This window comes from Xenorhabdus koppenhoeferi, from assembly GCF_900116635.1.
GTDB classification, from domain to species: Bacteria; Pseudomonadota; Gammaproteobacteria; order Enterobacterales; family Enterobacteriaceae; genus Xenorhabdus; species Xenorhabdus koppenhoeferi.
This window is the reverse complement of the sequence record NZ_FPBJ01000008.1, coordinates 57672-101769: the sequence shown is the minus strand read 5'-3', so window position 1 is coordinate 101769 and position 44098 is coordinate 57672. Positions and strand designations below refer to the sequence as shown.

Annotated in this window: 38 protein-coding genes (1 of these 38 running past the window's edge); 30 read left to right on the top strand and 8 right to left on the bottom strand. The window is 41.8% G+C overall.

What is annotated here, in order from left to right; translation table 11 throughout:
- Positions 1 to 100 precede the first annotated feature (100 nt).
- The 5 genes from BM329_RS04480 (at position 101) to dld (ending at position 7043) form a co-directional block, all read left to right on the top strand.
- Positions 101 to 889 carry an ABC transporter ATP-binding protein gene (locus BM329_RS04480; protein ID WP_092549522.1) on the top strand — a complete coding sequence of 263 codons (789 nt, stop codon included), beginning with the start codon at positions 101 to 103 and terminating at the stop codon, positions 887 to 889.
- Positions 890 to 1021: 132 nt separating this feature from the next.
- A complete protein-coding gene (locus BM329_RS04475) occupies positions 1022 to 2998 on the top strand; it encodes a ligand-gated channel protein (RefSeq protein ID WP_092549519.1) in 1977 nt (658 codons plus the stop codon).
- Between the two features lie 466 nt (positions 2999 to 3464).
- Positions 3465 to 3677, top strand: a complete 213-nt coding sequence (locus BM329_RS04470) for a hypothetical protein (RefSeq protein ID WP_092549516.1) — start codon at positions 3465 to 3467, stop codon at positions 3675 to 3677.
- The gene (locus tag BM329_RS04465) at positions 3667 to 5049 is read left to right on the top strand and encodes an APC family permease (protein ID WP_092549513.1); all 1383 of its coding nucleotides are present in this window, start codon (positions 3667 to 3669) and stop codon (positions 5047 to 5049) included. Before BM329_RS04470 ends, BM329_RS04465 begins: the two co-directional genes overlap by 11 nt.
- A gap of 257 nt (positions 5050 to 5306) precedes the next feature.
- Complete coding sequence (gene dld / locus BM329_RS04460; protein ID WP_092549510.1) at positions 5307 to 7043, top strand: D-lactate dehydrogenase; 1737 nt, start codon at positions 5307 to 5309, stop codon at positions 7041 to 7043.
- Between the two features lie 98 nt (positions 7044 to 7141).
- Here dld and sbcB read toward each other — a convergent pair whose 3' ends face one another.
- From sbcB to BM329_RS04445, 3 genes are all read right to left on the bottom strand, one after another.
- On the bottom strand, positions 7142 to 8572 hold the full coding sequence (sbcB, locus tag BM329_RS04455; RefSeq protein ID WP_092549507.1) for an exodeoxyribonuclease I: 1431 nt from the start codon (positions 8570 to 8572) through the stop codon (positions 7142 to 7144).
- Positions 8573 to 8932: 360 nt separating this feature from the next.
- Complete coding sequence (locus BM329_RS04450; protein WP_092549504.1) at positions 8933 to 10081, bottom strand: type I restriction endonuclease; 1149 nt, start codon at positions 10079 to 10081, stop codon at positions 8933 to 8935.
- A 28-nt stretch (positions 10082 to 10109) separates the two neighbouring features.
- Positions 10110 to 10820, bottom strand: coding sequence for an XRE family transcriptional regulator (locus tag BM329_RS04445; RefSeq protein ID WP_092549501.1), 711 nt, complete (start codon positions 10818 to 10820; stop codon positions 10110 to 10112).
- A 208-nt stretch (positions 10821 to 11028) separates the two neighbouring features.
- Between BM329_RS04445 and tmaR the strand changes: the two genes are divergently transcribed.
- On the top strand, positions 11029 to 11349 hold the full coding sequence (gene tmaR, locus BM329_RS04440) for a PTS system regulator TmaR (protein ID WP_010846704.1): 321 nt from the start codon (positions 11029 to 11031) through the stop codon (positions 11347 to 11349).
- A 333-nt stretch (positions 11350 to 11682) separates the two neighbouring features.
- Here the strand turns inward: tmaR and rne are convergent, their stop codons facing one another.
- The gene (rne, locus tag BM329_RS04435; RefSeq protein WP_092549498.1) at positions 11683 to 14868 is read right to left on the bottom strand and encodes a ribonuclease E; all 3186 of its coding nucleotides are present in this window, start codon (positions 14866 to 14868) and stop codon (positions 11683 to 11685) included.
- Between the two features lie 559 nt (positions 14869 to 15427).
- Between rne and rluC the strand changes: the two genes are divergently transcribed.
- Positions 15428 to 16384, top strand: a complete 957-nt coding sequence (rluC, locus tag BM329_RS04425) for a 23S rRNA pseudouridine(955/2504/2580) synthase RluC (protein ID WP_092549492.1) — start codon at positions 15428 to 15430, stop codon at positions 16382 to 16384.
- Here rluC and BM329_RS04420 read toward each other — a convergent pair.
- Positions 16381 to 16971, bottom strand: a complete 591-nt coding sequence (locus BM329_RS04420; protein WP_092549489.1) for a Maf family protein — start codon at positions 16969 to 16971, stop codon at positions 16381 to 16383. The genes rluC and BM329_RS04420 overlap by 4 nt on opposite strands.
- Before the next feature lie 145 nt (positions 16972 to 17116).
- Between BM329_RS04420 and yceD the strand changes: the two genes are divergently transcribed.
- The 19 genes from yceD to umoD all read left to right on the top strand — a co-directional run bounded on the left by yceD (position 17117) and on the right by umoD (position 33512).
- Positions 17117 to 17641, top strand: a complete 525-nt coding sequence (gene yceD / locus BM329_RS04415) for a 23S rRNA accumulation protein YceD (protein ID WP_092549486.1) — start codon at positions 17117 to 17119, stop codon at positions 17639 to 17641.
- Between the two features lie 12 nt (positions 17642 to 17653).
- The gene (rpmF, locus tag BM329_RS04410) at positions 17654 to 17824 is read left to right on the top strand and encodes a 50S ribosomal protein L32 (protein WP_004247080.1); all 171 of its coding nucleotides are present in this window, start codon (positions 17654 to 17656) and stop codon (positions 17822 to 17824) included.
- A 29-nt stretch (positions 17825 to 17853) separates the two neighbouring features.
- Complete coding sequence (plsX, locus tag BM329_RS04405) at positions 17854 to 18912, top strand: phosphate acyltransferase PlsX (protein ID WP_092549483.1); 1059 nt, start codon at positions 17854 to 17856, stop codon at positions 18910 to 18912.
- Positions 18913 to 19866 (top strand): beta-ketoacyl-ACP synthase III, encoded by a 954-nt coding sequence (locus BM329_RS04400; protein ID WP_092549480.1) that lies wholly within the window; start codon positions 18913 to 18915, stop codon positions 19864 to 19866. It begins immediately after the preceding gene.
- An 18-nt stretch (positions 19867 to 19884) separates the two neighbouring features.
- Entirely contained in the window at positions 19885 to 20814 is a 930-nt protein-coding gene (gene fabD / locus BM329_RS04395) for an ACP S-malonyltransferase (protein WP_092549477.1), read from the top strand.
- 11 nt (positions 20815 to 20825) lie between these two features.
- A complete protein-coding gene (gene fabG, locus BM329_RS04390; RefSeq protein ID WP_092549474.1) occupies positions 20826 to 21560 on the top strand; it encodes a 3-oxoacyl-ACP reductase FabG in 735 nt (244 codons plus the stop codon).
- Positions 21561 to 21710: 150 nt separating this feature from the next.
- Entirely contained in the window at positions 21711 to 21947 is a 237-nt protein-coding gene (gene acpP / locus BM329_RS04385; protein WP_004247087.1) for an acyl carrier protein, read from the top strand.
- A 74-nt stretch (positions 21948 to 22021) separates the two neighbouring features.
- A complete protein-coding gene (gene fabF / locus BM329_RS04380; RefSeq protein WP_092549471.1) occupies positions 22022 to 23263 on the top strand; it encodes a beta-ketoacyl-ACP synthase II in 1242 nt (413 codons plus the stop codon).
- Positions 23264 to 23329: 66 nt separating this feature from the next.
- Positions 23330 to 24157: an aminodeoxychorismate lyase gene (pabC, locus tag BM329_RS04375; RefSeq protein WP_092549468.1), complete on the top strand. Its 828-nt coding sequence runs from the start codon at positions 23330 to 23332 to the stop codon at positions 24155 to 24157.
- A 68-nt stretch (positions 24158 to 24225) separates the two neighbouring features.
- On the top strand, positions 24226 to 25251 hold the full coding sequence (gene mltG / locus BM329_RS04370; protein WP_092549465.1) for an endolytic transglycosylase MltG: 1026 nt from the start codon (positions 24226 to 24228) through the stop codon (positions 25249 to 25251).
- Complete coding sequence (gene tmk / locus BM329_RS04365; RefSeq protein WP_092549462.1) at positions 25248 to 25877, top strand: dTMP kinase; 630 nt, start codon at positions 25248 to 25250, stop codon at positions 25875 to 25877. The genes mltG and tmk overlap by 4 nt, the downstream gene beginning before the upstream one ends.
- Before the next feature lie 11 nt (positions 25878 to 25888).
- Positions 25889 to 26878, top strand: coding sequence for a DNA polymerase III subunit delta' (holB, locus tag BM329_RS04360; protein WP_092549459.1), 990 nt, complete (start codon positions 25889 to 25891; stop codon positions 26876 to 26878).
- 22 nt (positions 26879 to 26900) lie between these two features.
- Positions 26901 to 27680 carry a metal-dependent hydrolase gene (locus BM329_RS04355; RefSeq protein ID WP_092549456.1) on the top strand — a complete coding sequence of 260 codons (780 nt, stop codon included), beginning with the start codon at positions 26901 to 26903 and terminating at the stop codon, positions 27678 to 27680.
- Between the two features lie 19 nt (positions 27681 to 27699).
- Positions 27700 to 28050: a purine nucleoside phosphoramidase gene (gene hinT / locus BM329_RS04350; RefSeq protein ID WP_092549453.1), complete on the top strand. Its 351-nt coding sequence runs from the start codon at positions 27700 to 27702 to the stop codon at positions 28048 to 28050.
- A 38-nt stretch (positions 28051 to 28088) separates the two neighbouring features.
- Complete coding sequence (lpoB, locus tag BM329_RS04345) at positions 28089 to 28667, top strand: penicillin-binding protein activator LpoB (RefSeq protein ID WP_092549450.1); 579 nt, start codon at positions 28089 to 28091, stop codon at positions 28665 to 28667.
- Entirely contained in the window at positions 28645 to 29508 is an 864-nt protein-coding gene (locus BM329_RS04340; protein ID WP_245759007.1) for a phosphotransferase, read from the top strand. The genes lpoB and BM329_RS04340 overlap by 23 nt, the downstream gene beginning before the upstream one ends.
- Positions 29509 to 29710: 202 nt before the next feature.
- On the top strand, positions 29711 to 30727 hold the full coding sequence (gene nagZ / locus BM329_RS04335; protein WP_092549447.1) for a beta-N-acetylhexosaminidase: 1017 nt from the start codon (positions 29711 to 29713) through the stop codon (positions 30725 to 30727).
- A 322-nt stretch (positions 30728 to 31049) separates the two neighbouring features.
- A complete protein-coding gene (locus BM329_RS04330; RefSeq protein WP_092549444.1) occupies positions 31050 to 32354 on the top strand; it encodes an NAD(P)/FAD-dependent oxidoreductase in 1305 nt (434 codons plus the stop codon).
- Positions 32355 to 33029: 675 nt separating this feature from the next.
- A complete protein-coding gene (gene umoD / locus BM329_RS04325; RefSeq protein WP_092549442.1) occupies positions 33030 to 33512 on the top strand; it encodes a UmoD family flagellar biogenesis regulator in 483 nt (160 codons plus the stop codon).
- A gap of 159 nt (positions 33513 to 33671) precedes the next feature.
- Here the strand turns inward: umoD and mfd are convergent, their stop codons facing one another.
- Positions 33672 to 37100: a transcription-repair coupling factor gene (gene mfd / locus BM329_RS04320; protein WP_092549439.1), complete on the bottom strand. Its 3429-nt coding sequence runs from the start codon at positions 37098 to 37100 to the stop codon at positions 33672 to 33674.
- Between the two features lie 197 nt (positions 37101 to 37297).
- Here mfd and lolC point away from each other — a divergent pair, with 197 nt between their 5' ends.
- Genes lolC through cobB form a run of 4 tightly spaced genes read left to right on the top strand, consistent with a single transcriptional unit; the run spans position 37298 to position 41313 of the window.
- Positions 37298 to 38500, top strand: coding sequence for a lipoprotein-releasing ABC transporter permease subunit LolC (lolC, locus tag BM329_RS04315; protein ID WP_092549435.1), 1203 nt, complete (start codon positions 37298 to 37300; stop codon positions 38498 to 38500).
- Positions 38493 to 39197, top strand: a complete 705-nt coding sequence (gene lolD / locus BM329_RS04310) for a lipoprotein-releasing ABC transporter ATP-binding protein LolD (protein ID WP_092549432.1) — start codon at positions 38493 to 38495, stop codon at positions 39195 to 39197. The genes lolC and lolD overlap by 8 nt, the downstream gene beginning before the upstream one ends.
- Entirely contained in the window at positions 39197 to 40444 is a 1248-nt protein-coding gene (lolE, locus tag BM329_RS04305) for a lipoprotein-releasing ABC transporter permease subunit LolE (protein WP_092549429.1), read from the top strand. Before lolD ends, lolE begins: the two co-directional genes overlap by 1 nt.
- Before the next feature lie 38 nt (positions 40445 to 40482).
- Positions 40483 to 41313, top strand: a complete 831-nt coding sequence (gene cobB, locus BM329_RS04300) for a Sir2 family NAD+-dependent deacetylase (protein WP_092549426.1) — start codon at positions 40483 to 40485, stop codon at positions 41311 to 41313.
- 126 nt (positions 41314 to 41439) lie between these two features.
- Here the strand turns inward: cobB and BM329_RS04295 are convergent, their stop codons facing one another.
- Together BM329_RS04295 and phoQ are read right to left on the bottom strand one after the other, a co-directional pair.
- Entirely contained in the window at positions 41440 to 42561 is a 1122-nt protein-coding gene (locus BM329_RS04295) for a ribosomal protein uL16 3-hydroxylase (protein WP_092549423.1), read from the bottom strand.
- A gap of 123 nt (positions 42562 to 42684) precedes the next feature.
- Positions 42685 to 44098, bottom strand: partial view of a two-component system sensor histidine kinase PhoQ gene (gene phoQ / locus BM329_RS04290; RefSeq protein WP_092549420.1) — the 3' portion only. The gene runs 20 nt beyond the window's last position; 1414 of the gene's 1434 nt are visible here — the last part of the coding sequence; its start codon lies beyond the right edge, outside the window; the stop codon is at positions 42685 to 42687.

The following is a 44098-nucleotide window of genomic DNA, read 5'->3' as shown; positions in this document are numbered from 1 at the left end:
CGCAGCATCGGCTGCAGTAAGGCCGGATATAGAGCTGCAACCTACCGTCAATGTCTGAACAACGAAAGCCTTGCAAACGGGATGCGTTCATATAGAACATATGAGTCAGGGATTAAAAATAAATCGTTTAACGACGGGGTATCCGAAGTGTCCTGTGATTCAAAATTTGGATGTCAATTCATTGCCGCGTGGTCAAATCACCGTATTGCTGGGGCCGAATGGTTGCGGAAAATCCACACTTCTGCGTTCGCTGGCGGGTTTGAATAAAGCCAGTGGCGAGTTGCTGCTGGATGGGCAAGATTTAATGCAAATGAATTTTGTCCAGCGCGCTCAGAACGTGGTTTATTTGCCTCAGTCATTACCGGCAGGTGTTCATCTTCATGTACTGGAGTCTGTGATTGTTGCTCAGCGAGCATCAGGCGACGTGAATAGTAGCCAGTGTGAGCAAGAAGTCATGGATCTGTTGCGCCAGCTCGGTATTGATCATTTGGCTCTCAGCTATCTGGATCAATTATCGGGTGGACAGAAACAGTTGGTCGGATTGGCTCAATCATTAATCAGGCGTCCAACTTTATTATTATTAGATGAGCCATTAAGTGCACTGGATTTAAATTACCAGTATCACGTGATGGATTTGGTTGCACGTGAAACGCGCCGTCGTAATCTTATTACGATTGTTGTTGTTCACGATATTAATATTGCATTGCGTCATGGCAACCATGTATTAATGCTCAAAAAAGGTGAGTTAATCTCCGAAGGTACACCAGAACAGGTGATTACGTCGGACAGTTTGGCTAAAGTTTATGGTATTAAAGGCCGAATTGAGCGTTGTTCTCAGGGTATACCGCAATTATTGATCGATGGTTTAGTGACGGAATTAGCGAGTTAGAATAATAAAATTAAAGTGTAATTTAATAAAAATAATACTGGCAGGGATAAATCATTATCCCTGCATTATGAGCATATGTCGATTATCCACCTTAGTTTAAATATTTTTATTCTATTTTTTGGAGAATCGGGAATGGTCGTTTTTGCAAAGAAAAAAATCGTATTAGGAATTATTGCTGCTGTTTCATCTGGTACTATTTTGAGTGCTCATGCTGCTAATAATGGAGAAGATAAAATTGTTGTGACTACCGCAGCAGGTTTCCAGCAAAAGATTGAGGATGCGCCCGCGTCTATTTCCGTTATTAGCCGTGAACAGTTAGAGACTAAAGCCTACCGTGATGTTACTGACGCTTTAAAAGATGTGCCGGGTGTGGTTGTTACTGGTGGTGGTAGTAGCAGCGATATCAGTATTCGTGGTATGTCATCACAATATACTATGATCTTAGTTGATGGTAAGCGGGTGGATACCCGCAGTACTCGTCCAAATAGTGATGGTTCAGGGATTGAACAGGGCTGGTTACCTCCATTGGCATCAATTGAACGTGTGGAAGTGGTGCGTGGGCCAATGTCCTCCCTTTATGGCTCTGACGCTATGGGGGGAGTAATCAATATTATTACCCGCAAGGTAAAGAAAGAATGGCATGTAAACTTGCGTGGTGATACTACGCTGACCGAGAATAAAAATTCTGGTAATAGTTATCAGACCAGCGCTTATGCAGCAGGGCCATTAATTGAAGGGTTATTGGGTCTGAAAGTGAGTGGTTTGTTTTCTCATCGTAATGAAGATAAGTTTATTGGTGGATTTAGAAAGCAAGAAATACGTAATGGCGCAGCAACTTTCTCTCTGACACCAAATGAGCAAAATAGTTTTGATTTTGAAATTGGGCGTTATGAGCAGGATCGTGATTCACATCCGGGTAAAAGCCGCTCTAGCTCTAGTTCTGATAATATAAGTCGTTATAAGCGTAATAACTATTCGATTACCCATAATGGTGTTTATGATTTTGGTACGATGACTTCTTATATTCAGCGAGATGAGTCTAATAACCCTGAACGTAAAATGAAATTTGAAGATACGCTTTTTAATAACCAAACGACATTTAATTTAGGTGATCATATATTGAGTGTAGGGGGGCAATATCGTTATGAGAACCTACGGGATCATGAAAATAAGATGATGTCCGAAAGAGGTGTGAATAAACTTACCCGTTGGAGTTGGGCGGTGTTTGCGGAAAATGAATGGCAAATGACAAATGACTTCGCTTTAACAGGTGGTATCCGCTTAGATAAAGATGAGATGTTTGGTGCTCATTGGACTCCTCGTCTGTATGGAGTATGGCATGCTGATGAGCAATGGACAATTAAAGGTGGTGTTTCTACAGCATATCGTTCACCTAACTTGCGACAGGTGGCACCTAATTGGTGGCAGGGCACTGGTGGAGATGGCTCAGCAGTCATCTTAAGTAATCCAAATTTGAAGCCAGAGAAAAGTGTTAGTGAAGAGATCAGTGTTATTTGGAATAACCAAGAAAACCTTAATATTGGTTTAACAGTCTTTAATACTGACTTTAAGAATAAAATTACTGAATTCCAAACATGTAATAGCAAAACTGGGAAACCACAAAAATGTATGCCACTTGCTGGAAAAGACTATGTTTTTATCAGCAAGCGAATGAACGTGGGTAAAGCCAATATTCGTGGTATTGAAACTACTATGAATTGGGATATTGTAGAAAACTTGTCATTGGCAGCAAACTATACTTATACCGATTCTGAACAAAAAAGTGGTAAATTTAAAGGCCAACCATTGAATAAAATGCCAACACATATGGTAAATGCGACTTTAAACTGGCAGGCGTTATCTGAGTTGGATACATGGACTCGTATCAACTTCCGTGGTAAAACAAAAAATTATCAGTATCGCACCAGTATGAGAGACGGAACACCTTCTTATACTTTTGTCGATCTAGGAATGAGTTATAATTTGACTAAAGATTTACGTCTGTTAGGTGGTATTTATAACATTTTTGACAAACGAGTAACTGAGGAGTCTCATGACGCAGTTCTCGATGGTCGCCGTTACAATATCGGCCTTAATTATGATTTTTAATTAATATTTTGCTTTCTTATTGATATTAGCGATTATATTTAACATTTAAACATAATGTAAAACCATCTCTCTACCCATTTTATAAACGAAGAGATGGTTTTTTTGATACCAAAGTGCTCATAATTAAATGGCAAATAGTCTCCCTCTCTGCTAAAAATTTATACAGGCCAATCAATGGATATGAGGGCGTCAAGTTTCAGTACTGACTCAGTAAAAAAGCCTATTTTATAAGGTCTTATAGTGCCGTAAAAAATAATAAATTTTTTGATGTTATAGCACTTGCTATTTCAAAACTTGAAAGGCAAAATGCGTGCACTAAAAATAACTGGTGTGTAAATATGCACCAGTTATTTTTTTGCTTTGAGTTATTTTTTTACAACACCAAGAGGCCGGATTTTGTTCCGGATCGATACTGACCATAAGCAACCATAATTGAGACAGGGTTGCTGTACTGAGGAATGCAAATATGGGGCAATTATTCTCTTTTGCACTTGTGCCAATTGGTGCTCGTTGCTTCAACGATGACTATGGGGCACAGCCCTCTGCCAATATACGCTCTTTCAATTCTTCTTTCTTTTCTGTCTATAGACAGATGCGAAGTTTGCCCAGTAACTATCGATTAAGTAGTTGTATCAGTACTCAGATCGAAGTTATGGGAGATTTTGCTCATGTCGCATAATACTACTACAACTACACTTGGTATTAATCAAGCCACTGCTGACAAACGTGTTCAACTGAGAAGAACATTGACTCTATTTCAAGTAGTTATGATGGGGCTTGCCTACATGCAGCCAATGACTATTTTTGATACGTTTGGTATTGTCTCTGGTTTGACCAGTGGGCATGTCGCGACCTCTTATGCTATTGCTTTGACCGCAATTTTATTTACGGCTTTGAGCTACGGAAAACTGATAAAACGATTTCCATCGGCGGGTTCTGCTTACACGTATGTACAAAAATCAATGAATCCCCATCTTGGATTTATGGTCGGCTGGTCGTCTCTACTGGACTATATGTTGATGCCGATGATCAATGTTTTATTGGCAAAGATTTATCTACAGGCTCTGTTCCCTGGTATTGATCCCTGGATCTTTGTGGTCATGTTGGCTGTAATTACGACAGTCATCAATTTGTGTGGCATCAATGTTGTTGCAAATATCAATAGTATCGTTGTGATTGTTCAGATTGCTGTGATGTTAATACTCGTTGGGCTGATGATCCGTGGTGTCTATAATGGAGAAGGTGCAGGAGCATTACTGAGTATTCAGCCATTTACATCAGAAGAAGCGCAATTAATTCCTATGATTACTGGCGCTACGATACTTTGCTTCTCATTTCTTGGGTTTGATGGTATTAGCTCTCTGGCTGAAGAAACACCAAATGCAGGTAAGGTTGTCCCTAAAGCGATTTTTCTGACTGCATTAATTGGTGGTGTTATCTTCATTGCAGTATCTTATTTTTTACAACTCTATTTCCCAGATATTTCTCGGTTTAAAAACCCGGATGCTTCTCAGCCAGAAATCATGTTGTATGTTGCTGGCGCATTATTTCAGTACGTTATTCTCATATTTTCTAGTGTCACGGTAATGGCTTCCGGTATGGCAGCACATGCAGGAGTATCCCGTCTGCTTTATGTGATGGGGCGCGATGGCGTACTACCTGAGAAAGTATTTGCTTATGTCCACCCAAAATGGCGTACTCCGGCAATCAACGTCATATTGGTTGGGATTATTGTTCTTTTGGCGGGTTGGTTGAATTTAGTGACAGCAACCGCATTGATTAATTTCGGCGCGTTGGTTGCATTTACTTTCGTGAACTTATCGGTAATTTCACAATTCTATATTCGTGAACGTCGTAACAGTACACTGAAAGACACTTTGAATTTCTTGCTCCTGCCCCTTCTTGGTGCGGCGACAGTGGGTGTCTTGTGGATTAATTTGGAAGCAGAATCTATGGAATTAGGCTTGATTTGGGGTGGAATTGGTCTTCTTTACATGTTCTTCTTGACTCGTAGCTTCCGGCAACCAATGCCCCAGTTCAGTGAGTCATAATAAAAGATAAATTTCAAGTTATGGCTAATAAAGCCACCATGTGAAAATAAAAAATGCACTGATACTTTTTTCGAAACAGCACCTTCGGGTGCTGTGTTTATGGTGTACCCCTTCAATGGAGGTTTTACTTGAAGTGAAAAAAGTGTAGAAATTATACAAAAATCATTAAAAAGCATCATATAATAAACAGTCATTTTGCTATACCTGATTTCATTAAGAGCACGTTTGTTTGGCTCTCATAAGGTAAGAAAACTATTATGAATGATGCTAAAAACCCTCAAAATCAGCAATTCATTGCTATTCTCACGAATATCGTTGGGTCTTCTCATATTCTCACCGAACCCAGAAAAACAAAACGTTATCGTAAAGGTTTCCGTTCTGGGCAAGGTAATGCTCTTGCAGTCATATTTCCCGGATCATTATTAGAACAGTGGAAAGTGTTCAAGGCCTGTGTTGATGCCGGCAAAATTATTTTGATGCAGGCCGCAAATACTGGACTAACAGAAGGTTCTACCCCGAATGGAAATGATTATGACCGTGATATTGTCATTATCAGCACCTTACGAATGGATAAAATTCAATTTCTTCAATCAACCAATCAGGTTATTGCATTTCCCGGCAGTACATTGTGGAAATTGGAAAAAACCTTGAAGCCATTGGGACGTGAACCTCATTCAGTCATTGGTTCATCCTGTATTGGTGCATCTATTATTGGCGGGATCTGCAATAATTCAGGGGGTTCTTTAGTTCAGCGGGGGCCGGCTTATAGCGAAATGGCACTATATGGCCGAGTTAATGAAAAAGGTGAAGCTGAACTTATTAACCATCTGGGGATCTCGTTGGGTGAAACCCCCGAAGATATTCTGGTCTGTTTGGAAGAACGGCGTTATCGTGCTGAAGATATTCAACATGGAGAGAGAGTTGCTTCTGATCATGAGTATTCACAGCGCATCCGGGATGTTGATGCAGCTACACCATCACGGTTTAATGCTGATGAACGCAGGTTGTTTGAAGCCTCTGGCTGTGCAGGAAAATTGGTCGTTTTTGCAGTCCGCCTTGATACTTTTCCGGCAGAACTTTCTTCGCAGGTTTTTTATATTGGCACTAACCAACCTCACGTACTGACAAATTTACGTCGCCACATTCTGTCTACTTTCCAGCAATTGCCTGTTGCAGGTGAATATATGCATCGGGATATTTTTGATATCGCTGAAATATATGGAAAAGATACTTTTGTTATGATTGATAAACTGGGCACGGATAAAATGCCGATGTTTTTCAATCTGAAAGGGCGGATGGATGCCATTTTTAGCAAAGTGCCATTTTTACCATCGCACTTGACAGACTATGTTATGCAAGGTTTAAGTCGTTTATTACCCTCCCATTTACCTCCTCGTATGAAAGAGTATCGAAATCGCTTCGAACATCACTTAATGTTGAAAATGTCCGGTGAAGGCATAAAAGAGGCAAGTGAGTGGTTGGCTAGTTATTTTAAACAAGCAGATGGAGAATACTTTGTTTGTACGCCAGAAGAGGGGGCAAAGGCATTCTTGCACCGTTTTGCAGCAGCAGGGGCAGCGATCCGTTATCAGGCGGTTCATAGTAATGAAGTAGAAGATATTCTGGCACTGGATATTGCTTTACGACGCAATGACCGTGAATGGTTTGAATCCTTACCTACGGAAATTAATGAAGCACTGGTACACCGTTTATATTACGGGCATTTTATGTGTCATGTATTCCATCAGGACTATATCGTCAAAAAAGGCACAGACATTCATTTACTAAAAGCAAAAATGCTGGAAATTTTGAACCAGCGAGGGGCGGAATATCCGGCAGAACATAACGTTGGTCATTTATATCAAGCTAAACCACAGCTTAAGCAATTTTACCAAATGACAGATCCTACTAATACCTTAAATCCGGGAATAGGTAAAACTTCCAAATTGAAAAACTGGGGCAGGAAATGTGGTTGTCAAGATACAGGCCATTAGTATGATGAGTCTGTTTTCATGGCAAGATAAAAAAGGAAAAGACAAAACATAGGTGCTTGTCCTTTCTTTTTTAACATGACGGATATTATACGGAAAGGTTATCCAGCTAGTTGAATTGCATATTCAATTAATGCTTTTAATTGGCGACACTTTTCTTCATCAGACTGATATTCAACAAAAAGATTTTCAATAGTCGCAAGATATTGACTGATACGCTCCTGAGTTAAAATATCCTGACGATGGCGCAACCAACGTTGTTGTTCGTCATAATTCAGTGTTGCAGGATAGTTTCTGGCACGATAGCGGAATAGTAGAGCTTTAATGCGTGCATCCTGAAATGTTAAATCCAAGGCGGGCAAGTTCTGAGGTGCTGTTTCTCGAATAATCTCCATAGCGGTTTTATCGGCGTCGCTGAAAAAGCCGCTATACAGTTTGGCATCAACGTTATCAGACTCTGGAAACTCTTCGGAATTAGAAAATAACTCAACGATTTTTTCCCTGATTTGCGGATTATTGCGCAAAATAGCCAGATTATGTTCACATTGTTTGAGATCCAATCCGACTCTCTTTGCATCTTCTGGCCGTAATGTATTTTCTGGTGCAATGATTGGACATTTATTGATATGTACTAATTTAATCGGCACCGGATTTTGATCTGGCTGCAATTTATCTCGTCGGGTATACAGGCGTTCACGTAATTCATCCACAGTAAGTTCCAGCAGTGGAGAGATATCTCCTGCCAAATCACACATGATGACAGCATTTCGGTTTGTCGAATGCCATGCCAAGGGTGCAATAAGGCTGATATTACTGCGCAGAGTTCCAAACATACCAGATACGTGAACCAGCGGTTTCATTTGTGGGATGTCTATCTGATGACTGATTTTCTGTTTATTTCTTAATTGGAAAAAGTAATCAAACAAACGGGGTTGGGCTTTTTTTACCAATTTTGCCATTGCTATAGTGGCATAAACATCAGACATAGCATCATGGGCATGGGTATGTTCAATACCATTGGCTTTAGTCAGATGTTCTAGTTTGAAGCTAGGTAATCCATCATCATTTTTTGGCCAAATAATGCCTTCTGGGCGTAAGGCATAGCAGGCACGTAATACATCAAGCAAATCCCAGCGGGAATTACCTTTTTGCCAACTGTAGGCGTAAGGATCGTAAAAATTACGATAAAAAATGTTACGGCTGACTTCGTCATCGAAACGAATATTATTATATCCAAGAATACATGTATTGGGTTTACTGAATGCCTTATGGATTTGACAAGCAAATTCAGCTTCATTGACCCCTTTTTTTAAGGCCAATTGTGGTGTGATTCCCGTGATCATAACAGCTTCAGGTTCTGGAAGGTAATCGTCAGCAGGAGTGCAATACACCACTAAAGGCTCTTCAATAATATTGAAATCGCTATCGGTGCGAACTCCTGCAAACTGGGCAGGGCGATCTAAAGCTGGGTGCTTACCAAAAGTTTCGTAATCATGAAAGTAGAAGGATGATTTTTTGTTATCGGTAGACAAAGTTTTTTTCCGTAAGTTATTGGTGGTTATCTTTATGATTTTGTTCTATTTAAAGGCTGAGTTTGACTGATTTTTGCTTTAAATGTTAATTTGTGTTCTTTACTGTCTAGTTTTGTCCATGTGGTATTAAGTACAGAATGAGTACAAATTAATATTTATTGTGAGTACAAAACAATATAGCTCTCAGTGACACAAAATTACGCTATTACGCTTCATACATGGTAAACCATATCAGGGAAAATCTGAAATAACAGATATTGATGGTCTTAGCGCTGGAGTGTTCCCCCGAGGGGAGTTTTAAGTGAGTGGTAAGGAGCGAATTAAGGGAAAGCCACCGCCAAGCGGTGGCTGATATAGCTATTATGTTTTCTTCCTAAAGTTATCGTCGTTTTTAACGAACTCGAAAGCATCAAGGATAATACCTGTAATCCTCAATATATCTTCTGGAGCTTCGATAAATATTCTTGAGTTATTAACAGATAGTCCAGCCCTATTAACTTCGTTAGTTAGGATGTCAGTTAGCTCAATAGGTATCTGGATGTAAGGTTTATTCTTTTTGTCAAAGTATCTTATTATCCATCTGTTTGATTTTCCTTGATAAAGAACGTTGAAATAGGATTCTGTATCTTTGTATTGCAAATCAACGGAATCGCCAACTATTGATTTGGCTTTTTCATATAGAGTTAATTCATTTTTGGTGGTAACAATATTAGGATTGTCTGGATCTACTATTTCTTCTAATTCTTTCAGGCTCTCTTGAGATTCTATTTCGTTTGGAGTGCCATCAATCGGGACATGTTTATTTGAAAGACCAGAAACTACCATTGCACTAACAGATTTCTCAACAGCTTGCTTTACCAGTGGAGTAATTGATTCAATAAAACGCTGGTTTAGTTGGCGCTCGACGTTAGATCTGCTGGCAACATACCTTACAAATTCACTATCAACATCTCTCAAACTGGTACTGATGGTTTTGGTAAAAGCGGATAAATAAACGCTTTCTTCTGCAAGTGTTCTTAGTGCTTCTGGTTTGAATTTATCGTGCCTGAATCGATAAAGCTGTCCTACATCTGCATCACTAACTTCATCCATTTTTATGCGTAGAAATGGAGTAGGATCCATTACGTTTTTTTGCTTCAAGTCGGTAAAGAAACGCCACTCTATTCCATTTGTAATTGCAGAAATAGTTACTTCCGGAGTGGAATTAAAATATCTAGATAATTGAGGGCAATGGTTATCCAGTTTTTCACTGTATCCTTTCGCCTCGATAAACATTACTGGAACACCTTGGCAGAACAAGGCGTAATCAACCCGTTCATTTGCTTTTACGCCAGGGAAATCTGCTCCGTACTCAGCTTTAACTTTTTGAGGGTCATACGGGCTAAATCCCAAGATATCTAAAAAAGGCAATATTAACGCCTGTTTAGTTGTTTCTTCGGTAGTGCAGTGTTGCCCTACGTTATTAACGTGGTCAACGTGATGTTTTATTTTTATCTTAAAATTTTCCATTCCATAACCTTAGTAATTTAAAACAACCTTAGTAATCTAAAACGGAATACCAGAACATTCTCCCGATAATGTTTACTTGATCTTCATCTGCAATCTCATCTTCGTATTCATCACGGTTGTAACTTCTGATAAGTAGTTTTCCCCTTGGACGTCTATAAAGACATTTAAGGCGCTTTAATCCATCCTGTTCAATTGCATACACTTTCCCATCAATAATTTTTTTATTAGAAATATCTATTGCTATTGCTGTCCCGTTTGGGATAACTGGCTCCATACTATCGCCTTTGGCAGGAAAGCAGAGAATTGTAGAACCGTCAGTTGATACTCCGATTCTTCTTAATGTTGCTTTAGAGAATCTCAACTTAAAGCCTTTATAATCCACGTCAATACACTTACCACTATCACACGCAAATTCAATATCCTTTAGGAATGGCACTTCGACTTCATCATTATCTAATGGAGTTTTGCTATCCCACGGTGAAATATTTATCCATTCACTTTCAGATGGAAGCTGCCCTGCATTTTTTTTGAGTGGTTTAGTGGTCTCACCAAACAAAAGCCAGTTCACATCAGCGCCAAGTATAGAGGCTAATGCTGTTAGTCTTGTTTTTCTTGGTTCTGTGCTTGATTCCCACTGCTGTACAGATTGTGGAGTCACGTCAAGCATATCTGCCAATTCAGCTTGAGTTAGCTTTTTTGCAAGCCTCGCTTGCTTGATTCGTTCGTGCATAGTTCTCATACCTCAAATATACAAGCAAGATTTTTACTTTAATAGCAAGCAATGCTTTATTTTTTAAAGCATGTCTTGTTTTTTTGTTTAAGGTATATATCGTCGTTTAAATCCGAAATATTAAAAATTATCTAAACTAACTTGTCTATGTGTTGCTTGAAATTGTATTGTGTAGTTAACATAAGAAATTATCAGTCTGATTAAAAAGGTGTAAAAAATGGACAACACAAATAAACCAACATTCCACAATGTACTGGAGTTTGTGCGTATATTTCGTCGTAAAAACAAATTACAGCGTGAAATCGTAGACAACGAGAAAAAGATCCGGGATAACCAAAAACGTGTATTACTGCTCGACAATTTGAGTGATTACATTAAGCCGGGAATGTCGATTGATGATATTCAAGGAATTATTGCTCATATGCGTAGTGATTATGAAGAACGTGTTGATGAATATATCATCAAAAATGCTGAGCTATCTAAAGAACGCCGCGAATTATCTAAAAAACTGAAAGCGATGGATGGCGGAGTCAAATAAATTTTCGATTGCCAGGATTTGAATTGGCAAAGTTAAACCACGCCATTGTGCGTGGTTATCTTTTCATCTATACACTTCGTCTTTCAAACTGCCTCTTTGTTGGCTGTGCTCGCTCACCCCGGTCACATAGTTATCTATGCTCCCGGGGATTTGCTCTCTTGCCGTCGCGATGCAACTTGAAATCCATTGTGTATATGGAAAAATCAGTTCCAATTAGGTTTGAGTTCAGGATCGACCAAGGCATAAAATTGATTTGTTTTTATGGTATGCCGGATAAAAAAGGCTCCTAACGAGAAGGAGCCTTCGGATTTTGCAAGAAATCACAGCATTTGATTATTCAAATGATTGTGGTTTAGACATAGCTGATGTTGCGATGCTCGTTGCAGAGTGTCCACCTGCACCACCTTTTCCTGTGAATGGGGGTGCAGGACGTTGCCATTCAGTGATAACGACAGATTTTGTTACCATATCTGGTGCTGGTGCTTTTGTCATTGGGGAATAAGCGTGGTGATTTTTTTCCACAACAATCGAAGACTCAGTAACTTTTATATCTTCTATATCTTCTGTTTTAACTTCCTCTGCCTTAGCGCATGTTTCCGTTGTGACAGTTGGTTGTTCTTCATGATGTTCCTGTTCAACGATAGGTGCCACAATGATAGGTTCTGCCGTGAGACGTGTTTCTTCAGAATCATGTGATACTGCTTCATATAGTACTTTATCACCCAAATTGTCATTTAAAACTTCTGGCTGATGTTTTTCATCATGATTGATAACAGATTCCACTTCTACATTTTCTTGCTCTATAGGTGCCGTAATGGAAGAGTCATCGGTAGCAGATATAGTATTATCAGCGGGTTTAGTATCGTTATGGATGGCAATATTTTGCTGTTCTGTAATTTCAGTCTCTTTCACCGATAAAGTAGGTGCAGATTCAGTCGTTGTTGATATCAAAATCACATCTTTTTTCAGTGTTGAGGCTGTCTCTTCAACGATATCAACAACAGTCGGAATTTCAAGCTCAATTGTTGTCGGTGGTGTAACAGGATAACTAACCCAGACTTTACCTGATGCCAACTCCGGCGAGACTACTGCCATTGTCAACGGTACTGGTGATTGAGTGAGATTACGCTCATCACGATAACGACGACGACGCTGACCACTGACACGTAAATGACGTGGTGAACGACGAGAGCGACGTGGCATTGTACCATCTTGCTGCGGTATTTCTGGTTGGCTGGCTGCTTCAACATTTGTGCCAATAATGGCAGGCACGGGGATTTTTTTCTCTTCCCCTGCATTGGTTGGTACAGTATCAGGCACTATCACTGGTAAGGCTGTAATACTAGCCTCTTTTTTCACTTCATCAGCTATGCGAATTTTTTGCCCAAGCTGGCGACGTTGACGACGAGGCATGACAGGTTGACGCTCTTCAGCTTCTTCCTCAACAAGATCTGGTTTATTTGCAGTTTGCTGAGCTTTAACTTCCAGTTGTTGCTGGCGCTTTTCTTCCTGACGACGACGCTGGCGCTCGGCCCTTTGTTCGCGACGTTGCTGTTGCTGTGCTTCACGAGCTTCATTATCTATCGCAATATTGTCTTGGACATTAGCATTACTTTTCTGTTGAGTGTTACGTCCCTTACGTTGTTCATCACGTTCACGGTTATTGCGAACTTCATTTTCGCTGCGTTCACGGCGCTGATTTTGGCGGCGTGGGTTGCGGCGTTCTGATGAGCGGCGATTATTATTGTCAGACGATTTTTTGTTCTTTTCTTGTGGTTGTTTTTCTTCTTCACCACTGAATATTTTTTTCAGGGCACTGAAGAAACGGCTGAACATCCGAGGTCTTACAGTTTGTTTTTGATTATTGACTACTACTTTTTTTTCTTTCTCTTTTGCTGGCACAGAAGATTCCGCAGGGAGATCAAAAGTGGAAATAGCCGGTTGTTCTGGACGTTTGCGCTCATGCTGGCTGTCATCCTGAACATTTGCTATCTCTGCTTCATGTAATTGTGGAAGCAGATAACTCAAAGCAGAAATTTCTTCACCTTTACGTACGCGTAAAACAGAGAAATGAGGGGTCTGCATCTGATCGTTTGGAACGATAACAACACCCACACCGCCTTGGCGATGTTCAATGGCACTAACGGCCTTGCGTTTTTCGTTCAGGAGATAAGAAGCAATCTGTACAGGCACAATGGCATGAACTTGATATGTGTTTTCTTTCAGTGCTTCTTCTTCGATAAGGCGCAGAATTGACAAAGAAAGTGATTCATTATCACGGATAGTCCCTGTACCACTGCAACGAGGGCAGACATGATGACTGGATTCACCCAGAGACGGACTTAAACGCTGACGTGACATCTCCAGCAAACCAAAACGAGAGATACGACCGATTTGAATACGGGCACGATCTTGGCGCACGGAATCACGCAAGCGGTTTTCAACTTCGCGCTGATGGCGTACCGGTGTCATATCAATAAAATCGATGACAATAAGGCCACCAAGGTCACGCAGACGCAATTGGCGTGCAATTTCATCAGTGGCTTCTAAATTTGTATTAAAGGCCGTTTCCTCAATATCACCACCACGGGTTGAACGGGATGAGTTGATATCGATCGCAGTCAAGGCTTCAGTGGTATCAATAACCACTGAGCCACCAGAAGGTAATCTAACTTCACGTTGGAAAGCTGATTCAATCTGTGATTCTATTTGATAATGGCTGAATAGAGGGACTTCGCCGCTGTACAATTTGATTTTACTGGCAAAATCAGGGCGCCCTAGCGCAGTAATGTGCTGGCGTGCTAAATCAAGAATTTTCGGGTTGTCAATCAAGATTTCCCCAATGTCAGGGCGCAGGTAATCACGGAAAGCGCGCACGATAACATTACTTTCTTGATGAATCAGGAATGGTGCTGGGTGATTGTCTGCAGCTTTCTTGATTGCTTCCCAATGTCTTAGACGGAAATTTAAATCCCCCTGCAACGCTTCTGCCGATTTGCCTACACCTGCGGTACGAACGATAAGCCCCATGCCTTCAGGGACTTCAAGAGAGGAAAGCGCTTCTTTTAATTCGATGCGGTCATCGCCTTCAATGCGACGAGAAATACCACCTGCTCTTGGGTTATTTGGCATCAGCACCAGATAGCTGCCAGCCAGACTAATAAAGGTGGTTAAAGCCGCCCCTTTATTGCCTCGTTCTTCTTTATCAACCTGAACGATCACTTCTTGGCCTTCTTTAAGGATATCCTTAATGTTAGGGCGGCCATGAGGATGATAATTACTTGGGAAGTATTCGCGCGCAATTTCTTTAATGGGCAGGAAACCATGCCGTTCTGCACCATAATCAACAAAAGCAGCTTCTAGGCTAGGTTCAACCCGTGTAATTTTACCTTTATATATATTTGCCTTTTTCTGCTCGTGTCCTGGGCTTTCAATATCCAAATCATAAAGACGTTGCCCATCAACAAGGGCGACACGCAACTCTTCCTGTTGAGTTGCGTTGATTAACATTCTTTTCATTCTAACTTACTCATTATTTTTTACATTGGTATAGAGCTACGAGTAAAAGAGAGATGAGCTACTGGTTACCGATGGCCTCGTGTCTTTTACAAAGCCGTCAGCCTCACGGCTATCGTTTGTATAGAGGCGCCTATTTTGTCGGCGAGTCTGAATTTCATTTAAATACAGCACTCTTTATTGGGGAATTCTGTAATAAATCGGTACAGATTTTACCCAATCCAGTAAGCTGCAACTCGCAGCCCATAAATTGTTTGATTAAACATTGCGTCTTACGCCATTGCTGCACTTTTGTTCGATCAAACAGATAACAAACAATTTCAATCTTGCCATTCATAGTTTAGTGAACTGTGGCCAGAAAGCATTATTCCATTGCTATTGGGGTGATAGCAAGGTGACTTTATCGCTTTAGGGGTTTTTTATCAGGAAATAGTGATAAGTTGTTAATCTTGGGTCTTTATCCTAGGGCATTTATAATAATGAGGTAGGAATGCATGGATATTATTTAGACATATTTAAAAATGTGTGGCGCTCTGTTTGTTGGATAATTAGAATCTCGTCCATGAAAACAAATAATCAAATTGTACAATTTGTCACGATTGATGACGATGAGGCTGGTCAGCGAATTGATAATTTTTTGTTGGCTCGTTTAAAAGGTGTACCTAAAAGCATGATCTACCGGATCTTGCGCAAAGGTGAAGTTCGCGTTAATAAGGGAAGAGTCAAGCCCGAATATAAATTGGCAGCAGGTGATACAGTCAGAATTCCACCGGTTAGAGTGCCAGAAAAACAGGAAACTCCTGTATCTGCAAAATTGGATAAAGTCGCAGCTTTGGCTGAATGTATTTTATATGAAGATGACCATATTCTGGTCATTAATAAACCATCAGGAACGGCAGTACACGGTGGAAGCGGACTGAGTTTTGGTGTTATTGAAGGATTACGTGCATTACGTCCTGAAGCACGTTTTCTTGAATTAGTTCATCGTCTCGACCGTGATACATCGGGTATTCTGTTAATTGCGAAAAAGCGTTCTGCGTTACGGGCATTGCATGAACAGTTACGCCTGAAGCAAATGCAAAAAGACTATCTGGCGTTAGTGCGCGGACAATGGCAATCACATTGTAAAGTAGTAGAAGCTCCCCTATTGAAAAATATCCAGCAAAGCGGGGAAAGGATGGTAAAAGTCAGCAGTGATGGCAAACCATCAGAAACGCGTTTTAAAGTTGAAGAACGATATGCGTTTGCCACGTTGGTACGGGCAAGCCCAGTTACAGGGCGAACCCATCAGATCCGTGTACACACCTTACATGCAGGTCATCCTATTGCTTTTGATGATCGCTATGGTGATCGGGCATTTGATGCACAGCTTGCAGAAACGAATCTTAACCGATTGTTCCTGCATGCCAGTTCATTAAAGTTCACCCATCCATCGACGGGAGAAACTCTGCGTTTCGAAGCCCCAATCGATGATAGGTTGCGAATTTGTTTAAAAATGCTCCGGCAAAATAAATATTAAGAACATACCGTCAGAGGGTTTATCCCCTGACGGATCAACATTTCTGTCAGAGTAATTAATGGTAAGCCTATTAGTGTGTTTGGATCTCTGCCATTAAGCTTTTTGAATAACGTAATTCCCAATCCTTCACTTTTAAAACTACCCGCACAATTAAACGGTTTTTCTTTGTTTAAGTAGCTAATGATTTCTGTTTCAGAGAGATCTCTAAAATAGACATCAAATAGCTCACAACGGGTATCTATGTTTCCAGTTTTGCTATTGAATAATGTAATTCCAGTATAAAAAGTGACACATTTCCCACTCGCTTTTTTAAGTTGTGAGAAAGCATTCTCAAAATTATGTGGTTTACCGACAATTTTGCTATCTAAAACACAAACTTGATCTGAACCTATAATTAGGTGACTGGAGTAATCCCTATGCAATGCGGTAGCTTTGGCATGTGATAATCGTATTACCAATGTTTCTGGATTCTCATTCTCTTGCGGTCTTTCATCAATATCGGGGGAAGCACAAGTAAAAGGTAATCCTATTTTTTCCAATAATTGGCGTCGATATATAGAAGTTGACGATAAAACAATCGGAAGCATCATTTTTTCCATAAAATACGTAGAGAAATATTTGCAAGCATTTTAAACTAGGTAGCGCTTAATAAGCGAATATTTGGCGGAAAGGTGCAGATGTATGGCCTTTTTCTTTGACTATATCTCATTACAAAGATAATATGCGCGCCTTATGCGGAAGGTAAAATTGCCCCTGACCATTGATGCGCTTCGAGCGGCTCAGAAAAGATTGGACTACTATGGTAGCTATTCTGCTGAGCAAGTTTCTCGTATTGCAGAATCCGTGGTCAGTGTGGATGGTGATGTAGATAGCTCACTATCATTTGAAATTGATAATCAGCGTCTGACAGTTGTAAAAGGACATTCTGATGTGGATGTCACGCTTGCCTGTCAGCGTTGTGGCAGTAATTTCAGTCATCATGTTCACACAACGTATTGTTTTAGTCCAGTCATCAATGATGAACGGGCGGAGGCATTACCGGAAGAGTATGAGCCAATTTACGTTAATGAATTTGGCGAAATAGATTTGCTGGCAATGATTGAAGATGAAATAATTCTGTCTTTGCCAGTGGTTCCGGTACATGATTCTGAACACTGTGAAGTGTCCGACGCGGATATGGTATTTGGTGTACTGCCTCCTGAAGCAGAAAAACCAAACCCATTTGCCGTATTAGCCAGTTTAAAGAAAAGTACTTAAGGAGTAAGGTCAATGGCCGTACAACAGAATAAACCAACTCGTTCTAAACGTGGTATGCGTCGTTCTCATGACGCACTGACTGCAACCCATGTCTCTGTAGACAAAACTTCTGGTGAAACTCACCTGCGTCACCATGTGACTGCTGATGGCTACTACCGTGGCCGCAAGGTAATCAACAAGTAATTTAAGCTAATTATTAGCAAGTTGATATCTTGACTAATCTAACCTTAGCGTTAGATGCTATGGGCGGGGACTTTGGTCCTCGCGTCACGGTGCCTGCTGCATTGCAGGCACTAGCATCTAATCCGCAATTAAAGCTATTGTTGGTCGGTAATCCCGAAACCATCTCTCCATTGCTTGCAAATAAAAATGCTGAGCTGCTCAGCCGTTTGCAAATTATCACTGCAGAACATGTTGTTTCCAACGACGTAAGGCCTTCTCAGGCGGTTCGTTCCAGTCATGGTACCTCAATGCGTGTTGCTCTAAACCTGGTTAAGTCAGGTGAAGCACAAGCGTGTGTCAGTGCGGGAAATACTGGAGCTTTGATGGGGCTAGCTAAAGTTATGTTAAAATCCATAGAAGGAATTGAGCGGCCTGCGCTGATGACAGTGATACCCAATCTAAAGCAACAGAAAACCGTTGTATTAGATTTAGGCGCTAATATTAATTGTAATAGCGATATGTTAGTTCAGTTTGCGATTATGGGTGCCGTAATGGCGGAGCATGTTGTAGGTGTGGATAACCCACGTGTCGCATTACTCAATATTGGGGAAGAGGAATCCAAAGGGCTGGATAATATCCGCGAAGCCGCTATAACCCTAAGAAACACTCGAGCAATCAATTACATAGGGTATTTGGAAGGAAATGAGTTACTGACGGGAAAAACAGATGTACTCGTATGTGACGGCTTCGCAGGTAATGTTACGCTGAAGACGATGGAAGGTGCGATCAGAGTCATTCTATCTCTGGTAAAATCGCCGGATGGTCAGCAGAAAAAATCATCTTGGTTAATGAAAATATTCAAGATGAAGATATTCAAGAAATGGTTGCTAAAACAGGTAACGAAGCGGTTTGGTCATCTAAACCCTGACCAGTATAACGGAGCAACGTTATTAGGGCTGCGCGGTATCGTCATTAAAAGCCATGGTGCCGCTAATGAACATGCGTTCAAGGCTGCTATTGATCAAGCTGTTCAGGCTGTAGAAAAGCAGGTTCCTGACAGAATTGCTGCCCGGCTGGATGCAGTATTACCCAAGAGTGAACAAGCATAAATGTATACAAAAATCTTAGGTACGGGCAGTTACTTGCCTGCACAGGTGCGTACTAACGCAGATTTGGAAAAATTGGTGGATACGTCTGACGAGTGGATTGTAACTCGCACAGGCATTCGCGAACGCCGCATTGCTGCTGAAGATGAAAACGTTGCAGTTTTGGGTTTCAAGGCGGCTGAAAAAGCCATTGAGATGGCTGGCATCGATAAAACTCAAATTGATTTAATTGTTGTTGCAACAACAAGTTCAACTCACGCTTTTCCAAGCGCAGCTTGTCAGATTCAGCAATTATTAGGAATTCCGGGGGTTGCAGCTTTTGATGTGGCTGCAGCATGTGCTGGTTTTACTTACGCGTTAAGTGTTGTAGATAAATTTATTAAAACTGGTGCGGCTAAACATGCATTGGTGATTGGTTCTGATATTATTTCAAGAGTTATAGATCCCGAAGATCGCGGTACAATTATTCTCTTTGGTGATGCTGCGGGCGCAATGATAGTCGGAGCTTCTGAGGAACCGGGCATCCTGTCTACTCACCTGCATGCCGATGGCCGTTATGGTGATCTGTTATCCCTGCCTCATCAAAGTCGAGTAAAGCTTGATACACCAGAATATGTCACGATGGCTGGCAATGAAGTCTTTAAGGTTGCCGTGCGTGAATTAGCCAATATCGTTGATGAAACTTTGGAAGCTAATAATTTGGCTCATTCCCAGCTAGATTGGCTGGTTCCTCATCAGGCGAATTTGCGTATTATTGCGGCGACAGCCAAGAAATTGGATATGACAATGGATAAAGTTGTCGTGACGCTGGATCGTCATGGCAACACCTCGGCAGCATCTGTTCCGACAGCGTTTGATGAAGCGGTTCGTGATGGAAGAATCCAACGCGGTCAACTTGTCTTACTTGAAGCATTCGGCGGTGGCTTTACCTGGGGCTCAGCGCTAGTACGTTTTTAATTTAACAGGAAAATAAACATGTCTGATTTTGCAATGGTGTTTCCTGGTCAGGGTTCTCAATCTCTGGGAATGTTGGCCGATTTAGCCACAGAATTTCCTCTGGTTGAACAGACTTTCGCAGAGGCTTCTACGGTTTTGGGATATGATTTATGGACATTAGTTCAGCAGGGGCCTCTAGAAGAACTGAACAAAACGTGGAAAACCCAACCTGCTTTACTAGCAGCTTCAGTCGCTATTTGGCGTGTATGGCAAGAAAAAGGTGGTAAAGCACCTTCCATGATGGCAGGTCATAGTCTTGGTGAATACTCGGCACTGGTTTGTGCTGGAGTGATTGAATACCAAGAGGCCATCAAGCTTGTTGAGTTGCGTGGTAAGTTGATGCAGTATGCTATACCAGAGGGGCGGGGGGCGATGTATGCCATTATTGGCTTAGATAATGAATCCATTGTAAAGGCATGTGAAGAATCCGCGCAGGGTCAGGTCGTTTCACCAGTTAATTTTAACTCACCTGGACAAGTTGTCATCGCAGGTGAAAAAGATGCTGTAGAACGTGCAGGGGCAGCATGTAAGGCTGCTGGAGCAAAGCGTGCGTTACCTTTGGCTGTCAGTGTACCATCGCACTGTGCACTTATGAAATCTGCTGCTGAGCAACTGGCGACAGCGTTACAAGAAGTTGCCTTTAATCAGCCGCAGTTCCCTGTCATCAATAATGCCGATGTCAAAGTAGAAATATCTGCTGATGCTATTCGCAATGCTTTGGTTCGTCAGTTGTATAATCCTGTGCGCTGGACAGAATCAGTTGAGTTTATTGCTGGGCAGGGTATAAAACAGCTGTTAGAAATTGGGCCAGGTAAGGTATTAACTGGGTTAACTAAGCGAATTGTTGATACTTTAAGTGCTACAGCGGTAAATGATGTATCATCACTCACAGTTGCTCTGAACAAATGACTGAGGAAAACATGAGCTTTGATGGAAAAATTGCACTAGTAACAGGCGCTAGCCGTGGCATAGGTCGCGCGATTGCAGGATTATTGGCTGAACGTGGTGCATGTGTTGTTGGTACTGCAACCAGTGAAAAAGGAGCCGAAGCAATCAGTGCCTATCTTGGTGATAAAGGCAAAGGTTTTGTACTTAATGTCACAGATTCAGAATCCATTGAAAATGTACTATCGAATATTCGTGCTGAATTTGGTGAAATAGACATTCTGGTTAATAATGCAGGCATCACTCGTGATAACTTGTTGATGCGCATGAAAGATAATGAGTGGCAAGACATTGTTGACACTAATCTTTCTTCAATTTTTCGTCTGTCAAAAGCAGTTATGCGTTCTATGATGAAAAAACGTTATGGACGTATTGTTTCCATTGGATCTGTTGTTGGAACGATGGGAAATGCAGGGCAGGCGAATTATACGGCAGCGAAAGCAGGAGTTATTGGTTTTAGTAAATCATTGGCTCGTGAAGTCGCTTCTCGTGGCATCACCGTCAACGTTGTTGCACCTGGTTTTATCGAAACAGATATGACCAAAGCGTTGACTGACGAACAACGTGCAAGTATTTCCGTTGGAATTCCTGCCAATCGTCTTGGTGATGTAAAAGAAATTGCCAGTGCTGTAGCGTTTCTTGCTTCTGACGAGGCCGCTTACATTACGGGTGAAACATTGCATGTCAATGGTGGCATGTACATGATCTAAAAATGAGCGAACCCCCTGTTTTTGATGTGCTTTTTGTGCAAAAGAAGCAGATTGTGGTTCGACCAGCCGGGATTTGGTTGCATCTTTTCCTGTATTTTATAAACTACGAAAACCATCGCAAAAGCGAGTTTTGATAGGAAATTTAATAGCATGAGCACTATCGACGAACGCGTTAAGAAAATCATCGTTGAACAACTGGGTGTTAAAGAGGAAGAAGTTGTAAATTCAGCTTCATTTGTTGATGACTTGGGCGCTGATTCTCTTGACACAGTTGAACTGGTAATGGCTCTGGAAGAAGAGTTCGATATCGAGATCCCAGACGAAGAAGCTGAGAAAATCACTACAGTTCAGGCTGCTATTGACTACGTTGAAAACGCAGGTAAATAAGCACACATACCTAGGCGGTCATTCGACCGCCTATGTTTCTAGTCCTAAATTTTTTCCCTCCCTGGAGGATAACTGTGTCTAAGCGTCGAGTAGTCGTGACCGGACTAGGCATGTTATCTCCTGTCGGCAATACAGTAGAATCATCTTGGAATGCTGTTTGTGCCGGACAGAGTGGTATCGGCCTTATCGAACATTTTGACACCTCTAACCATGCAACTAAGTTTGCTGGTGTGGTGAAAAATTTTAATCATGAAGATGTCAATATTTCGCGCAAAGAAGCACGGAAAATGGATCTCTTTATTCAGTATGGAATTGCGGCAGGCATACAAGCCGTTAAAGATGCAGGAATCGAGGTAACAGAAGCCAATGCTAGCCGCTTTGGTGCTGCTATTGGTTCTGGTATTGGTGGTTTGGGTCTGATTGAAGAAAACCACAGTACATTGCTTTCGGCAGGGCCTCGCAAGGTTAGCCCGTTCTTTGTACCTTCAACCATCATCAATATGGCGGCAGGCCATTTAAGTATCCTGTATGGTCTTCGTGGGCCCAGTATTTCGATTGCAACTGCTTGTACTTCTGGCGTACATAATATAGGTCATGCAGCGCGCATTATTGCTTATAATGATGCTGATATTATGCTGGCCGGTGGTGCAGAGAAAGCTAGCACAAAATTTGGTGTTGCCGGATTTGGTGCTGCACGTGCATTGTCAACCCGTAACGATGATCCTAAAAAGGCAAGCCGCCCTTGGGATAAAGATCGTGATGGTTTTGTTCTGGGTGATGGGGCGGGTGTTGTCGTTCTTGAAGAATATGAACATGCCAAAAAGCGTGGTGCAAAAATCTATGCTGAAATTGTTGGTTTTGGCATGAGCAGTGATGCTTATCACATGACATCTCCTCCTGAAGATGGAACGGGTGCTATTTTGGCAATGGAAAATGCCCTGAAAGATGCAGGTATTTCACCAGAGCAAGTGGGTTACATTAATGCTCATGGCACCTCAACATCAGTGGGTGATCTTGCAGAAGCTCGTGCAGTTGAGTCTGTTTTTGGTAAAGGCACTAAGGTATTAGTGAGTTCTACTAAATCAATGACAGGCCACTTGTTGGGTGCAGCAGGGGCAGTTGAATCTATTTTCACTATCCTTTCTCTGCGTGATCAGCTGGTTCCTCCAACTATTAACCTGGAAAACCAGGATGAAAACTGTCACTTAGATTTTGTTCCAGGTGAAGCACGTAAAGTTGAAGGAATGGAGTACGCATTGTGTAACTCTTTCGGTTTTGGTGGCACAAACGGGTCATTGATTTTCCGTAAGATCTAAAACGCTCTGTGTTTATAAAGAGCCTCAACATTTGTTGGGGCTTTTTATCGAAGCGAAGAAATTAAAATGACGTATTGGATTAATGGTAAGCAGTGTAACCACTTACCTGTGGGCGATCGTGCCGTGCAATTTGGAGATGGTTGTTTTACCACAATCAGAATCGAACAAGGGCAAGCAGCCTTATTGCCTTTACACATAAAACGGTTGCAAAAAGGTGTTGAAAAACTGTTTATGCCCGCACTGGATTGGGCGCAACTTGAGAACCATATTAAGCAAGCAGTGCAAGGATGCAAATCAGGTGTTTTGAAAGTTATTCTCTCCAGAGGGATGGGAGGCCGAGGTTATAGCTTTGATGACGCTATTGAACCCACTAAGATCCTCTCTTTGAATCCATATCCTGAACACTATATCACTCAGCGCCAGAAAGGAGTCTCATTGACCCTTAGTCCTATTTCTATGGGAATTAATCCTTACTTGGCCGGTATCAAACACTTGAACCGCTTGGAACAAGTTTTGATTAAGCAATTTATTGATAAATCCACATCGGATGAGGCATTGGTGCTTGATAGTGATGGTTTGTTGGTCGAATGTTGTGCCGCCAATATATTTTGGCGAAAAGGAAAAAATGTTTATACACCTGATCTTAACCAGTGTGGTGTGGAAGGGATAATGAGGCAAAAAATAATCGAATTGTTGACGGAAAGTGATTATAACCTATCATGTGTTATCCGCTATCCTGAGGTATTAGCCTATGCTGATGAAGTGATTATCTGCAATTCCCTGATGCCAGTTATTCCGGTAATGCAAATACAAGCACACAAAAACCAGCCATCGTGGAAGTATCAATCAAGAGAATTGCATGAGTATTTATTACCCGAATGCTTAATGCTTTAATGCTTTATTATTTAAGGTATTAACTGTTTAGTGTTCATCATTGAAGCAAAAATAAAAGTGATTACAGAATGAAACTAAAAAAGTGCATTCTTATTCTGCCCGGATTGATTATTGTGATTGCAGCGATCATCTTTTTTTTCTTTGCGAAGAAAATAGAAAACTTTGCTGATCAGGATATTAATCTCAATCAAGAACTCATATTTACTGTACCGGCAGGGACTGGGCGTGTTGGATTGGAAACTTTATTGATTCGGCATAAATTAATTGAAGATAATCAACTATTGCAGTGGTTATTTCGATTAAAACCCGAACTTGCCAAGTTTAAGTCCGGAACTTATCGCTTGCAAACAGGAATGTCTTTGAAAGCTGTTTTGCAATTGTTCGCCAGTGGTAAAGAAACTCAATTTGCCATCCGCTTTGTGGAAGGAAGCCGCCTCTCTGATTGGTCAAAAACATTACAGAATGCGCCATACTTAAAGCACGAATCGGAGAATAAAACACCGCAAGAGCTGACTGAAATCTTGGATATGAAAACGGGAGAGTCCTTGGAGGGGTGGTTTTATCCTGATACCTATCTCTATACTGCTGGCACGAGTGATGTGGAATTACTCAAGCGTGCTCATAATAAAATGAAAATGGTTCTTGAGCAGGAGTGGAAAACGCGCGAAAAAAACCTTCCGTATAAGGATGTGTATGAGATGTTGATCATGGCGTCTATCATTGAGAAAGAGACCGCGATTGAATCTGAACGTACCAAAATTGCCTCTGTATTCGTAAATCGTCTGCGGTTAAAGATGCGGTTGCAAACAGATCCGACGATCATTTACGGATTGGGAGATAAATACACGGGGACGATTTTTCGCAGTAATCTCACCACCTTTACACCCTATAATACTTATATGATTGATGGGTTACCGCCAACTCCCATTGCCATGCCAGGTCAGGCTTCGATTAAGGCAGCAGCATATCCAGCTAACACAGAATACTTATATTTTGTAGCGAATGGCGATGGCGGTCATACATTCACCACTAATTTAGTCGCACATAATAAAGCAGTAAGTCTTTATCGTCAGAGGTTGAAGCAGTATAAATGAACAGCAAATTTATTGTTATTGAAGGTCTTGAGGGCGCAGGAAAAACGACAGTAATCCAAACAGTGTCTGAAACATTGAAACAGTATGGTATTTCTGATCTGATTTTTACCCGAGAACCGGGTGGAACACCATTGGCAGAAAAGTTACGCGAGCTGATTAAACAGGGTGTTAAAGGAGAAGTACTGACAGATAAAGCAGAAGTATTGATGATATATGCTGCCAGAGTTCAATTGGTGGAAAATGTTATAAAACCTGCCTTATCAAAAGGGACATGGGTGGTCGGAGATCGCCATGACCTCTCTTCTCAGGCCTATCAGGGCGGGGGGCGTGGCATTGACCAAAATCTGATGGAATCACTACGTAATGCAGCATTGGGTGAGTTCTGCCCAGATTTGACCATCTATCTTGATTTACCTCCCGATGTGGGCTTAGGACGTGTTCATGAGCGTGGTGAATTGGATCGCATTGAAAAAGAATCTTTGGATTTCTTTCATCGTACTCGCGCAAGATATCTTGAATTGGTGGCGGAAAATGACAACATCAGAAAGATTGACGCGACACAATCACTAGAAAAAGTTCAGGCGGCTATTCGTCATACTTTGCTACAGTGGCTGCAAGAACAATAGGAAGCACAAGTATGAATTGGTATCCGTGGCTCAATCATGCGTATCGCCAGTTAGTTGAAACCCATCAACAAGGGCGCGGGCATCACGCTGTTTTACTTCATGCCCATGAAGGGACTGGTGCCGGAGCCTTACTATACGGATTGAGTCGCTGGCTGATGTGTCAGGATAAACAGGGGATGAAAAGCTGTGGCAAATGTCATGGTTGTCACTTGATGCTGGCAGAAACCCACTCTGATTGGCATGTCCTTGCCCCTGAAAAAGGAAAAAATACCATTGGCGTGGATACTGTTCGCCAACTCAGCGAAAAACTCTATGAATACTCTCAGCAAGGCGGGGCTAAAATTGTCTGGTTGCCATCAACTGAGTTGCTGACGGATGCCGCTTCCAATGCCTTGTTGAAAACATTAGAAGAACCGCCTAAAAACACTTATTTTTTGTTGCAATGTCAACAAACTGCAAATTTGCTGGCAACATTACGTAGCCGTTGTTTCTACTATTTTCTCCCTGTCCCTGAAAATTCCATCGGGCTGTATTGGTTGCAAAGCCAGCTTCCGGCCATATCATCATTAGATGCACAGACTGCATTAAAACTTTCTCAGGGAGCGCCATTGGCAGCGGAGCGGTTGCTTCAGACTGAGAAATGGCAGCAAAGAAACCTGCTTTGCCAGTCTATCGCACAGGTATTGGATAAATGTGATACCCTGTCGCTTTTACCATTGTTAAACCGTGATGATGTACAACAGTCTTTGCATTGGTTGATAAGTTTATTATCTGATGCGGTGAAATGGCAGCAACAGGCCCAAAATTACTGTGTTAACCAAGATCAGAAGGCTTTGATTCATCGCCTTGCCTCCGCACAAAATGTGGAAAACTTATTAAGTACAGTTAATGATTGGGTGCACTGCCGTCATCAATTATTATCTGTAGTAGCTATCAATCGAGAATTGTTGCTGACAGCGCAATTACTCAATTGGGAAAAGCAACTTTGTTCCACACAGTAACTTATTCAGATATGAGAATATTATGTTTTTAGTTGATTCGCATTGTCATCTTGATTGCCTGGATTATGAAGCACTGCACAAAAGTGTAGATGATGTTGTAGCAAAAGCGGCAGAACGAGATGTGAAGTATATGTTGGCTGTAGCGACAACATTGCCTGGCTTCCAACAAATGAAAAACCTGATTGGTAAACGGGAAAATGTAGCATATTCTTGTGGGATTCATCCGTTGAATCTTGATGAAGGTTACGATTTTGAAGAATTAGCCCGGTTGGCTGCCGATGGGGATGTAGTCGCAATGGGTGAAACAGGACTGGATTATTATTATCAGAAAGAAAATGCTGAACTCCAGCGAACTTCATTTCGTGAACATATCCGAATTGGTTGTGAATTAAATAAACCAGTGATCGTACATACCCGCGATGCAAGGGATGACACGCTGACGGTTTTGCGGGAAGAAAAAGTGCAAGAGTGTGGTGGAGTTTTGCACTGTTTCACAGAAGATAAAGAAACAGCAAGAGCTTTGTTAGATTTGGGTTTTTATATTTCTTTTTCTGGTATCGTCACCTTCCGCAATGCGGAGCAAATTCGTGAAGCGGCCAGGTTTGTACCACTCGATCGAATTTTGGTAGAAACTGATTCACCATACTTGGCACCTGTTCCTCATCGTGGCAAGCAGAATCAGCCTGCTTATGTTCGTGATGTTGCTGAATATATGGCAGTTTTGAAAGGTGTGAGTATTGAAGAATTAGCAGCAGTGACCACAAAAAACTTTTGTGAACTATTTCATATCAATATTGAATAACATTAAAAGGAAAATTGAGATGGCAGAAGAAACTGTTTTTAGCAAAATCGTTCGTCGGGAAATCCCTACTGATATTATTTATCAGGATGATTTGGTAACGGCATTCCGTGATATTTCTCCTCAAGCACCGACCCATATTTTGATTATACCTAATGTACTGATTCCAACTGTTAACGATGTCACTACTGAGCATGAGCTTGCATTGGGTCGTTTGTTCACCGTTGCAGCGAAAATTGCAAAAGAGGAAGGTATTGCAGAAGATGGCTACCGTTTAATTGTGAACTGTAATCGTAATTCAGGGCAAGTCGTGTTCCATATCCATATGCATTTGGTGGGTGGACGTCCATTGGGCCCCTTGCTGGCAAAGTAAAAATTGATAAAAGGTAACGATGTAACTGGAGTAGATTAATGAAAAGAATTCTCTTTGTTATATTATCAGCGATGCTGCTGGCAAGTTGTGTATTACCAGAAGCAACGCAACAGCCTGCTCCTGTTACACCAGTAGAACCAAAGAAAAAAGAGGAAACGCCGATAGAACCATCGGAAAAAGTTCCTCAGCCTCCCAGAATACAATCTATTAGTTGGAATAGCATCGTTCAGCCATTGGTTGAAGAAATGGTTAAGGTTTATGGAGTGGAAGCGGGAAAAGTATTACTTGTTGATTCTGTAAAAAATAACACTAACGGTTCATTGCGAACCTTGAAAGCAACAGATGCGATTATTGATGCAGTCAGTAATAAGCAAGTTTTTCAGGTTGTACCTAAATCCCAAGTCCATATTGCTCAGCAAGCTCTGGGATTATCATCAGAAGATAGTTTAGGATTGCGTAGTAAATCTATTGGATTGGCACGTTATTTGAATGCTGACTATGTCCTCTATTCCTCGGTCTCCAGCAATAATGGTCAGCGCGATTTAGAGATGCAGCTGATGCTGGTTAAAACGGGTGAGATACTTTGGTCGGGTCGTGGCAACATTAACGAAAGATAACTTTTTATTGGGTATGCTGTGTCAGCAATGGCCTGACATTCCAAAGAAGTCTTGGGAAATTAGGCCATTAACAGGGCTGACACAGAGAAGTTACTATGTTACGGACGGTGTACGCCAGATGGTTGGGCGCGCACAAACATCACACAAAGAAATACTGGGAGTAGATCGCCAGCGAGAAAATCATATTTTACGCAGGTTATCTTCTATAAATATTGCGCCTAAAGTGATCGCGATGAATGAAGATTGGCTACTGTTGGAGTGGCTGGCGGGTACAAACATAGAATCCGATGCATTTAACCGACCATCATTACAGCGTTCATTGGCTAAGACACTTGCTATTCTTCACCAACATTCTCCATTGGGATATCCTCTAAAACTCAAACAGCAAATTGCGTCTCAGTGGCAGCAGATTGATCGGAAACGCCTTTCTCCCCGTTGGTTACGGTTACACAAATTTTTTATGGCGACCAGAATGCCGACAGCTTTGAAAATTGCCCCTGCCCACATGGATATTCATCCTGATAATCTACTGATGACCGAAGAGGGGTTAAAATTGATTGATTGGGAATATGCTGCTGATGTTGATATTGGTTTTTCATTGGCTGCACTGCTTAAGGGAAATCAATGGAATGAGATACAGCAGCAAACTTTTTTGGATTATTATTGTATAAAGGCCCCGGGATACTCAAATATCTCATTGTTACGGCAACAGATTAAGTGCTGGGAGCCGTGGGTCAGCTATATGATGTTAATGTGGTATGAGGTACGCTGGCAGCAGACAAAAGAGCAACAATTTTTATCACTGGCGCATCCTCTGCATCGGGCTTTTGCACTGGCGTAATGTGCCGATGATAACGAATTTCAATTCATGATAATTAAATTATATACCCAATGGATTTCAAGTTGCATCGCGACGGCAAGAGAGCAAATCCCCGGGAGCATAGATAACTATGTGACCGGGGTGAGCGAGCGCAGCCAACAAAGAGGCAGTTTGAAAGACGAAGTGTATAGATGACAACCAATAAAAAGAAATGAGGAATGCTATGGGTCCAGTAATGTTAGATGTTGTTGGCTATGAATTGGATAGTGAAGAACGAGAGATTCTGCAACATCCATTAGTGGGCGGTTTAATTCTGTTTACCCGAAATTTCAACAATACAAAACAATTACGTGAGTTAGTTCGCCAAATTCGTGAAGCGTCCCGCCATCGTCTCGTTATTGCTGTTGATCAGGAAGGAGGACGTGTTCAGCGCTTTCACGAAGGTTTTACTCGTTTACCTGCCGCACAATCTTTTGCTTGCGTGAATGACCGGCTTTTGGGAGCACATCTGGCAGAAGAATCGGGTTGGTTGATGGCATCAGAAATGATTGCAATGGACATTGATATCAGTTTTGCACCAGTGCTGGATTTGGGACATAAATGTACGGCTATTGGTGAACGCTCATTTCATGAAGAGCCTGAGCCAGCGATGATCATGGCTGAAAAGTTTATCAATGGCATGCATTCTGCGGGAATGAGATCAACAGGTAAACATTTTCCGGGTCATGGTGCAGTGACGGCCGATTCCCATAAAGAAACACCGCGGGATGACCGCCCAATGGATGCTATCAATTGCCATGATATGGTTATTTTCCGTGATTTTATCCAGCGTAATTTATTGGATGCGATTATGCCTGCCCATGTTATTTATCCTCAGATAGATCATCGTCCTGCCAGTGGCTCACCATATTGGCTGAAATCTATATTGCGTGAACAATTGGGTTTTGAAGGCATCATTTTTTCTGATGATTTATCAATGGAAGGGGCTGCTGTGATGGGAAGTTATGCCGAACGTGCAAAATCTTCACTGGATGCTGGTTGTGACATGATTTTGGTGTGTAATAATCGAGAAGGGGCTATCAGTGTGCTGGATAAGCTCCCAATGATCAATTCAGATAAATTTTCTCGCTTATATCATCAGGGTAAACAATTCAGTCTGGAAGAATTGCATAAGTCCGAACGTTGGCAGCAAGCTAATAAAGCTTTGCATGGTTTGTGTGAAAAATGGTATTTATCCTGATTGTATGATTCATCAATTCTCCAAAAACTTCTCATATTCACATCATCTTAACATTGTAAATATTAATTATTCATAAACCTGATTAAGCTCGAATGAATTGAAAATAGACATGCAAATTTTGTGATTGATGTCTAAATAATCAAAAGAATTTGATTGTAGTTATTTTTGGTATGACCAACTGACCTGCCATGATACTCTGAATATATTTTCAGTATGAAATTTATCTGGCCTGATATTATTTAAGGACGTTATTCAAGGTCTTTACTCAAAAAATCAGTCTGGCGCTTTACATAACATTAGTTGTATTTTCAGTGGGGTAGTCATGACAACGCCAAAGACAAGAATTGTCATCATTGGTGGGGGCGCTGGTGGTTTAGAACTGGCAACGCGTTTGGGGCATAAATTAGGACGTAAGCAAAAAGCCGAAATTACTTTGGTGGATCGCAATAATAGCCATTTATGGAAGCCATTATTACATGAAGTAGCAACGGGTTCTCTTGATGATGGTGTTGATGCGCTGAGTTATTTAGCGCATGCCAGCAACCATTGTTTCAATTTCCAGCTGGGTTCACTCACGAATATTAATCGTGAGGATAAGAAAATTACTTTGGCTGAGATCCGTGATGAAGGCAGTGATTTGTTAGTACCAGAGCGTGAGCTGGCTTACGATATTCTTGTCATGGCATTGGGTAGTCAATCCAATGATTTTGGTACGCCTGGTGTGAAGGAAAACTGCATTTTTCTTGATAATCCACATCAGGCACATCGTTTCCATAATGAAATGCTGAATTTGTTCCTGAAATATTCTGCAAATCAGTGTGCAGAAGAAAAGGTGAATATTGCGATTGTTGGTGGTGGAGCGACGGGTGTAGAACTTTCAGCAGAACTGTATAACGCAGTTAAGCAGTTTAACAGCTATGGCTTTGAAAGTTTGAATTCAGACGCGTTGAATGTGACCTTGGTTGAAGCGGGTGAGCGTATCCTGCCTGCATTGCCAACGCGTATTTCCAGCGCGGCTCATCAAGAATTAACTAAAATTGGTGTTAAAGTATTAACTAAGACCATGATAACCAGCGCCGATGAGCATGGCTTGAATAACAAAGATGGAGAGCAGATTAAAGCTTCTCTGATGGTTTGGGCAGCAGGGATTAAAGCTCCTGACTTTATGAAAAACATCGGCGGGCTGGAAACAAATCGTATTAACCAGTTAGTTGTGAAGCCAACGTTGCAGACTACATTAGATGATCAGATATTTGCTATTGGTGATTGCGCATCATGCCCGAAAAAAGAGGGTGGTTTTGTTCCTCCTCGTGCTCAGTCTGCTCACCAAATGGCAAGTCGCTGTTATGACAATATTCTGGCATTGCTGAATGAAAAACCATTGAAAGAATATGTCTATAAAGATCATGGTTCATTGGTATCATTATCTAAATTCAGTACAGTTGGTAGCCTGATGGGGAACTTGATGCGTGGTTCAATGATGGTAGAAGGCCGTATTGCACGTATAGTTTATATTTCCTTATATCGTATGCATCAGGTAGCCCTGCATGGATATATTAAGACAGGTTTGATGATGTTAGTTGGTGGAATTAATCGTGTGATTCGTCCACGTTTGAAATTACACTAATTAGCTGAGAAACTTAGTTTTAAAATGGCCTATCTTGAATAGGAACTGACTCAGATAGGCCATTGATTCCTTTCATTATATTAATTGTTATACCCAATGGATTTCAAGTTGCATCGCGACGGCAAGAGAGCAAATCCCCGGGAGCATAGATAACTATGTGACCGGGGTGAGCGAGCGCAGCCAACAAAGAGGCAGTTTGAAAGACGAAGTGTATATGCAGGTCATAATTATTCTTATCTAAATTTATCGAGCTTATTAATTATAATTAATAAGCTTTGTCTGAATTAAATGCAAGTATCCAAGTTATATGATGGAAAAGATAAACTTGAAAGATAACGGGTATATTAATATATTTAATTAATCGTTGTAATAAAGCTTGTTTTAGTTAGGTTACTGTAGCATTACAATCTTGATCTAATTGTCAGGATTAGAGATTATCTTACGATGCTTTTTATTTTCCATTTTGAATCAGGCGCGTATTCAGATAAAAGTAATAGATATTGAACGCACTAAACGTCTTCCAGGATGATTAATCAATGGTTTTATTATATTAGGATAATGGAATAGGAATTTTCTTAAATAATGAGTTGAGCGCATTTTTAGTCCCCTTCTAATATAGGGGACATATTTGCTAATTAAAATGTGTAGAAAGTTATTAATATATCAAGGTGCTATGTGATTAAACTAAAGATAAGACAGTATGTAATTGGTTTTATAATTACTATTATTGTCACCATTGGTGCAGCAACGTTTTTTCTGAAATCTCCATATCCTAACGTCGCACAAGTATTATCTTCAAACCCTATCAGATCAAAGATTTCTGTTCATCAATCCTATTGCCATATTACGGTATTCCCTATTCCTATTATGGTTAAAAACATTGCAGCTAATCATTTGCTTGAGTATGAATATAGTGTATTAACTCTTCTTGATCACCTTAAAGTAAAGAAGGAATACCCTGCTTTGAACCATTCAACATTAAAAAATTGCATACCAATTGTTTTTAATCAGGTGCGTATTGTTGGATATGATGTAAGGTATTTGATTGGTGAAAAGCCCGGGTTACCGGGAAAAATTAGAATGCCATATGATCCGGAGAAAACGATTCCTTTAAATGAAAAAGGTCAATTAATCATCGAACCACTCTTAGGCCAGTAATGTTTCGTTGTTCAAAGGTAAAAATTTGGGTACTGATTACCTTGGTTTTTTGCATGCAGTTCGCATAAGACGAAAGTCACGAACTGCATTATCATAGGGGTAAATTAAACTTTCATTTCTTTAATCATAGCTTCAATTCCATTGACTATATATTTGATTTTATTCAAAAATATCCAATAATTGCTGGATAAAAGATAATCGAGCCGCCCGTTCAGTTAATTCAGTAATGAATTTCAGTTTAGAAGGGCCGTCCAGTCGGTAAACATCGGGCTGTGTCTGTAATAATCCAATCAGGTAATGAGTATCGATTTTATTGTTATTACCAAATTCGATGAAACCACCTTTTTCATGCGCTTCAATACGCTTGATACCCAATTTCTGAGCTAACAGGCGAATGGAAGCCGATTGTAACAAGTGGCGCCCGGGATCGGGTAGTAGACCAAATCGGTCAATAAGTTCTATCTTTAGTTCATCCAGTTGATTATTATCCCGCGCACTGGCAATACGCTTATAGAAAGACAGTCGCATGTTCACATCGGGGATATAGTCATCAGGTAGCAGAACCGGCATACGCAGCTCTATATCAGTCTGATTATTGTTTAAATCTTCAAGTGAAGGCTCACGGCCATGCTTAAGGGCGTCTACAGCACTTTCCAGTAATTCCATGTAGAGGGTGAAGCCGATACTGGCCATTTGTCCACTTTGGTCTTCACCCAATAATTCACCTGCTCCCCTGATTTCCAGATCGTGAGTAGCCAGTGCAAAACCGGCACCTAAGTCTTCAAGGGATGCAATGGCTTCCAGCCGTTTTTGGGCATCTTTGGTCATCGCTTTTGGAGGAGGGGTCAGCAAATAAGCATAGGCTTGATGGTGTGAACGCCCGACCCGCCCTCGTAGCTGATGCAACTGAGCCAGTCCTAAATGGTCAGCTCGTTCAATAATAATCGTGTTGGCGTTGGGAATATCGATCCCTGTTTCAATAATGGTAGTACACACCAGCACATTAAAACGTTGGTGATGGAAATCCGTCATAACGCGTTCCAGGTTACGTTCACGCATCTGTCCATGACCTACAACGATTCTGGCTTCGGGAACTAATTCTTCCAGCCGTGCTTTGGCTTTCTCAATATTTTCGACATCGTTATACAGATAATAAACCTGCCCACCACGCAAGATTTCCCGCAGGATAGATTCACGTACGACGAGGCTGTCATATTCACGCACAAAAGTTTTTACTGCCAGCCGACGTGCCGGGGGAGTGGCAATAATCGACAAATCACGCATACCACTCATTGCCATATTGAGAGTACGAGGGATTGGGGTTGCGGTCAGGGTCAGGACATCAACATCTGCACGGATGGCTTTAATACGTTCTTTATGGCGAACCCCGAAGCGATGTTCCTCATCAATGATTAACAAACCAAGATCTTTCCAATGCAGGTCGCTTTGCAGAAGTTTATGGGTGCCGATAACGATATCTACTTTTCCTTCAGCAGCCATGTCAATGACCTGTTGCTGTTCTTTTGCACTGCGGAAACGCGACATCACTTCAATATGTACCGACCAATTGGCAAAGCGATCCCGGAAATTATCGTAATGCTGTTGCGCCAATAGCGTTGTCGGCACAAGCACTGCAACTTGTTTGTTATTGGTAATAGATAAAAATGCAGCACGCATTGCGACTTCTGTTTTGCCAAACCCGACATCTCCACATACCAGTCTATCCATAGCAATAGGTTGGCACATATCATCAAGTACAGCTTCGATGGTTTGTTCTTGATCGGGGGTCGTCTCGAATGGGAAACTTTGACAGAACTGTTGATATTGTTCACGATCGTTCGTGAAAGCAAAACCCGACCTGACAGCACGCTGTGCGTAAACATCCAGTAATTCCGCCGCAACATCCCACACTTTCTCAGCCGCTTTTTGGCGAGCTTTACCCCATGCTTCTCCACCCAGTTTATGCAGTGGCGCACTTTCTTCCGTCCCACCAGCGTAACGACTGATGAGATGAAGGGAGGAGACGGGTACATAAAGTTTATCTTCTCCGGCATAAGTCAGGATAAGATATTCCGCTTTAATACCACCTGCTTCCAGCGTTGTTAATCCTTGATAGCGACCAACACCATGATCAAGATGAACAACAGGTTGACCGTGCCGTAGTTCAGCAAGATTACGAATGAGCGTATCGGTATTGATAGTACGTCGATTATCCTGACGGCGATGAATGATACGTTCGCCAAGCATGTCACTTTCACAGATAAGGGCGAGTTTGTTGTCTTCATCAACGAAACCGTGTTCTGCGGCTCCAATCATTAAGAAATAGCCAGGTTTATCGGCATTTATCAACTGACTTATCTTTACCGGACTGATTTTAATGCGTGACAGTAACTCTTGCACGGATTCACGGCGTCCTTCACTTTCCACCGAGAACACAATTTTGCCGCTAAATTGCTCCATGAAATGGCGTAGTTTATCCAATGGCGCTTTTTGCTGCGCCGAAATAGATAAATCAGGCAGAACCTGATAAGCAAGATTGGTCGTTCCTGCTTTTTGGGGAAATGTTTCGCTGCTGACTAGAATACGAGGCCAGTTTTTCAACTCTGAAAATAACTTATTGACAGGTAACCAGATTTTCTCGGGAGCCAACAATGGGCGCATAGGATCAATTTTGCGATTGTCAAAGCGTTGTTCCGTATCCTGCCAGAAGCGTTCTGCGGCGCTGACTAAATCCTGCGTAATAAACAGGGTATTTTCAGGGATATAATTAAAGATCGAAGGCAAGGGTTGGTCAAAGAATAACGGTTGCCAATATTCGATTCCCGCCGGAAGTATTTTTTTACTGACTTGTTGATAAATATGCTCAGCATCGCGACGCACTTCAAACTGCTCGCGCCATTGGCTGCGAAATAGCTCAATGGCATTTTGGTCGGTTGGAAATTCATGGGCTGGCAATAAGCTGATTTTTTCCACTTCTGCCAATGTTCGTTGTGTATCTACATCAAAGGTACGCAGACTATCTATCTCGTCGTCAAAAAAATCAATGCGATAAGGATGTTCGCTACCCATTGGAAATAAATCAAACAAGGCTCCCCGTGTTGCAAATTCGCCATGTTCAAGTACCTGTTCAACGCTACGGTAACCAGCCTGCTCCAGTTCTGTCCGCAGTTTATCGCGGGAAAGAAGCTGTCCTTTGTGCATGATCAGAGCATGGCTTTTAAGATACTCATGCGGACAGACACGCTGCATCAACGTATTGACGGGCAGGATTAACGCGCCTTTTACCATTGATGGTAAGCGATAGAGAGTGGATAAACGGTTGGAAGTAATTTCTTGATGCGGCGAAAAACTATCGTAAGGCAATGTCTCCCAGTCTGACATCATATTTATTGGAGCGTGGGTGAATTGTTGAATTTCATCGCGTAATCGCAGGGCATTCTGCATATCTTTTGTCACCAGCACTATTGGCCCTGAGTGACGTTCAATGATTTCGGCGCATTCAACAGCACAAGCGGCACCCGTTAAGTGACCTAATTGGCGGATATCACCGCGACGTTCAGGAAGTTGATAACGATATTTTGCTGACATAAGCGTTTGATGTGTTCTCTAAGATTCAGTCCATTCCCAACACATTTTTTACCCAGTAGCTTTACAATAAATACGCTGGCAGGTTGAGAGAAAGTAAAAAAAACCGCAGAACCGGGATTCGGGTGGTTCCATAAAATATTGCTACCCTTTATTATCCTCGAACACTTTGCTTTGGCAACAGGGGCGTAACAGATTTCATGTTCCAATCTGTCTCATTATTTATAGGATTGCGCTATATGCGCGGGCGGGCGGTCGATAAATTTGGCCGTTTTGTTTCATGGCTGTCGGCTATTGGTATCACGCTGGGCGTGGCGGCATTGATTACTGTATTGTCAGTGATGAATGGCTTTGAACGAACACTGGAAGGTAGCATTTTAGGTTTTATGCCACAGGCTATCATTACATCGGAAAAAGGTTCCATTAATCCGGTGGAACACCCGAGCGAGCAACTCTCGGGATTGAAAGGCGTTAACCACATAACTCCGCTTGTGCAGGGAGATGTGGTGTTACAGAGTCCCAGCAATGTTGGTGTTGGTGTCATGTTGGGTATTACGGCTAATGAATATGCGCCACTGGCGGAATATATTGTCGATGTTGATCGCAGCCAACTACAACCCGGACGTTATTTTGTCATCCTGGGCGAAAAACTGGCGGCAAAATTGGGTGTTAAACGTGGTGATCAAATTCGCGTTATCGTGCCGAGTGCGAGCCAATTGACACCGATGGGGAGAATTCCCAGCCAGCGATTATTCACCGTAGCGGGCACATTTTTCGCCAATAGTGAAGTTGATGACACAGAAATGTTGGTTAATCAGCAGGATGCAGCACGATTGTTACGTTATCCCCTCGGTAACATTACGGGATGGCGCTTGTATCTCAATAAACCACTGTCGGTTGATGTACTGAGTCAGCAAAAATTACCGGAAGGGCTGGTTTGGAAAGACTGGCGCGAGCGCAAGGGGGAATTTTTTCAGGCGGTTCGCATGGAGAAAAATATGATGGGATTGTTGCTTAGCCTGATTATCGCTGTAGCGGCCTTTAACATGATTACCTCTCTTTCTTTGTTGGTCATGGAAAAACAGGGTGAAATTGCCATTTTGCAAACGCAGGGGCTAACTCGTCGCCAAATACTGGCAATTTTCATGATCCAAGGTGCAGGAGCGGGCATCATTGGTGCGTTATTGGGAACGGGGTTAGGTCTGCTCCTTTCCAGCCAATTAAATAGTTTAATGCCATTGATCGGTTTGCTGACTGAGGGTATCCAATTACCTGTTGCGATTGATACTCCGCAAGTGGTAGTGATTGCCATCAGCACTATGCTGATTTCCCTGTTATCGACTTTATATCCTTCTTGGCGCGCGGCTGCCACCCAACCTGCTGAGGCTTTACGTTATGAGTAATCAACCCTTATTGTTGTGCCATCACTTGTGTAAAAAATATCAGGAGGGAAAGATTTCTACAGAAGTGTTGAAAAACGTCACTTTTTCCATGCAGCAAAAAGAAATGATGGCGATAGTCGGCAGTTCAGGGTCGGGTAAAAGTACGCTTTTGCACTTGCTTGGTGGTTTGGATTCACCCAGTGTGGGCGAAGTAATTTTTAAAGGACAATCCCTGAATCAGATGTCTTCTTCTGCCCGGGCAAAATTACGTAATAATGAAATTGGTTTTATTTATCAGTTTCACCATCTATTGCCTGATTTTAATGCTTTGGAAAATGTTGCTATGCCGTTACTGATTGGAGGTAAAAAGCGTCAACAGGCTCAGGAAAAGGCATGGCAGATGCTGGCCGCCGTTGGCTTGGAACAGCGGGCACAACATAGGCCCTCTGAGCTGTCAGGAGGAGAGCGTCAACGTGTTGCAATTGCCCGGGCACTGGTAAATGAACCTTCATTGGTATTGGCGGATGAACCGACAGGTAATCTTGACCAGCATAATGCAGACAGTGTGTTTCTGCTTTTGCAAGAATTGAATCAACAGCATGGCACGGCATTTCTGGTTGTGACACATGATTTAAAATTAGCCAGCCGACTGGCTCGTCAGGTAGAAATGTGGGATGGGTACCTACAGGAAGAATTAGCCCTGACGGGGGAGAGGTGATGGCGAATCTGCCTCTTGCATTATTTACTGCATTGCGATTCAACAGAGGTCGTCGCCGTTCTGGCATGGTCTCTTTGATTTCTGTTATTTCAACACTGGGAATTATGCTGGGTGTTGCGGTATTGATTATCGGTCTGAGTGCCATGAACGGGTTTGAACGGGAACTGAATAACCGGATACTTTCTGTCGTGCCACATGGACAAATTTATGCAGTGAATCAGCCTTTTCAGGATTGGGAACCAGCAATTGAACGGGTAAGGAAGACTCCGGGTATTGTGGGGGCCTCTCCTTATATTGAGTTTACTGGCTTGATGGAACGGGGAGAGAAACTTCATGCTGTACAGGTGCGTGGTGTGGATCTCAACTCAGAATCCACTGTCAGTGCTCTGCCTCAGTTTGTGCGTGACGGGGCATGGAAAAGATTCAGTGCAGGAAAAAATGAGGTAATTTTAGGGCAGGGCGTGGCTCACTCGCTGCATGTAAAACAAGGTGATTGGCTGACTGTCATGATCCCGAATAGTGATCCGAGCCTCAAACTGTTACAACCTAAGCGCCTTCGTTTACAAGTAGCCGGTATTTTTCAGTTGAGTGGTATGTTGGATCACAGTTTAGCCTTGGTCCCCCTCGTTGATGCTCAAAAATATCTGGACTATGGTCATGCCATTACCGGTATTGCCATCAAAACGGATGATGTTTTTGCAGCAGAACAGCGTGTATGGGATGCAGGTAATGCCACAGGGAAATATGTGTACATTAGTACATGGATAAAAGATTACGGCTATATGTACAATGATATTCAAATGGTGCGCAGTATTATGTACTTGGCTATGATTCTGGTGATTGGTGTTGCCTGTTTTAATATTGTTTCAACGTTGATTATGGCGGTGAAAGATAAAAGCAGTGATATTGCTATCTTACGTACTTTAGGTGCCAAAGATGGCCATATCAGAGCGATTTTTTTATGGTATGGATCTTTGACAGGGATGACTGGTAGCATCATTGGTGTTGTTGTCGGAATTTTCATATCATTAAATTTGACAACTATCATTAAAGGAGTGGAAAGGTTGATCGGGCATAAATTTCTCTCTGGGGATATCTATTTTATTGATTTCCTGCCATCAGAATTACATGCTATGGATGTTTTTTATGTTCTACTAACAGCATTGATATTAAGTTTGTTAGCCAGTTGGTATCCTGCTCATCGGGCCAGTAAACTTGATCCAGCACGTATTTTGAGTGGTCAATAGTATGCCAGAATATCAACGTCTCTTAAGGAAACAACCATATGCGGGTTCGTTATCGGCACATCAAATTCTGCCGGATTAAACGGCTACGGCGTCAACGATTACATAGACTGAATTTTTACAGGGATATTCGATTGGCAAATAAAATAGAAAAACCCCATGTGGTGGTGGTGACAGGTGCGGGGATCTCTGCTGAGTCAGGTATTCGAACATTCCGCTCTGCCGATGGTCTGTGGGAAGAACATCGAGTCGAAGATGTTGCTACACCGGAAGGTTTCCAGCGTGATCCTGATATGGTTCAGGCATTTTACAATGCGCGTCGAAAACAGCTCCAGCAACCAGAAATCAAACCTAATGCCGCGCATTATGCTTTGGCAGAACTCGAACAGATACTTGGCGACAATTTTCTGTTAGTGACACAGAATATTGATAATTTGCATGAACGAGCGGGAAGTCAACGTATTTTGCATATGCACGGTGAGCTGTTGAAAGTTCGTTGTTGCCAGTCTGATCAAGTGATTGAATGGGGAATAGAATTAACAACGGAAGATCGTTGCCATTGTTGCCAGTTTCCGTCCCAATTACGCCCTCATGTCGTATGGTTTGGGGAGATGCCATTGGGTATGGAGCAGATTTATTCTGCTTTGAGTGAGGCTGATATATTTATTGCTATCGGAACTTCTGGTCATGTGTATCCCGCAGCTGGTTTCGTGCATGAAGCCAAATTATCAGGAGCGCATACGGTTGAACTGAATTTAGAACCTAGCCAAGTTGAAAGCTTATTTGATGAGAAACACTATGGTCACGCCAGTAAAATTGTGACTGAATATGTTCGGTCCTTAATTCATCAATTCAAGGCAGATAAAAGCTGATTTGACGCAATATTTATTCTATTTATCTTCTCCATAAAAAGCACCCCTTAAGTTGAAATATAGCGTCCAACTTTTGGGGTGCAGATCAGTGTTGCCCCTTGCCTTTTACGCGTGAATCCTCACGAATCAATCATTAAAATACCAGTAGCCGCTATTGACTAAGGCCGTAAGCAGACTGATAAAACGAACATCGTCGATGGCATCACCCAGAAGTTGGGCATCGACCTTATTGTGCTTACAAAGTGCATCAGTAGCGTGGATATGAGAAGTATCCATTAACTCTCCGTTGACGAAACATTGGTCACCGATGCGCAGGACGCGCAATCCATTTAAGCGATTGAGTTCTTCACCTTGTTTCAGCAACTCATAAATTTCGTCGTTTTCATAAGGTGGCTCAGGTGGAGCAAGATCCAGCTCATGGCGAGATTGAGAAATGAATTCACCAAACCAATCCTGTAAAGTTTCTGGTTGCTCCAGTAATTCACGCATCATTGAACGCAATGTGGTTAATTCATTTGCCTGAATCAACGCCGGGTTATCACGAAAAGTCAGTTCGGGATCGCTGTAGCGATAACTTCCTAACTCATTTGCCAGAATGTAATCAGCAAACCCGCTGAATAATTCACGGGCATTGGGGGCCCGAAATCCGACAGAGTAGTTCAGTGAATCTTCAAGAGCGTAGCCTTCATGTGGAAAACCCGGTGGAATATAAAGGATATCGCCCGGCATCATTTCCTCATCAATGATTGCCTCGAAAGGATCAACCTGTAATAGGTCAGGATGTGGGCAATGTTGTTTCATCGGCATTTTTTCGCCTACACGCCAGTGCCGACGACCTTTCCCTTGAATGATAAAGACATCGTATTGATCAAGATGAGGGCCGACACCACCGCCGGGTACAGAAAACGAGATCATCAAGTCATCCATGCGCCAATCAGACAGCACACGAAATGGTTTCATTAGTGCGGAGGAGGGAAGGTGCCAATGGTCAACGGCCTGTACGAGTAATGACCAATCTTTCGCACCTAAATGGTCGTAGGTTTCAAATGGCCCATGAGAAACTTCCCAGCGCCCATTTTTCTGGCTGACCAAACGACTATCAATTTCATTTTCCATTGCCAGTCCCGCCAGCTCATCAGGAGATAGGGGGTCAATAAACTGACGAAAACCTTGTTTAATCAGCAATGGTCGTTTTTGCCAGTGGTTTTGCAAAAACGCCTGCCAGTCCAGATTTAGCTGATAATCCATGGTGACATCCTGAAGTGAGAAGTGAATTTCGCGCTATTATAACGAATAGTCAATGACGATATCAGATTTGGTTAAAATATTTCGCGATTGAGCTGGCAATCATCTAATTATCATGTTGTTGAATTATTGTTCTCGAAATACCACTTTCACTTGCGCGCCTCCCAACGGGCTATCCCCAATACTGATATTGCCATTATATTGCTCGACAATTTCAGCCGCTATCGACAGACCCAGCCCTTGTCCTGACCGCAATGTATCAGCCCGTAAACCGCGTTGAAAAATTATTTCGCGCTTATCTGGAGGCACGCTCGGCCCATCATCATCGACAATGATAGTGACAGAATTTTCTCCCATTGTGGCGGTGACTTCAACAAACTCCAGACAATATTTACAAGCGTTATCCAGAACGTTTCCCATGACTTCCAAGAAATCATTTTTTTCACCCAACCACGTAACTTCGGGAGATACATCCAACATCACATTAATACCCTTATGTTGATATACCTTTATCAGGGCACTGATTAGGCTATCGAGTAAGGTTGGAACGGAAGAAATTTGCCTTAACAGCAGATTATGATCGCTGCGCATATTGGCCCGATGCAGGTAGTAGCCAATTTGCTGGGAAATTCGATCAATTTGCTCAAGCATGATAGGTTCAGCTTGTTCAATGGTTGTTTTTTGAGGAGGCCGCAATGATCGCAGGGTTGATTGTAACACGGCTAAAGGTGTTTTTAGGCTATGTGTTAAATCAGAAAGTGTCGTATGATATTTTGCATAACGTTCGCGCTCATTGTTTAATAATGCATTTAAGTTTCTGACCAGCGCTTTTAATTCTGAAGGAGGATTTTCATCAAGTTTTTTCCTCTCTCCTTTTTCTAAAGAACTTATTTGGGTAATTAACGATTTAATCGGCCTGAGGCTCCAATCAGCAGCCAGCCAAATTAATGGGATAACCAGAAGTAAATTGGCTATCAATAAATATCCAAACCACTTCCAAACCTTTGCTGACTCCTGCACGTCCTGTGGAATAATATCAATAATAACGATAGTCATTGCAGGAAGAGTTTCAGTTGCAGAATAAATATTTACGGCGACAGAATATGTTAATAACATATCATCATCGCCTATTTTTTTCGTATCATTTTGATTTGATGTTTGATTATAAATAATCCCCTCTCTCTCTGTGATGTAGGTTTCTAATTCATATAAACCATTTCTTTTCAGCCAGTTAGGATTAAGTTTTTTTTCCAATTCAGGAATATTATTTTGGCGCCAAAGAATATTTCCTTGATTATCATAAATTAGTACTAAGGAGCGGGACTTCATGAGAATTTTTTTTGGAATAATAACTTCCAGTTTATTATTATCCCACTTAGAAAGCATAAAAAATAAATCACTTTGGCTACGGAGTATAGAATAGTTAGTTTTATCAAAACTGACTAAATACCCAGCAATCGCGACAATTCCATATGATAGGGTCAAGGCAAGGATAATAGCCGCCGTTGCCATCAGGAACCGCGTTCTCAGAGAAAAATGA

What these genes read in the sequence shown, in the direction of transcription:
- hinT (WP_092549453.1), top strand. Translation starts at nt 27,700, where the DNA reads ATGGCAGAAGAAACTGTTTTTAGCAAAATCGTTCGTCGGGAAATCCCT.
- BM329_RS04480 (WP_092549522.1), top strand. Translation starts at nt 101, where the DNA reads ATGAGTCAGGGATTAAAAATAAATCGTTTAACGACGGGGTATCCGAAG.
- lolE (WP_092549429.1), top strand. Translation starts at nt 39,197, where the DNA reads ATGGCGAATCTGCCTCTTGCATTATTTACTGCATTGCGATTCAACAGA.
- BM329_RS04475 (WP_092549519.1), top strand. Translation starts at nt 1,022, where the DNA reads ATGGTCGTTTTTGCAAAGAAAAAAATCGTATTAGGAATTATTGCTGCT.
- BM329_RS04420 (WP_092549489.1), bottom strand. Translation starts at nt 16,971, where the DNA reads ATGCTTCCGATTGTTTTATCGTCAACTTCTATATATCGACGCCAATTA.
- lpoB (WP_092549450.1), top strand. Translation starts at nt 28,089, where the DNA reads ATGAAAAGAATTCTCTTTGTTATATTATCAGCGATGCTGCTGGCAAGT.
- BM329_RS04470 (WP_092549516.1), top strand. Translation starts at nt 3,465, where the DNA reads ATGGGGCAATTATTCTCTTTTGCACTTGTGCCAATTGGTGCTCGTTGC.
- BM329_RS04400 (WP_092549480.1), top strand. Translation starts at nt 18,913, where the DNA reads ATGTATACAAAAATCTTAGGTACGGGCAGTTACTTGCCTGCACAGGTG.
- nagZ (WP_092549447.1), top strand. Translation starts at nt 29,711, where the DNA reads ATGGGTCCAGTAATGTTAGATGTTGTTGGCTATGAATTGGATAGTGAA.
- pabC (WP_092549468.1), top strand. Translation starts at nt 23,330, where the DNA reads ATGACGTATTGGATTAATGGTAAGCAGTGTAACCACTTACCTGTGGGC.
- BM329_RS04295 (WP_092549423.1), bottom strand. Translation starts at nt 42,561, where the DNA reads ATGGATTATCAGCTAAATCTGGACTGGCAGGCGTTTTTGCAAAACCAC.
- mfd (WP_092549439.1), bottom strand. Translation starts at nt 37,100, where the DNA reads ATGTCAGCAAAATATCGTTATCAACTTCCTGAACGTCGCGGTGATATC.
- tmaR (WP_010846704.1), top strand. Translation starts at nt 11,029, where the DNA reads ATGGACAACACAAATAAACCAACATTCCACAATGTACTGGAGTTTGTG.
- mltG (WP_092549465.1), top strand. Translation starts at nt 24,226, where the DNA reads ATGAAACTAAAAAAGTGCATTCTTATTCTGCCCGGATTGATTATTGTG.
- lolC (WP_092549435.1), top strand. Translation starts at nt 37,298, where the DNA reads ATGTTCCAATCTGTCTCATTATTTATAGGATTGCGCTATATGCGCGGG.
- BM329_RS04450 (WP_092549504.1), bottom strand. Translation starts at nt 10,081, where the DNA reads ATGGAAAATTTTAAGATAAAAATAAAACATCACGTTGACCACGTTAAT.
- rluC (WP_092549492.1), top strand. Translation starts at nt 15,428, where the DNA reads ATGAAAACAAATAATCAAATTGTACAATTTGTCACGATTGATGACGAT.
- lolD (WP_092549432.1), top strand. Translation starts at nt 38,493, where the DNA reads ATGAGTAATCAACCCTTATTGTTGTGCCATCACTTGTGTAAAAAATAT.
- BM329_RS04445 (WP_092549501.1), bottom strand. Translation starts at nt 10,820, where the DNA reads ATGAGAACTATGCACGAACGAATCAAGCAAGCGAGGCTTGCAAAAAAG.
- BM329_RS04330 (WP_092549444.1), top strand. Translation starts at nt 31,050, where the DNA reads ATGACAACGCCAAAGACAAGAATTGTCATCATTGGTGGGGGCGCTGGT.
- tmk (WP_092549462.1), top strand. Translation starts at nt 25,248, where the DNA reads ATGAACAGCAAATTTATTGTTATTGAAGGTCTTGAGGGCGCAGGAAAA.
- yceD (WP_092549486.1), top strand. Translation starts at nt 17,117, where the DNA reads ATGCGGAAGGTAAAATTGCCCCTGACCATTGATGCGCTTCGAGCGGCT.
- fabD (WP_092549477.1), top strand. Translation starts at nt 19,885, where the DNA reads ATGTCTGATTTTGCAATGGTGTTTCCTGGTCAGGGTTCTCAATCTCTG.
- rne (WP_092549498.1), bottom strand. Translation starts at nt 14,868, where the DNA reads ATGAAAAGAATGTTAATCAACGCAACTCAACAGGAAGAGTTGCGTGTC.
- rpmF (WP_004247080.1), top strand. Translation starts at nt 17,654, where the DNA reads ATGGCCGTACAACAGAATAAACCAACTCGTTCTAAACGTGGTATGCGT.
- cobB (WP_092549426.1), top strand. Translation starts at nt 40,483, where the DNA reads ATGCGGGTTCGTTATCGGCACATCAAATTCTGCCGGATTAAACGGCTA.
- BM329_RS04355 (WP_092549456.1), top strand. Translation starts at nt 26,901, where the DNA reads ATGTTTTTAGTTGATTCGCATTGTCATCTTGATTGCCTGGATTATGAA.
- acpP (WP_004247087.1), top strand. Translation starts at nt 21,711, where the DNA reads ATGAGCACTATCGACGAACGCGTTAAGAAAATCATCGTTGAACAACTG.
- fabG (WP_092549474.1), top strand. Translation starts at nt 20,826, where the DNA reads ATGAGCTTTGATGGAAAAATTGCACTAGTAACAGGCGCTAGCCGTGGC.
- dld (WP_092549510.1), top strand. Translation starts at nt 5,307, where the DNA reads ATGAATGATGCTAAAAACCCTCAAAATCAGCAATTCATTGCTATTCTC.
- BM329_RS04465 (WP_092549513.1), top strand. Translation starts at nt 3,667, where the DNA reads ATGTCGCATAATACTACTACAACTACACTTGGTATTAATCAAGCCACT.
- holB (WP_092549459.1), top strand. Translation starts at nt 25,889, where the DNA reads ATGAATTGGTATCCGTGGCTCAATCATGCGTATCGCCAGTTAGTTGAA.